This window comes from Streptomyces sp. NPDC049954 (assembly GCF_040656295.1).
Lineage (GTDB): Bacteria > Actinomycetota > Actinomycetes > Streptomycetales > Streptomycetaceae > Streptomyces.
This window is the reverse complement of sequence record NZ_JBFALS010000002.1, coordinates 55,072-109,842: the sequence shown is the minus strand read 5'-3', so window position 1 is coordinate 109,842 and position 54,771 is coordinate 55,072. Positions and strand designations below refer to the sequence as shown.

54 protein-coding genes and 4 pseudogenes (1 of these 58 only partly in view) are annotated in these 54,771 nt (G+C 73.0%); 28 read left to right on the top strand and 30 right to left on the bottom strand.

The features are described 5' to 3' along the window. The 4 genes from cysS to AB0J21_RS03935 form a co-directional block, all read right to left on the bottom strand. Positions 1–1,160: the 5' portion of a cysteine--tRNA ligase gene (gene cysS / locus AB0J21_RS03950; protein ID WP_363144206.1), read on the bottom strand. 244 nt of this gene lie to the left of the window's left edge; only the first 1,160 of its 1,404 coding nucleotides appear in the window; it begins with the start codon at positions 1,158–1,160; its stop codon lies off the left edge, out of view. Positions 1,161–1,406: 246 nt separating this feature from the next. Then, positions 1,407–1,904, bottom strand: a complete 498-nt coding sequence (gene ispF / locus AB0J21_RS03945) for a 2-C-methyl-D-erythritol 2,4-cyclodiphosphate synthase (protein WP_363144205.1) — start codon at positions 1,902–1,904, stop codon at positions 1,407–1,409. After that, positions 1,894–2,679, bottom strand: coding sequence for a 2-C-methyl-D-erythritol 4-phosphate cytidylyltransferase (gene ispD, locus AB0J21_RS03940; protein WP_363144204.1), 786 nt, complete (start codon positions 2,677–2,679; stop codon positions 1,894–1,896). The genes ispF and ispD overlap by 11 nt, the downstream gene beginning before the upstream one ends. Positions 2,680–2,984: 305 nt before the next feature. Then, positions 2,985–3,467, bottom strand: coding sequence for a CarD family transcriptional regulator (locus AB0J21_RS03935; protein ID WP_003953493.1), 483 nt, complete (start codon positions 3,465–3,467; stop codon positions 2,985–2,987). Positions 3,468–4,280: 813 nt separating this feature from the next. On the opposite strand from AB0J21_RS03935, the gene AB0J21_RS03930 reads away from it, so the two are divergent. Next, the gene (locus AB0J21_RS03930) at positions 4,281–4,943 is read left to right on the top strand and encodes a DUF461 domain-containing protein (RefSeq protein WP_363144203.1); all 663 of its coding nucleotides are present in this window, start codon (positions 4,281–4,283) and stop codon (positions 4,941–4,943) included. A gap of 82 nt (positions 4,944–5,025) precedes the next feature. On the opposite strand, the gene AB0J21_RS03925 is transcribed toward AB0J21_RS03930, so the two are convergent. Both AB0J21_RS03925 and AB0J21_RS03920 read right to left on the bottom strand, forming a co-directional pair. After that, positions 5,026–5,706 (bottom strand): response regulator transcription factor, encoded by a 681-nt coding sequence (locus AB0J21_RS03925; protein WP_363144202.1) that lies wholly within the window; start codon positions 5,704–5,706, stop codon positions 5,026–5,028. Beyond that, positions 5,703–7,133: an ATP-binding protein gene (locus AB0J21_RS03920; RefSeq protein ID WP_363144201.1), complete on the bottom strand. Its 1,431-nt coding sequence runs from the start codon at positions 7,131–7,133 to the stop codon at positions 5,703–5,705. The genes AB0J21_RS03925 and AB0J21_RS03920 overlap by 4 nt, the downstream gene beginning before the upstream one ends. 234 nt (positions 7,134–7,367) lie before the next feature. Between AB0J21_RS03920 and phoU the strand changes: the two genes are divergently transcribed. The 4 genes and pseudogenes from phoU to AB0J21_RS03900 form a co-directional block, all read left to right on the top strand. After that, entirely contained in the window at positions 7,368–8,045 is a 678-nt protein-coding gene (gene phoU, locus AB0J21_RS03915) for a phosphate signaling complex protein PhoU (protein ID WP_363144200.1), read from the top strand. Between the two features lie 195 nt (positions 8,046–8,240). Beyond that, positions 8,241–8,399 carry a hypothetical protein gene (locus AB0J21_RS03910; RefSeq protein ID WP_363144199.1) on the top strand — a complete coding sequence of 53 codons (159 nt, stop codon included), beginning with the start codon at positions 8,241–8,243 and terminating at the stop codon, positions 8,397–8,399. A gap of 251 nt (positions 8,400–8,650) precedes the next feature. Then, complete coding sequence (locus AB0J21_RS03905) at positions 8,651–9,046, top strand: 5-carboxymethyl-2-hydroxymuconate delta isomerase (RefSeq protein ID WP_363144198.1); 396 nt, start codon at positions 8,651–8,653, stop codon at positions 9,044–9,046. Between the two features lie 185 nt (positions 9,047–9,231). Continuing rightward, positions 9,232–9,426 (top strand): annotated as a pseudogene (locus tag AB0J21_RS03900) (ubiquinone biosynthesis protein UbiE); the annotation flags it as partial. 44 nt (positions 9,427–9,470) lie between these two features. Here the strand turns inward: AB0J21_RS03900 and AB0J21_RS03895 are convergent. The 4 genes from AB0J21_RS03895 to AB0J21_RS03880 form a co-directional block, all read right to left on the bottom strand. Beyond that, positions 9,471–10,265 carry a recombinase family protein gene (locus AB0J21_RS03895; RefSeq protein WP_363144197.1) on the bottom strand — a complete coding sequence of 265 codons (795 nt, stop codon included), beginning with the start codon at positions 10,263–10,265 and terminating at the stop codon, positions 9,471–9,473. 601 nt (positions 10,266–10,866) lie between these two features. Then, positions 10,867–11,295 carry a DUF4267 domain-containing protein gene (locus tag AB0J21_RS03890; protein ID WP_363144196.1) on the bottom strand — a complete coding sequence of 143 codons (429 nt, stop codon included), beginning with the start codon at positions 11,293–11,295 and terminating at the stop codon, positions 10,867–10,869. Positions 11,296–11,531: 236 nt separating this feature from the next. After that, complete coding sequence (locus AB0J21_RS03885; RefSeq protein ID WP_363144195.1) at positions 11,532–11,918, bottom strand: VOC family protein; 387 nt, start codon at positions 11,916–11,918, stop codon at positions 11,532–11,534. A 151-nt stretch (positions 11,919–12,069) separates the two neighbouring features. Next, entirely contained in the window at positions 12,070–12,420 is a 351-nt protein-coding gene (locus AB0J21_RS03880) for an antibiotic biosynthesis monooxygenase family protein (protein ID WP_363144194.1), read from the bottom strand. Between the two features lie 167 nt (positions 12,421–12,587). On the opposite strand from AB0J21_RS03880, the gene AB0J21_RS03875 reads away from it, so the two are divergent. Continuing rightward, the gene (locus tag AB0J21_RS03875; RefSeq protein ID WP_363144193.1) at positions 12,588–13,169 is read left to right on the top strand and encodes a TetR family transcriptional regulator; all 582 of its coding nucleotides are present in this window, start codon (positions 12,588–12,590) and stop codon (positions 13,167–13,169) included. A 485-nt stretch (positions 13,170–13,654) separates the two neighbouring features. Next, positions 13,655–13,894 (top strand): hypothetical protein, encoded by a 240-nt coding sequence (locus tag AB0J21_RS03870; RefSeq protein WP_363144192.1) that lies wholly within the window; start codon positions 13,655–13,657, stop codon positions 13,892–13,894. 80 nt (positions 13,895–13,974) lie between these two features. Here AB0J21_RS03870 and AB0J21_RS03865 read toward each other — a convergent pair whose 3' ends face one another. Further along, a complete protein-coding gene (locus AB0J21_RS03865; RefSeq protein WP_363144191.1) occupies positions 13,975–14,733 on the bottom strand; it encodes a phosphoglyceromutase in 759 nt (252 codons plus the stop codon). A 194-nt stretch (positions 14,734–14,927) separates the two neighbouring features. Here AB0J21_RS03865 and AB0J21_RS03860 point away from each other — a divergent pair, with 194 nt between their 5' ends. After that, positions 14,928–16,424, top strand: coding sequence for an MFS transporter (locus tag AB0J21_RS03860; protein ID WP_363144190.1), 1,497 nt, complete (start codon positions 14,928–14,930; stop codon positions 16,422–16,424). On the opposite strand, the gene AB0J21_RS03855 is transcribed toward AB0J21_RS03860, so the two are convergent. From AB0J21_RS03855 to mshA, 3 genes are all read right to left on the bottom strand, one after another. Beyond that, a complete protein-coding gene (locus tag AB0J21_RS03855) occupies positions 16,325–17,314 on the bottom strand; it encodes a cupin domain-containing protein (RefSeq protein WP_363144189.1) in 990 nt (329 codons plus the stop codon). The two genes, AB0J21_RS03860 and AB0J21_RS03855, sit on opposite strands and share 100 nt — an antisense overlap. A 725-nt stretch (positions 17,315–18,039) precedes the next feature. Next, the gene (locus AB0J21_RS03850) at positions 18,040–18,507 is read right to left on the bottom strand and encodes a YbjN domain-containing protein (protein WP_363144683.1); all 468 of its coding nucleotides are present in this window, start codon (positions 18,505–18,507) and stop codon (positions 18,040–18,042) included. 241 nt (positions 18,508–18,748) lie between these two features. Then, complete coding sequence (gene mshA / locus AB0J21_RS03845) at positions 18,749–20,104, bottom strand: D-inositol-3-phosphate glycosyltransferase (protein ID WP_363144188.1); 1,356 nt, start codon at positions 20,102–20,104, stop codon at positions 18,749–18,751. Positions 20,105–20,458: 354 nt separating this feature from the next. On the opposite strand from mshA, the gene AB0J21_RS03840 reads away from it, so the two are divergent. From AB0J21_RS03840 to AB0J21_RS03830, 3 genes are all read left to right on the top strand, one after another. Next, entirely contained in the window at positions 20,459–21,295 is an 837-nt protein-coding gene (locus AB0J21_RS03840) for a class I SAM-dependent methyltransferase (protein WP_363144187.1), read from the top strand. Between the two features lie 341 nt (positions 21,296–21,636). Continuing rightward, the gene (locus AB0J21_RS03835) at positions 21,637–23,157 is read left to right on the top strand and encodes an NlpC/P60 family protein (RefSeq protein WP_363144186.1); all 1,521 of its coding nucleotides are present in this window, start codon (positions 21,637–21,639) and stop codon (positions 23,155–23,157) included. A 366-nt stretch (positions 23,158–23,523) separates the two neighbouring features. Then, entirely contained in the window at positions 23,524–25,203 is a 1,680-nt protein-coding gene (locus AB0J21_RS03830; RefSeq protein ID WP_363144185.1) for a SpoIIE family protein phosphatase, read from the top strand. Positions 25,204–25,240: 37 nt separating this feature from the next. On the opposite strand, the gene AB0J21_RS03825 is transcribed toward AB0J21_RS03830, so the two are convergent. The 3 genes from AB0J21_RS03825 to AB0J21_RS03815 form a co-directional block, all read right to left on the bottom strand. Continuing rightward, the gene (locus tag AB0J21_RS03825) at positions 25,241–25,576 is read right to left on the bottom strand and encodes a DUF2516 family protein (protein ID WP_363144184.1); all 336 of its coding nucleotides are present in this window, start codon (positions 25,574–25,576) and stop codon (positions 25,241–25,243) included. A 368-nt stretch (positions 25,577–25,944) separates the two neighbouring features. Beyond that, a complete protein-coding gene (locus tag AB0J21_RS03820) occupies positions 25,945–26,733 on the bottom strand; it encodes a hypothetical protein (RefSeq protein ID WP_363144183.1) in 789 nt (262 codons plus the stop codon). Between the two features lie 100 nt (positions 26,734–26,833). Next, the gene (locus AB0J21_RS03815) at positions 26,834–27,253 is read right to left on the bottom strand and encodes a helix-turn-helix transcriptional regulator (protein WP_363144182.1); all 420 of its coding nucleotides are present in this window, start codon (positions 27,251–27,253) and stop codon (positions 26,834–26,836) included. Positions 27,254–27,466: 213 nt separating this feature from the next. Between AB0J21_RS03815 and AB0J21_RS03810 the strand changes: the two genes are divergently transcribed. The 3 genes from AB0J21_RS03810 (at position 27,467) to AB0J21_RS03800 (ending at position 29,999) form a co-directional block, all read left to right on the top strand. Beyond that, positions 27,467–27,979, top strand: coding sequence for an NUDIX domain-containing protein (locus AB0J21_RS03810; protein ID WP_363144181.1), 513 nt, complete (start codon positions 27,467–27,469; stop codon positions 27,977–27,979). Positions 27,980–28,319: 340 nt separating this feature from the next. Then, on the top strand, positions 28,320–29,405 hold the full coding sequence (locus tag AB0J21_RS03805; RefSeq protein WP_363144180.1) for a MerR family transcriptional regulator: 1,086 nt from the start codon (positions 28,320–28,322) through the stop codon (positions 29,403–29,405). Between the two features lie 72 nt (positions 29,406–29,477). Next, the gene (locus AB0J21_RS03800; RefSeq protein ID WP_363144179.1) at positions 29,478–29,999 is read left to right on the top strand and encodes an AAA family ATPase; all 522 of its coding nucleotides are present in this window, start codon (positions 29,478–29,480) and stop codon (positions 29,997–29,999) included. A 90-nt stretch (positions 30,000–30,089) separates the two neighbouring features. Here AB0J21_RS03800 and AB0J21_RS03795 read toward each other — a convergent pair whose 3' ends face one another. After that, positions 30,090–30,461: a VOC family protein gene (locus tag AB0J21_RS03795; protein ID WP_363144178.1), complete on the bottom strand. Its 372-nt coding sequence runs from the start codon at positions 30,459–30,461 to the stop codon at positions 30,090–30,092. A 271-nt stretch (positions 30,462–30,732) separates the two neighbouring features. Further along, on the bottom strand, positions 30,733–31,719 hold the full coding sequence (locus AB0J21_RS03790) for a LysR family transcriptional regulator (RefSeq protein WP_363144177.1): 987 nt from the start codon (positions 31,717–31,719) through the stop codon (positions 30,733–30,735). A 222-nt stretch (positions 31,720–31,941) separates the two neighbouring features. Here AB0J21_RS03790 and AB0J21_RS03785 point away from each other — a divergent pair, with 222 nt between their 5' ends. The 3 genes from AB0J21_RS03785 (at position 31,942) to AB0J21_RS03775 (ending at position 34,175) form a co-directional block, all read left to right on the top strand. Continuing rightward, entirely contained in the window at positions 31,942–33,345 is a 1,404-nt protein-coding gene (locus tag AB0J21_RS03785) for an MFS transporter (RefSeq protein WP_363144176.1), read from the top strand. A gap of 68 nt (positions 33,346–33,413) precedes the next feature. Then, positions 33,414–33,824, top strand: coding sequence for a class I SAM-dependent methyltransferase (locus AB0J21_RS03780; RefSeq protein WP_363144175.1), 411 nt, complete (start codon positions 33,414–33,416; stop codon positions 33,822–33,824). Between the two features lie 33 nt (positions 33,825–33,857). Then, complete coding sequence (locus AB0J21_RS03775; protein ID WP_363144174.1) at positions 33,858–34,175, top strand: hypothetical protein; 318 nt, start codon at positions 33,858–33,860, stop codon at positions 34,173–34,175. A 148-nt stretch (positions 34,176–34,323) separates the two neighbouring features. Here AB0J21_RS03775 and AB0J21_RS03770 read toward each other — a convergent pair. Both AB0J21_RS03770 and AB0J21_RS03765 read right to left on the bottom strand, forming a co-directional pair. Then, positions 34,324–34,444, bottom strand: a pseudogene (locus AB0J21_RS03770) (winged helix-turn-helix transcriptional regulator); the annotation flags it as partial. An 80-nt stretch (positions 34,445–34,524) separates the two neighbouring features. Beyond that, positions 34,525–34,890 (bottom strand): helix-turn-helix domain-containing protein, encoded by a 366-nt coding sequence (locus AB0J21_RS03765; RefSeq protein ID WP_363144173.1) that lies wholly within the window; start codon positions 34,888–34,890, stop codon positions 34,525–34,527. A 114-nt stretch (positions 34,891–35,004) separates the two neighbouring features. Between AB0J21_RS03765 and AB0J21_RS03760 the strand changes: the two genes are divergently transcribed. After that, entirely contained in the window at positions 35,005–35,613 is a 609-nt protein-coding gene (locus AB0J21_RS03760; RefSeq protein WP_363144172.1) for an NAD(P)H-binding protein, read from the top strand. A gap of 97 nt (positions 35,614–35,710) precedes the next feature. Next, positions 35,711–36,529, top strand: a complete 819-nt coding sequence (locus tag AB0J21_RS03755) for a nucleotidyltransferase domain-containing protein (RefSeq protein ID WP_363144171.1) — start codon at positions 35,711–35,713, stop codon at positions 36,527–36,529. 213 nt (positions 36,530–36,742) lie between these two features. Here AB0J21_RS03755 and AB0J21_RS03750 read toward each other — a convergent pair whose 3' ends face one another. Next, positions 36,743–37,351, bottom strand: a complete 609-nt coding sequence (locus AB0J21_RS03750; protein WP_363144170.1) for a TetR/AcrR family transcriptional regulator — start codon at positions 37,349–37,351, stop codon at positions 36,743–36,745. A gap of 133 nt (positions 37,352–37,484) precedes the next feature. On the opposite strand from AB0J21_RS03750, the gene AB0J21_RS03745 reads away from it, so the two are divergent. The 9 genes from AB0J21_RS03745 to AB0J21_RS03705 all read left to right on the top strand — a co-directional run bounded on the left by AB0J21_RS03745 (position 37,485) and on the right by AB0J21_RS03705 (position 46,195). Beyond that, entirely contained in the window at positions 37,485–38,207 is a 723-nt protein-coding gene (locus AB0J21_RS03745; protein ID WP_363144169.1) for a virginiamycin B lyase, read from the top strand. Between the two features lie 415 nt (positions 38,208–38,622). After that, positions 38,623–39,591, top strand: a complete 969-nt coding sequence (locus AB0J21_RS03740; protein WP_363144682.1) for an aldo/keto reductase — start codon at positions 38,623–38,625, stop codon at positions 39,589–39,591. Between the two features lie 66 nt (positions 39,592–39,657). Then, positions 39,658–40,269, top strand: a complete 612-nt coding sequence (locus tag AB0J21_RS03735) for an O-acetyl-ADP-ribose deacetylase (RefSeq protein ID WP_363144168.1) — start codon at positions 39,658–39,660, stop codon at positions 40,267–40,269. 343 nt (positions 40,270–40,612) lie between these two features. Continuing rightward, positions 40,613–41,539, top strand: coding sequence for a hypothetical protein (locus AB0J21_RS03730; RefSeq protein WP_363144167.1), 927 nt, complete (start codon positions 40,613–40,615; stop codon positions 41,537–41,539). A gap of 65 nt (positions 41,540–41,604) precedes the next feature. Continuing rightward, positions 41,605–42,096 (top strand): MarR family winged helix-turn-helix transcriptional regulator, encoded by a 492-nt coding sequence (locus AB0J21_RS03725; RefSeq protein WP_363144165.1) that lies wholly within the window; start codon positions 41,605–41,607, stop codon positions 42,094–42,096. Positions 42,097–42,380: 284 nt separating this feature from the next. Further along, positions 42,381–43,787 carry an MFS transporter gene (locus AB0J21_RS03720; RefSeq protein ID WP_363144681.1) on the top strand — a complete coding sequence of 469 codons (1,407 nt, stop codon included), beginning with the start codon at positions 42,381–42,383 and terminating at the stop codon, positions 43,785–43,787. 326 nt (positions 43,788–44,113) lie between these two features. After that, complete coding sequence (locus AB0J21_RS03715) at positions 44,114–44,746, top strand: histidine phosphatase family protein (RefSeq protein WP_363144164.1); 633 nt, start codon at positions 44,114–44,116, stop codon at positions 44,744–44,746. Between the two features lie 370 nt (positions 44,747–45,116). Beyond that, positions 45,117–45,704, top strand: coding sequence for a SigE family RNA polymerase sigma factor (locus AB0J21_RS03710; protein WP_363144163.1), 588 nt, complete (start codon positions 45,117–45,119; stop codon positions 45,702–45,704). Beyond that, positions 45,701–46,195 carry a hypothetical protein gene (locus AB0J21_RS03705; RefSeq protein WP_363144161.1) on the top strand — a complete coding sequence of 165 codons (495 nt, stop codon included), beginning with the start codon at positions 45,701–45,703 and terminating at the stop codon, positions 46,193–46,195. The genes AB0J21_RS03710 and AB0J21_RS03705 overlap by 4 nt, the downstream gene beginning before the upstream one ends. Before the next feature lie 567 nt (positions 46,196–46,762). Here the strand turns inward: AB0J21_RS03705 and AB0J21_RS03700 are convergent. From AB0J21_RS03700 to AB0J21_RS03665, 8 genes and pseudogenes are all read right to left on the bottom strand, one after another. Continuing rightward, complete coding sequence (locus AB0J21_RS03700; RefSeq protein WP_363144160.1) at positions 46,763–47,050, bottom strand: hypothetical protein; 288 nt, start codon at positions 47,048–47,050, stop codon at positions 46,763–46,765. Beyond that, positions 47,047–49,170 (bottom strand): ATP-binding domain-containing protein, encoded by a 2,124-nt coding sequence (locus tag AB0J21_RS03695; protein ID WP_363144159.1) that lies wholly within the window; start codon positions 49,168–49,170, stop codon positions 47,047–47,049. Before AB0J21_RS03695 ends, AB0J21_RS03700 begins: the two co-directional genes overlap by 4 nt. Positions 49,171–49,459: 289 nt before the next feature. Beyond that, the gene (locus AB0J21_RS03690; protein ID WP_363144158.1) at positions 49,460–50,176 is read right to left on the bottom strand and encodes a TetR family transcriptional regulator; all 717 of its coding nucleotides are present in this window, start codon (positions 50,174–50,176) and stop codon (positions 49,460–49,462) included. A 288-nt stretch (positions 50,177–50,464) separates the two neighbouring features. Beyond that, positions 50,465–51,382 (bottom strand): GntR family transcriptional regulator, encoded by a 918-nt coding sequence (locus tag AB0J21_RS03685; protein ID WP_363144157.1) that lies wholly within the window; start codon positions 51,380–51,382, stop codon positions 50,465–50,467. Positions 51,383–51,509: 127 nt separating this feature from the next. Beyond that, positions 51,510–52,799 carry a GNAT family N-acetyltransferase gene (locus AB0J21_RS03680; RefSeq protein WP_363144156.1) on the bottom strand — a complete coding sequence of 430 codons (1,290 nt, stop codon included), beginning with the start codon at positions 52,797–52,799 and terminating at the stop codon, positions 51,510–51,512. Positions 52,800–52,989: 190 nt separating this feature from the next. Further along, a complete protein-coding gene (locus AB0J21_RS03675) occupies positions 52,990–53,949 on the bottom strand; it encodes an asparaginase (protein WP_363144155.1) in 960 nt (319 codons plus the stop codon). A 45-nt stretch (positions 53,950–53,994) separates the two neighbouring features. After that, positions 53,995–54,315, bottom strand: a pseudogene (locus tag AB0J21_RS03670) (aerial mycelium formation protein); the annotation flags it as partial. A 315-nt stretch (positions 54,316–54,630) separates the two neighbouring features. Next, positions 54,631–54,747, bottom strand: a pseudogene (locus AB0J21_RS03665) (ABC transporter substrate-binding protein); the annotation flags it as partial. Between the last annotated feature and the right edge of the window lie 24 nt (positions 54,748–54,771).

The window sequence follows — 54,771 nt, the reverse complement described above, 5'->3', positions numbered from 1 at the left end:
GCGCGCACCTCGGCGAGCCGGGCGACGGCGGCCTCCTTGTCGTCGGCGGCGAGCGCGCTGTTGCCCTGGCGGACGGTGGTGTGCACGATCGCGAGGGCCTGCGGGACGCCGAGGTCGTCGTCCATGGCCTCGGCGAAGGCGGGCGGGACCTCCTCGGCGGGGGCGACCTCGCCGCCCGCGAGTTCGCCGACGCGCTGCACGAAGCCCTCGATCCGGGCGAAGGCGGACTCCGCGTCGCGCAGCGCCTCCTCGGAGTACTCGATGGTCGAGCGGTAGTGCGGGGTGCCGAGGTAGTAGCGCAGCACGATGGGCCGCCACTGCTTGACCATCTCGCTCACGAGGACGGAGTTGCCGAGCGACTTGGACATCTTCTCGCCGCTCATGGTGACCCAGGAGTTGTGCACCCAGTAGCGGGCGAACTCGTCTCCGTACGCGACGGCCTGGGCGATCTCGTTCTCGTGGTGCGGGAAGATCAGGTCGATCCCGCCGCCGTGGATGTCGAAGACCTGGCCCAGGTACTTGTGGGCCATCGCGGAGCACTCCAGGTGCCAGCCGGGACGGCCGCGCCCCCAGGGCGTCTCCCAGCTCGGCTCGCCGGGCTTGGCCGCCTTCCACATCGCGAAGTCGCGCGGGTCCCGCTTGCCGGTCTCGCCCTCGCCGGAGGGCTGGCGCAGATCGTCGAGGCTCTGGTTGGACAGCGACAGGTACGCGGGGAAGGAGCGCACGTCGAAGTACACGTTGCCGTCCGCCTCGTAGGCGTGACCGCGCGCGATGAGGGTGCGCATCATCTCGACCATCTCGGTGACGTGGCCGGTGGCTCGCGGTTCGTAGCTTGGCGGGAGGCAGCCGAGGGCGGCGTAGCCGTCGTTGAAGGCGCGCTCGTTCTCGTAGCCGATGGCCCACCAGGGGCGGCTCTGCTCGGCGGACTTGGCGATGATCTTGTCGTCGATGTCCGTGACGTTGCGGATGAACGTGACCTCGTAGCCGCGGTAGGCGAACCAGCGGCGCATGATGTCGAAGTTGAGGCCCGAGCGGATGTGCCCGATGTGCGGTGCGGCCTGCACGGTGGCGCCACACAGGTAGATCGAGACGCAGCCCGGCACGAGGGGGCTGAAATCACGGATCTGCCGGGCGCTGGTGTCGTACAGGCGAATAGTCACCCCTCCAGGGTAGACGGAGCCGCGCACTGCCTGTACCTCAACGGTGCGCTTCGGTGCGCACCGGGGCCGGGAGGTGTCCGGAGGGCGACGCGGGAGGGGCGGCGGGACCGTCCACGAGGCGGTGCGCACGGGTGTGGGTCGCGGCCCCGGCGCACCAGCGCGGTCGGCCGCGGACCGAACCCGGCCGACCGCCGCCCCACCGTCCCGCCGTCCCGCCGTCCTGATGTCCACAGGGTGCGGGGACGGCTACCGCGCCCAGACGACCGCCGTGGCGAGCGCCGCCAGTCCTTCGCCCCGGCCGGTGAGCCCCAGCCCGTCGGTCGTCGTGCCGGAGACCGACACCTCGGCCCCGGCGGCGGCGGACAGCGCCGCCTGCGCCTCGGCCCGGCGTCTGCCGATCTTGGGGCGGACCCCGATGACCTGCACCGCGATGTTGCCGATCTCGAAGCCCTCGGCCCGTACGAGGCGGGCCGCCTCGGCGAGGAGGGTGGCCCCGGCCGCCCCGGCCCACTCGGGCCGCGAGGTGCCGAAGTGCGCGCCGAGGTCGCCGATCCCGGCGGCGGAGAACAGCGCGTCGCACGCGGCGTGCGCGGCGACGTCGCCGTCGGAGTGCCCGGCCAGTCCGTATCCCCCGGAGGCGGCCTCGTCCCACAGCAGGCCCGCGCACCACAGTTCGCGGCCCGCCTCGAAGGCGTGCACGTCGGTGCCGATGCCGACCTTCGGCAGCCGGAACTCAGTAGCCATCGTTGGCCCTCCTGCGGGCGAGTACGGCCTCGGCGAGGACGAGGTCCAGGGGGCGGGTCACCTTGAACGCCTCGGCGTGGCCGGGGACGACGACGACGGGCAGCCCGAGCGTCTCGCACATCCCGGCGTCGTCGGTCGCGCCCTCGCCGTCGACGGGGACGGTCTCGTGGGCGCGGACGAGCGCGGCGCGGTCGAAGCCCTGCGGGGTCTGCACGGCGCGCAGCCGGGCGCGCGCGGGCGTCGCGACGACGGGCTCGGGGCCGCCCGCCGGGTCCGGCTCGACCTCCTTGACGGTGTCGGCCAGCGGCAGGGCGGGGACGACGGCGGGGGCGCCCGCGCGCACCGCCTCCACCACCGCGTCCACCGTGTCGACGGGCACGAGGGGGCGGGCCGCGTCGTGCACGAGCACGGTCGTGACGTCCTCGGGGAGCGCGGCCAGCCCGAGCCGTACGGACTCCTGCCGGGTCTCGCCGCCGGGGACCACGCGGAAGTCGGTGCGCTCGGGCAGGGCGTAGTCGGACAGCAGCGCGCCCACCTCGGCGACCCCCTCGGGCGGGGCGACGACGATCACGAGGCTCACGGCCCGCGAGTTGGCCATCGCCCGCACGGCGTGCACCAGCATCGGGGTGCCGCTGAGCGCGCGCAGCGCCTTGGGCGCCCCGGGGCCGAGCCTGACCCCGCGCCCGGCGGCGGGGATCACGGCGGCGGTACGGACGGGGACCGTCGGGGGCGTCTGGGCCAGGGGGCCGGGCGTCGGACGGGTTTCGGCAGACATCGCTTCCGTTCAGGTTTGTACGCTCGGGCCGGGTGGGTAGGCCCACAGCGTGCCGGGCGATGCGCCCAGACCGGACCCTTCCGTGACTTTCCGGTCGAGCCACTGCCCGGGCACGTGGACTTCTACGGCACCAGCGTGCCGTATCTCACGCAGGACGAGCGGGCCGGGGCCCGCCGGGGGGCCGGATGAGAGCGTGACGCGAAGCGGGCACGGTGCGCCGGGGCGGTGCCTGACGCAGACATGCCGCAGTGCCCGGCGACTCTCAGGTCATCGGGCACCACGGCACAGGTGATTCAGCCGCTGGATCAGGAGGCGAGTACCTCGTCGAGCAGCGCTTCGGCCTTGTCCTCGTTGGTGTTCTCGGCGAGGGCCAGCTCGCTCACCAGGATCTGGCGAGCCTTCGCGAGCATTCGCTTCTCACCTGCGGAGAGACCGCGTTCGCGCTCCCGGCGCCACAGGTCGCGCACTACCTCCGCGACCTTGATGACGTCACCGGAGGCGAGCTTCTCAAGATTCGCCTTGTAACGACGCGACCAGTTCGTGGGCTCCTCGGCATAAGGCGCGCGCAGCACCTCGAAGACCCGGTCCAGTCCATCCTGACCGACCACATCACGCACACCCACGAACTCCGCATTGTCCGCAGGCACACGCACTGTCAAGTCGCCCTGGGCGACCTTGAGCACCAAGTAGGTCTTGTCCACGCCTTTGATCTGGCGAGTTTCGATTGCCTCGATCAGCGCGGCCCCGTGATGGGGATAGACCACGGTGTCGCCAACCTTGAACGTCATGTGACAGGTACCCCTTCCGTGGCTATCCAGGGTAACACGAGAACTGCGTCTTCTGAATGGCGTTTTCGCAGGTCAGGGCATATCTCGGGGCTTGACAACAACGGCGCGAACGTGCTGCGAAAGGCTTCCGGGAGCGGGTATTCGCAGGTCGGAGCCGCTGTCCGGCAGATGCGAAACGCGTAACTTTCACGCATCGAGGGGGCCGGTCAAGGCGTCATATGTCCCGGTTTGTCCACCCGGGAGAACGCGATTTTCGCTACTCCGTTCGCGTGGCGGAACTCCGTACGAGCGAATCCGGAATTCGCCCTGCGGCCGGAAGGCGATCATCCGGTGTGGCGTGAAACTCTCCACTCCCGCCCGCTTCCCGCGAGGCACGGACGCGGCCCCGGCCGGATGTCCGTGATCACCTTCGCGTTGATCAATTCCCATTAGTCGCGCAGGTCACTTAGCCCCCACGAACCACTTATGCGCTGCTTAAGTCGCCGGATACGCCGGATTGCGGGGTCCCGCGCGCACCGGCCGCCCCTCTCCCGTCCTCCGCCGTCCTCCGCGCCGGGCCGGCTTTCCGGGCGGTGGTGGTGCCGTGGGCGGAAAGCGGCGGGGCCGCGGTGCGGGCCCGCCGTGCTTCCGGTGCTTCCGGTGCGGTTGCCCCGGTCGCTTGGGGCGGGTCGGGTGCGGTGCGCGCAGGACGGCTCGGTAACCTGAGCGCGCTGACACACCCTTAGGGCGGCTTTACGTCGTCCGCCCCCGTACCGCCCCGTACCGCCCTTCCGTAGAACCCGTACCGCCCTCGTTCAAGGAGTAGCAGCCGCCGTGAGCAGCAGCCTTCGACGCGGCGCCCTCGCCGCCTCCGCCCTCGCGTTCTCGATCGCCACGCTCGCCGCCTGCGGCGCCGGTAACAACGCCCAGACGCTGGAAGTGAAGCCGGACAACGCCGCCGCCACGGTCGGCCAGGTGAAGATCCAGAACGCCACGGTCGTCACCCAGCCCAAGCGCGACGCGACCGGCCCCGCCGTGGTCACCGGGACCGTCTTCAACAACGGCCCCAAGGACCAGACCCTGGAATCCGTCACCGTGAACGGGGAGCGGGCCGAGCTGAAGTCCGGCAAGGGCGGCTCGACCGTCACCGTCCCGGCCGGCGGCAGCGTGCTGCTGGGCGGCAAGGGCAACGCCTCCGCCGTCCTGCCCAGCGGCCGGGAGTCCGTGCGCGACGGCGCGACGCAGCTGGTCAACTTCACGCTCAGCGAGACCGGCAACGTCCGGATCCCCGCGTACGTCGTCCCGGCGACGAGCTACTTCAAGGGCTGGGGCCCGACCGAGGCGCCCTCGCCCGCCGCGAGCGCCGCGGACTCGGCCTCGCCGAACGGTTCGGCCTCGCCCTCCTCGTCCGCCTCCGGCGAGCCCGGCACGGACACCGGGCAGCCCTCGGAGTCCGCGGGGACCCCCTCGGACACGGCGTCCGCGAACGTCGGCTGAGCCGGCCCCGCAGCGGTACGCGGGAGGGGCGGGACCACGTGGTCCCGCCCCTCCCGCGTGCTCACGCGTCGTACGGGCCGGTCTACGGCTCGAACTTGTAGCCGAGGCCGCGCACCGTCACCAGGTAGCGCGGGGCCCCCGGGTCGGGCTCGATCTTGGCGCGCAGCCGCTTGACGTGCACGTCGAGGGTCTTGGTGTCACCGACGTAGTCGGCTCCCCAGACCCGGTCGATGAGCTGCATACGGGTCAGGACCCGGCCCGCGTTGCGCAGCAGCATCTCCAGCAGGTCGAACTCCTTGAGCGGCAGGTCGACCTTGCCGCCGCCGACGGTGACGACGTGCCGGTCGACGTCCATGCGGACGGGCCCGGCCTCCAGGGCGACGGGGCTGACCTCCTCGGGCTCCCCGCGCCGGCGCAGGACGGCCCGGATGCGGGCGACCAGCTCCCGCGAGGAGAAGGGCTTCGTGACGTAGTCGTCGGCTCCTATCTCCAGGCCGACGACCTTGTCGATCTCGCTGTCCTTGGCGGTCACCATGATGACGGGCACGTTGGAGCGCCCGCGCAGCTGGCGGCAGACCTCGGTCCCGGGCAGGCCCGGCAGCATCAGGTCGAGCAGGACGAGGTCGGCTCCGTTGCGTTCGAACTCGTCGAGTCCGTCGGGCCCGGTGGCGGCGATCGCCACCTCGAAGCCCTCCTTGCGGAGCATGTAGGACAGGGCGTCGCTGAAGGATTCCTCGTCCTCGACGACGAGCACTCGGGTCACGGAAGGACCTCCGGGGCGGGAAGGGGTTCGTACGAGGTGGACTCGTCGGACGGACCGGTGATGGGGGGCGCGGGGGTACGGGACGCGCCCGTCGCGCGGGACCGCGCGGTGAAAGGTGAGGTCGTACGGGAAGCGGCCGGGCTCGCGCCGGAGGGGCCGCCAGGGCCCTGGTGGCGCGGGGCGCGGTGGGAGGTGGCGCCCGCGGCCGGTTCGTCCCCGGCCTCACCCTCGTACGGGTGGCTGGCCGAGGAGCGGTCACGGGCCGGGGCCGAGGCCTCCGGGAGACGCAGGGTGAAGGTGGAGCCCTGGCCCTCGGAGCTCCACACGGTGACCTCGCCGCCGTGCGAGGCGGCGACGTGCTTGACGATGGCGAGGCCGATACCGGTGCCGCCGGTCGCGCGCGAGCGGGCCGGGTCGACGCGGTAGAAGCGTTCGAAGACGCGGTCGCGGTCCTTCTCGGAGATGCCGATGCCCTGGTCGGTGACCGACACCTCGACGAGCGGCCCCGAGCCGCCTCCGGCCGGGACGCGGCGGGCGGCGATGCCGACGCGGGTGCGGACCGGGCTGTAGTTGACGGCGTTCTCGACGAGGTTGCCGAGGGCGGCGGCGAGCTGTCCGCGGTTGCCCCACACGTACAGGCCCTCGGTGCCGCCGGCCGCGATCGTGATGTTCTTGCTGCCCGCCGTCTGCCGGCAGCGGTCGGTGGCCTCGGCGACGAGGTCCTGCACGCGGACGGACTCGGCGTCCTCCAGCGGGTCGTCGTTCTGGACGCGCGAGAGGTCGATGAGTTCCTGGACGAGGCTCGTGAGCCGGGCCGCCTCTATCTGCATGCGGCCCGCGAAGCGCTCGACGGCCTCCGGGTCGTCGGAGGCTCCCGCCACCGCCTCGGACAGCAGGGACAGCGCGCCGACCGGGGTCTTCAGTTCGTGGCTGACGTTGACGACGAAGTCACGCCGTACGGCTTCGATGCGGCGGGCCTCGGTCAGGTCCTCGACCAGGAGGAGCACGAGCCGGGAGCCGAGCGGGGCGACGCGCGCCGAGACGGCCAGGGCCTCGCCGCGGCCGGTGCCCCGGCGCGGGAGGTCCAGTTCGATCTGCCGTATCTCGCCGTCGCGCCGGGTGTCGCGGGCCAGCCTCAGCATCGGTTCGACGGCGAGCCGGCCGCCGCGCACCAGGCCGAGGGCGTAGGCCGCCGAGGAGGCCTTGACCACGGTGTCCTCCTCGTCGAGGACGACGGCGGAGGAGCTGAGCACGGACAGCACGGTGTCCACCCCGGGGGGCAGGACCGCCTCGGTGTGCAGAGAGGTACGGGTCCTGCTGGGTCTCTTCTGCTCCCGCTCACTCCAGCGGAAGGCCAGGGCGCCCACGGCGCCGGTGCTGAGACCGGCGAGCGCGGCCGCTGCGGCCACCGCCGCGTTCACGTCCATGTCCCCAGGGTAGGCGGACGGCGGGCCCGGCTCCCAGCCGTTCGGGTGCCGACTCGAACACTCGTCGCCCAGAGTTCACCGTGACGACGGTGCCGGTTCACTTCCGTGGCCGGAGCCCGTCGCCCGCACCGCCGAACGTGGCAGCGTGGGGCACGACGTACCGGCCCCCGGCCCGACGGGAGGGCGGCCACCGTGCCGGCCCGGCCGCTCTCAAGCCCTGGAGAAGGAACCGCTATGCGCGACGCGTACCACGAGGAACTGGACTCGATCGGCGACGACCTGGTCGAGATGGCCCGGCTGGTCGGCTCGGCGATCGGACGGGCCACGACCTCGATACTCGACGCCGACCTCAAGCTGGCGGAGAGCGTCATCGCCGCCGACCAGAAGGTCGACGACCTCCAGCACGACCTGGAGGCGAAGGCCATCGCCCTGCTCGCCCGGCAGCAGCCGGTCGCCACCGATCTGCGGGTCGTGGTGACGAGCCTGCGCATGAGCGCCGACCTGGAGCGTTCCGGAGACCTCGCCCAGCACGTCGCGAAGCAGGCGCGGCTGCGCTTCCCGGCCTCGCCGGTGCCCCGGGACCTCCAGGCGACGCTCCTGGAGATGGGGCAGCTCGCCCAGCGCCTCATGGCGAAGGCCGCCGAGGTCATCATCACGAAGGACATCGACCTGGCGCTCCAGCTGGAGCAGGACGACGACGAGATGGACCTCCTGCACCGCGCGCTCTTCCAGCACCTCATGGACGACCGCTGGCAGCACGGCGTGGAGACCGCCGTGGACGTGACCCTGCTCGGCCGCTACTACGAGCGTTTCGCGGACCACGCGGTGTCGGTCGCCAAGCGCGTCGTGTACCTGGTCACGGGCGAGCACGCGGACGAGATCCAGGCCGCGAGCCCGGTCGACGGCGGCTGAGCGCGTCCCGCCCCCGCCGAAGGCCCTGGGGCGGGGCGCCCGGCCGGGGGCGTGGGCGGGCCGGGGCGGGACCGGCTCACTCCTGTGCGCCGTTGATGCGCCCGGCGGGCGGGCGGTGCAATGGGGTGGGCCGTACGACATCGCCTGATCGCCTGCCCGCGCGCCCTCAGCGGCGCCCGAAGAGGAGGGAACCCCATGGCCGAGTCCCCGACCCCCGCCCCCACCACCGAGCCGCCCACCCACTCCCCCGAACTGCCCGCCCTGGCCCTGCTGGGCGCGTGCGGCTGCGGTTCGGGCTGCGGCTGCGGCTGTCAGTCGGGCTCGCCCTGCCAGTGCGGCGGCTGCTCGGGCTGACCCCGGGTTCAGGCCGTCTCCGTCGCGTACGGCGGTGCCCCGCGGGAACGGTTCGCCCCTTCGCCGGGTGTCCGCCGCGCGGCACCGCCGTACGCGCGCTGCCGTCCGCACCGGCCGACGGTGTTCAGAGCGGGGGTGACGGGCCTCACGCCCGCCCCGTGCCCGGCCCCGCCCCCCGTCGGCGAAAATGGATGCATTACCCATCGATGAGTGATCGACCGGGAGCCGGAATCGGGAGACCGGAGCGTCCATTGCCCCACATCACCGTCGACTACAGCGCACGCCTGGCCGACACCTTCGACCGCCTGGCCTTCGCGAAGGAACTCCAGCCACTGGTCGTCGAGACGACCGACTCGGCCGGCGTGTGCAAGGTGTTCTTCCGCCCCGCCGCCGAGACCTACGTGGCCGGCACGGAGGAGGCGGTGTTCGCCCACGTCGACGTCGGCCTCCTCCCCGGCCGCCCGGCCCCCCTCAAGTCCCGCCTCGCGGAAGCACTCCTGCACCTCCTGCACACCCACATCCCACCCCGCCCCGACGCCCTCCCCGTCCTGTCCGTGGAGGTGAGGGACCTGTCCCCGTCGTACCGGCTCACGGGAGAGGGGCTGCGGGGCGCGGGGACGGGTGGGCACGAAAGCGACCGCGGATAGCGGCACCGCACTCGGCGACGGACAAGCACCGTGCCTGGCAGGTGAGTTCGGCGGGACGATGCCACCGGGCGCGGGAGGTGCGCATGTCGGCCGCTCTGAGCGGAAGTTGGTGGTCGGCCGTGCGGCGCACGGTCCTCACGAGACATCACGGCTGCCGATGTGTACCGCATGTTTGACTGGCCCGTATGTCATCGACTCTTGGTGTACCCCGCCCCGATCAGGCCGCCTACATGCTGCGGGCCGCCGCCGGCGATGCCGGCCGTGCGTACAAGCAGCAGTTGCTCGACCTGCTGGACATCCAAGCGGGCCAGACCGCCCTGGACGTGGGGTGCGGCCCCGGCACCGACCTGCCGGCGCTGGCGGAACGCGTCGGAGACGGCCCACTTCTCGTATAGCTGCCGCCAAGGCGAGTAACACTGAGTAACTACACGGGGCTGCGGTCGCGCTGCTGAAGGGCGGCGAAGTCGTCGCGGGCCGACTCGATGGCTTCGGGGTATGCGTGGGCCTTCTCGTGTTCGGCGAGGGCCCGATAGATGCTGGCGGTGGACGGGCTCTGCCCCTTGCGCTTGCCGGTGGGGATTATCAGGTCGGGCTGGATCTGCTCGACGGACTCGCCGAGTGCCTTGCGACGCAGGACGGTGTGCAGCATGTCGTCGGTGATGACCGGGGGCCGGCCGCCGTACTTACCCTTGCGGGCCGCGGTGTCGAGCCCTTCCAGCGTCGACTCGCGGATGATCTCCCGCTCGGTCTCCGCCATCGCCGCGAAGAAGCCGAGCAGGAGCTTGCCCGGCCTGGTGGGGTCGTAGATACCGGGCAGCGGTCCGGCGAGCATCTCCAGCACCAGGCCGTGCTCGGTCAGATGGTCCGCGAGGGCGGTGAGCTCGGCGGCATCGCGTCCGAGCCTTCTCATCTCGTACACCGTGAACAGGACCCGGCAGTGCGGGGCGTGCGCCTTGATCTCCCGGGCGGTCTTCAGTGCCTCCTCGAAGGCGGGGCGGACCTTGATGCGGGTGCTGATCTTCTCGCTGAAGACCTTGTCCTTGTCGATGCCGTGCTTGGCGAGCGCGTCGAGCTGCGAGTCGAGTTCCTGCCCGAGGGTCGAGCAGCGGGCGTGGCCGATGCGGATGTCCGCGCTCGGCAGGTCCGGATCGACTGCGGCGGGCACCGGAGCCCCGGGCCGCCACGGCTGGCCGGGTCCACGGTCGGCCGGCGTCTGCATCCGCAGCTCCTTCGCGAGCTTGGACACTTTGGTGAAGCGGCCGGTGTGGTAGGCGCTGGCGACCGCTCCGCTGCGCGAGCGGCACGGCGAGCCGGGAGCCGCCTTGCACCTAGGGCACGGATGGCGTTCGACGAGATCGGCTTCCGACCCGGCGGGCGGGGACGGCTCTTGAGGGCCCGTCATGACCCCGGATTTTCGCACAACGCAAGTCGCAGAACCCCACTCCCACCACTTTTGAGTGTGAACGACTTTTGCAATCCGATCGGCTTCTCGGCGGTCTCCGTCCGGCTCTATTTGCTCTTGCTCGGGCAAAGGAACGTTTATGAGAATCGGGGCAAGGGATCAGTTCTACTCAACCGGCCTAGGTCTCGTTTCCGTGGTGGCGCGGGTGATGAGCGGCACGGTGGTGACCGGCGGCACACGTGCCCAATACCAGCCAGTGGCCCGGTGGCCGTGGTCGCTGCGGCGCAGCAGGCGGCCTCAACCGTCAGGTCGTCGCTCACTGGAAGAAGATCGTCTGCCTGGCCCTTCCTGGCGGTCGCTGACAAATATGGGGTGGCCCGGCCACATGGCCGGGCCACCCCATCGGGGCATGCAGTTGTCAGGCGGGCTGCGCGGCGGGCGCCGAGGCGGGGGCCCTGTGCGCCTTGCTGGTCTCGCGGAGGGTCAGCAGGCCCGTGGCCGCGATAAAGGCCGAAGTCAGGCCGTGGATGCCGAACGCGGCGGACAGGGAGCCGTGGTGGGTCAGGACGGTGATCATGTCGCCGAACGGGGCGACGGCCTCCATCAGCAGGACCCAGCCCAGGGCGCGGCGGTGGCCCGTCAGCAGGAGGATGCCGATGACCAGGCCCATCGCGAGTTCGCGGGTGCCCTTCATGATGAGGAAGCCGTCGCCGTTGCCGGCGGGCCAGGTCGGCAGGCCAACGCCTTGAGTGGACGCCACCGGGGCCAGGATGAAGGACAACCCGAGGTAGAGGACGAACAGGGCGCAGACGGTGGCCAGGACGGTGGTGACGTTCTTCAGCGACATGGTTCTTCTCCTTTGACGTTCAGCCTGGGGTGGGGCAGGGGTTCAGCGGCGGATACGGCGGGCTTAGCGCGGGCGGCCGATGGCGCGCCAGATGACGCGGACCGGCGAGTGGGGGACAAGATCGCCTTACTCGGCCTCTGACCGCACCGGCCTGCCGGTTCGTCTTCGCCGATGCCGGTTTTGCCGCGCTCCCGCCACCACTAGTGAAGCCGTGGTCCGCTGGGCCGCCATCGGCCTCACGACCCGGCGCCGCCTGGGGTGAGGATTTCCATAAGGTGTCCGTTGGGGTCGTGGAAGTAGGTGCCCCTGCGGCCTTCGGTGCGTTCACTGCGGTAGGTCTGCCCGACTTCTCGGCATGCGGGATCGCCGTAGTAAGTGATTGCGCCGTGCTGGATGCGGGCGAGGGCTGCGTCGAACTCCTGCTCACTGACTATGAACGCGTAGTGGTGTGGCTCGAAGTCGTCCAGCTGGTCGTAGTCGAGGCTGACCTGGTTGGCCAGCGTGACCGGCGTGAAGTGTGCCAGCGGCGGATCGACCCTCAGGCCGAGGATGTCGGCCAGGAACTGCGCCGAGGCTTGCGGGTCACGGGCGGGGACGATGGTGTGATTCAGCTCCACGGTCATGGTGACCTCTTGTCAGGGACGGGGCTACGTGTGGTGCAAGGCGCGGCCGGCTTCGGGCTCGGCCTTGATGCCCCGGCACGGCGCATGAATACGTGACTGCCCGGGGGAGGGAAGGCTTCTCCAACTGCCCTCACTGACTGCAACTGCCGTGTCATACGTCGATCTGCTCGAAGATGTGCGGGTACGAGACGATGTCGTCGCCGAACTCGGCCGCCATGTGCTGGAACTCCGGGCTGGCGAACGCCGTGGCGAGCGCCTCGGTCGACTCCCAGACCGCGACGTTCATCAGGAGCCGGCTGCCTGCCGTCCCCTTGTGCATCCGGAGCGAGACGAATCCGGGCTGAGTCCTCATGAACTCCGCCTGCCTCCGGAAGAGGGCCAGGAACTCCTCGGTCCTCTCCTTCGGGACGACGAAGGTGTTGGCCAGGACGACGGGCCCGGCCTCCTCCTCGAACTGCGCGAACATCGGCGTACTCGGGTCCAGGCTCTGCAATGTGGCCATCTTCGGCACTCCCTCTCGCCATTGGTTGTTCCACGGCACCCGGGCCGTGGCTTCAGGAACCTTCGAGGATCGCGATCATCACACCAACACTCGTTGGCAAACGCTTGTTGGCGAACCTAGAGCCGAAGCCCTGGACTGTCAACACGTGTTGGCCTACATTTGTTGGCATGACTGGCACCACGGAGAACAAGCAGGTCGCACGGCGTTCCGACGCCACCCGCGCCACGATCCTCACCGCGGCCCGCGAGCGATTCGCGGCGGACGGTTACGAGAAGGCCACGATCCGGGCCATCGCGCGCGACGCGAAGATCGACCCGTCGATGGTGATGCGCTACTACGGCAACAAGGCGGGCCTGTTCGCGGCAGCCGTCGCGATCGACCCCGGCCTGCCCGGCCTGCCCCTCGAACCCCGCGAGGAGATCGGCCGCACACTGGTGCGCCACTTCCTTACCCTGTGGGAGGAGAACGGGGAGCTCACCGCACTGATGCGGGTCGGCGCCACCGACCCGGCCGCAGCCGAGCGCATGCAGTTCGTGCTGCGCGAGCAGTTGATCCCGCTGGCCCGCCTGGTGGGCCCGCGGCCGGAGCAGGCACGGACGCGGGCGGCACTGTGCGCCTCGACCGTACTGGGGCTCGCGCTGACGCGCTACGTGCTGCGGTTCCCGGAGAGCGTGGCGCTCGGCCGCGAGCAGATCGTGGACTGGCTCGGACCCACGATCCAGCGGTACCTCACCGCACCCACGCCCTGAAACCGTTCTTCACCACCGCGCTGGGGACCGTCGGACCGCAGGAGACGGGCTCCGCGGCGGGACTGCTCAACGCCGTCCAGCAACTCGGCGGAACGCTGGGCGTCGCTCTCGTCGGCGGGATCTACCTCGACACGACCGGCAGCCCCGCACAGCGGCCGAACACGCGCTCGGCGCGGCCACGGCGCTCCTGGCGGCCACCGCGGCGGCCGCCGGTCTGATGACGGCGCGCCCGCGCCGTACCCGTCCGGCCGCTCCCGCCGACGCGGCGGACTGACCGTCGTACCGACGTCGTACCGGCGTCGCACCGCCGTCACCTCCCCGGGGACCGCCCGTCACACGGTCTCAGTGGGAGCGGCTCGCACGCAGACGGACCGTTTCTGTTCCCTCCGCGTCTCTCCCCCGCCATCACCCAGCCCACCGACACGTCCCGGCTGTACGTGTCCTCCGACTCCCCCCAACACCAGGAGGGCTCGCGGGAAGCCGAGTTGACGGGCACCTTCGGCGACGGCGGCACGGCGCCGCTGCCGCACTGCTCGTCCGCCACCTCAGGCAACAACGACAACCTCGGCCCGGACGCGGGGAACCCCTACGTCACACGGGACACCGCGATCCCCGGGGGCGCCCGCTCGGCCACCCTGTCCTGGCGAGTGTCCACCGCGGGCGACAACGGGTACCGGGCCGTCGACCACCTGCGTGCCGACGGGTTCCCGCTCCCGCGGAACTGACCAGCGCGCACCCGCTCCACACCTCAGCCCCCTGCCGCGGCACACGCCGCGGCAGGGGGCTGAGGGAACGGAGGCTCGGGCTACTTCTTGCCCTGGTTCTTCACGGCCTCGATGGAGGCCTTCGCGGCTTCCGGGTCGAGGTAGGTGCCGCCGGGGTTGAGCGGCTTGAAGTCGGCGTCGAGTTCGTACGCCAGGGGGATGCCGGTCGGGATGTTGAGGCCCGAGATGTCGGCGTCCGAGATGCCGTCGAGGTGCTTGACCAGGGCGCGCAGGCTGTTGCCGTGGGCGGCGACCAGGACGGTGCGGCCGGTCAGGAGGTCGGGGACGATGCCGTCGTACCAGTACGGGAGCATGCGGACCACGACGTCCTTGAGGCACTCCGTGTCGGGGCGCAGCTCCGGGGGGATCGTCCCGTAGCGCGGGTCGTCGCTCTGGGAGTACTCGGCGCCGGCGGCCAGCGGGGGCGGCGGCACGTCGTAGGAGCGGCGCCACTGCATGAACTGCTCCTCGCCGAACTCGGCCAGGGTCTGCGCCTTGTCCTTGCCCTGGAGCGCGCCGTAGTGGCGTTCGTTCAGGCGCCAGGAGCGGCGGACCGGGATCCACAGGCGGTCGGCGGACTCCAGGGCGATCTGCGCCGTGCGGATCGCGCGCTTCTGGACCGAGGTGTGCACGACGTCGGGGAGCAGGCCGGCGTCCTTCAGCAGCTCACCGCCGCGGACCGCCTCCTTCTCGCCCTTCTCGGTGAGGTTCACGTCCACCCAGCCGGTGAACAGGTTCTTCGCGTTCCACTCGCTCTCGCCGTGGCGGAGGAGGATCAGCTTGTACGGTGCGTCGGCCATGCCCCCGAGCGTAATCGAAGCCCTTGCCGACCGGTGCCCTGGCCCGGTCCGTGGACGCCACGGGCGGGCCCTCCTTTCTTCCCATCGACGGTTGACGGTAAACGTCAATTGAGTGGCCTTCCGTCGATCGCCCTTCGTAAGGTGTGCGTATCCGAGGAGCCGCTTACACCCGCTAGACCCTGGGGGAACCGTCCATGTCCGTCAACGCCTTGCGCCGGGCCGCGCGCGACAGCGTGTCCGGGTTGCCGCGCGACTTCTGGTGGTTGTGGGCCAGCACGCTCATCAACCGGCTCGGCGGATTCGTCTACACCTTCATGGCGATCTACCTGACGCTGGAGCGCGGTTACTCCGCCTCCTACGCCGGTCTGGTCGCCGCCCTGTTCGGTCTCGGCGGGGTGCTCGCCTCGCTCGTCGGCGGGGTGCTCGCCGACCGGTACGGGCGGCGGCCCACCATGTTCCTCGCGCAGAGCGCGACGGCCGTCTCGGTCGCGGTGCTCGGGCTCGTGACCGATCCCGTCGCCATCGCGTGCGTCGCCGCCGTCGTCGGCTTCGCGAACGCCGCGTCGCGGCCGGCGGTGCAGGCGATGCTCGCGGACATCGTGCCGGCCAAGGACCGGGTGCGGGCCTTCGCTCTCAACTACTGGGCGATCAACCTGGGCTTCGCCGTCTCCTCCTTCGCCGCCGGGCTCGTCGCCGAGCACAGTTACCTCGCCGGTTTCCTCGGGGACGCCGTGCTCACCCTGCTCTGCGCGCTCGTCGTCTTCCTCAAGCTGCCCGAGACGCGCCCCGAGCAGGCGCCGGGCACCGGCCCGGGCTCCGCCGCCCCGGCCGTCGGCCTCCGGACGGTGGCCAGGGACGGACGGTTCATGGCCGTCGTCGGCATGTCCTTCCTGGTCGCGCTGATCTTCCAGCAGGGTTCCGTGGGTCTGCCCATCGCCATGGGCCAGGCGGGTTTCACGCCCGCCGACTACGGCATGGCCATCGCCGTCAACGGTGTCCTGATCGTCGTCCTCCAGATCCCCGTCACCCGGTTCATCGAGCACCGCGACCCGGGACGGCTGCTCGTCATCTCCTCCGTCCTCGCCGGTTACGGGCTCGGGCTCACCGTGTTCGCCGGCTCCATGGGCGTCTTCGTCCTGACCGTGTGCGTGTGGACCCTCGCCGAGATCGTCAACGCGCCGACCCAGACGGGCCTGGTCGTACGGCTCTCGCCCGTCCACGGACGGGGGCGCTATCAGGGCGTCTACGGGCTCTCCTGGTCGGCGGCCGCGCTCGTCGCCCCCCTCATGTCCGGCGCGATCATCGACCACCTCGGGGCGCGCTGGCTGTGGATCGCCTGCGCCGTCCTCGGGACGATCGCCGGCCTCGGTTACGCCGTCGTCCTTCGCGGTTCGCAGGACGACGTGACCGTGACCGCGTCCGTGACGGAGGTCGTCGAGGAGGGGGCCGGTGCCGGTGGCCTCGCTGACGTCCCCGCCGCCTCCGGTGTTCCCGCCGTGACCGCCGAGGTCGCCGGGGTCGCCGAGGTCGCCGGGGTCGAGCCGGTGATGGTCGTGCCCGTGCCCGTTCAGGAGGGCTCTGCGGGGGCCCTTCAGGAAGACGTGGGCGTCCCTTCCGCCGTCCCCGTCTCGGTACCCGTCTCCGTCGCCGTCTCCGCCTCCTCTCCCGTGGCCAGTTCGAAGTCCGCGTAGTCGAAGCCCGGCGTCACCATGCACGCCACCAGGACCGGTCGGCCGTCCGCGGGTTCGGCGCGCTGCCAGGCCCCGGCCGGGACGAGGTGCTGGAAGAGGCCGCCGCTTCCGGTGCCGGAGCCGAGGAGGACCCGCTCGCCCGGCGCCGGAGCCGGGCCCGTGCCGCCGGTCTCCAGGGTCAGCCGCCCGCCGTGCTGCCACAGCCACACCTCGTCGTGCCGCACCCGGTGCCAGGCGGACTGCTCGCCCGGGGCCAGCAGGTACTCGATGAGTGTCGCCGTCGGTCTCTCGCCGGCCGGGGTCCCGGTGGTGGTGGCGCTGCGGTAGGTCTCGCGGAACCAGCCGCCCTCGGGGTGCGCCTCCAGGCCCAGCGCGGACGCCTCTTCGGGGACGGGCGGCAGGGGTGCCTCGGCGAGCGCGGCCAGGCCGGGGGCGAAGACCTCGTCCCGGAACAGCGCCCGCTGTGCCTCCCCGTCGCCCTCGACCGGCTGGTACGTCGCCGACCAGCGCACCGTGCACGCCCGCCCGCCCTCGCCCTCCGGGGTCACCTCGATCCGCGCCAGGTAGTCGCGGACCGGGAAGGGGTGGGTGACGAAGCCGTACTCCAGGACCAGCGACGACGCGTCCGAGCGCAGCAGTTCCTCCGTGAGGCGGGCGCCGTCCGCCGCGATCAGGTCACGGCGGGCCGGCCGGTGCTCGGCCGTCGAGCTGTGCGTGATCAGCGGGTGCCAGTCCGCGATGCGCGGGAAATCGGCCACCAGTCGCCACACCTCGGCGGCCGGCCGCTCCACTCGCGCCTCCGCCACCGCCTCCATGACCCGCACCTCTTCCCCCACCTTCGCCTCTTCCCTCACCTTCAGCTCCTCTTCCCTCATCTTCAGCTCTTCCATCGCTTCCCCACCTTTCGCCGCTTCTGCTGCCTTCCACACTTCTGCTGCTTGCACTGCTTGCACTGCTTGCACTGCTTGCACTGCTTGCACTGCTTGCACTGCTTGCACTTCCATCGCTCCGGTCACTCTCCGCGCAGTGACCCGACCACTCGTTCGTCACTCTACGTAATGTCACGTAAGGAATGCGTGAGCTTCTGTTCGTATCGGGGAGCGGTGGCCCGCGCCCCGGTCCGTCAGCTCGTCACCCCGCGTGCGTGGGCCTGCGCCACAGTCCCTCTTGAGCCCCTGCCCGCTCTCGTCGGGACGGTCACTCAGCCCGGGCTGCCCGCCTCCGCCACCCCTCAAGGCTCAGCCCGGGCCGGCCGCCTCCGCCGCCTCTCGCGGCTCCGCTCTCCCGGGTGCCCGCGCCCACTCGCGCGCCTCGGCACGGACGGCCCGCGCCGCGCGACGCTCGCTCCTGTGCCACCGGCGCGGTTCCCGGCCGGGCAGCCGTCCTAAGGCGAGGGAGCTGCCCAGTACGCCGGGCAGCGTCCCGCTCACCACCACCGGCACCACCATCACGTTCACAAGCCAGGCATTCAGCAAGAAGACGGGGCTGCACCGACACTGGCGACGAGCGTGAACTGACGTTTCCGGGCGTCGAGTTCACGTCACCCGGGCCACCAGCCGCGAGACCTCCTCCTCAGGGGCTCGTACGTTCGCCGTGCGGCCGGGTGCGGCCGGGATCAGTCCCGTTCGCCCGTCAGGTGGCTGAAGGCGGCGAGGTTGCGGGTCGACTCCCCGCGCGAGACGCGCCACGCGTACTCCTTGCGGATCGCGTCGGCGAAGCCGAGTTCCAGGAGGGTGTTGAAGCTGCCGTCGGCGGCTTCGAGGACCGAGCCGAGGAGGCGGTCGAGTTCTCCGGGGGTCACGGCGGCGAGCGGGAGTTTGCCGTTGAGGTAGATGTCGCCGAGCGGGTCGATCGCGTAACTCACGCCGTACAGCTTGAGGTTGCGCTCCAGCAGCCAGCGGTGGACGGCCTCGTGGTTCTCGTCGGGGCGGCGGATCACGAAGGCGTTGAGGGAGAGCGAGTGGCGGCCGACGATGAGGGACACCGTCGTCGAGAGCTTGCGGGTACCGGGGAGGGTCACGACGTACGTACCGGGCCGGGGGCTCTCCCACTCCAGCTCGGCGTCCCTGAGGAAGGCGTCCAGTACGTCGGTGTGCGTCTGCGCGCCGGTGCTGTGCGTCTGCGTGCCGGAACGCGCCTGCGTGTTGCTGTGGCGCTCGGGCGCCTCGGCGCCGCCCGGTCCCTCGCCCGGTCCGCCGCCCGGTCCCTCGCCCGGTCCGCCGCCCGGTCCCTCGCCCGGTCCGCCGCCCGGTCCCTCGCCCGGTCCGCCGTCCGGTCCCTCGCCCGGTCCGCCGTCCGGTCCGTCCGTTCGCTGTCGCCCCTGCTCAGCCATGGTGCGAGCGTACGCGACGGCGTCGTTCCTGCATGGCGGCGGCGTAGACCTCGGCGGTCTCGGCGGCCGCCGTGTCCCAGCCGAAGGACAGGGCGTGCCGGGCGGCCGCCTCCCCCATGCGCGCGGTCAGCTCGGGGGCGTCCACGAAGCGGGCGAGGCGCTGCGCGTAGTCGGCCGGGTCGTGTCCCTGGACGAGGAAGCCGGTGACCCCCTCGCGTACGGCGACGGGCAGTCCGCCGACCGCGGCGGCGATCACCGGCGTACCGGCCGCCTGCGCCTCGATCGCGACGAGGCCGAAGGACTCGCTGTACGAGGGCATGACCAGCACCGACGCGGCGCGGAACCAGTCGGCGAGCTGCTCCTGGCCGACCGGCGGCTGGAAGCGGACCACGTCGGCGATGCCGAGGCGGGCCGCGAGCTTGTGCAGCCGTTCGGGCTTCGCGAGCCCGCTGCCGGAGGGACCGCCGACGACCGGGACCACGAGGGAGCGGCGCAGCTCGGGCCGCTCCTCCAGCAGGACGGCGACCGCGCGCAGCAGTACGTCGGGCGCCTTGAGCGGCTGGATGCGGCCGGCGAAGACGGGGACGAGGGCGTCCTGCGGCAGGCCGAGGCGCGCGCGGGCGGCGGCGCGGCCGTCGGCGGGCCGGAAGCGGTCGAGGTTGACGCCGGGGTGGACGACGGCGATCCGGCCGGGGTCGGCGTCGTAGTACCGGGCGAGTTCCCCGGCCTCCTCGCTCGTGTTGGCGATGAGCCGGTCGGCGGCGTCCACCACCTGGGTCTCGCCGATGACGCGGGCGGCGGGCTCCGGGGTGTCGCCCTCGGCGAGCGCCGCGTTCTTGACCTTCGCCATGGTGTGCATCGCGTGCACGAGCGGCACGCCCCAGCGTTCGGCGGCGAGCCAGCCGACGTGCCCGGACAGCCAGTAGTGGGAGTGGACCAGGTCGTAGTAGCCGGGCCGGTGCCCGGCCCAGGCCCGCATCACGCCGTGCGTGAAGGCGCACAGCTGCGGCGGCAGGTCCTCCTTGTTCAGCCCTTCGTAGGGCCCCGCGTCGACGTGGCGGACGAGGACACCGGGGGCCAGCTCCACGGCGGGCGGCAGCGCGCCCTCGGTGGCCCGGGTGAAGATCTCGACCTCGATGTTGATCGCGGCGAGCCGCCTGGCCAGCTCCACGATGTAGACGTTCATACCGCCCGCGTCGCCGGTGCCCGGCTGGTGCAGGGGCGAGGTGTGCACGCTGAGCATCGCGATACGGCGCGGCTGCCTGCGGCCCTGTCCCGGCAGGCGCAGCCGGGGCGCGGGCGTCCGCGTCGGCGAGCGCAGCCCCAGCTTGGTCACGTACTGGCTCACGTGGCGGTCCTCCTTGCTGCGGGCATGACGACGGGCGGGTACCCGCTTCCGCCGCGCGTCCCACGCGGCGCCGCGTCACGCGCGCCGCGAGGTCCCGGCCGCGCGTCCCACGCGGCCTCGGGACTCCCGCGACCGCCCGTACGCGGTACGAGACGGAAACCGGCCCGTCAGCGCAAACACCTGAACCGCTGAGTCCATTTCCCGGCGCGCGCCCCGGGCGGCTTCTTTACCCAACCATTACCGCGCGGGCTCAACCTTCTTGGCACCGAGACCGTGGCGGGCTCCCGGTGAGTGCCGCCCAGACCGTAGCGGGCTCCCGGTGTGCGCGGGCGCGGGCCGCTTACCCTCGTAGCCATGACCTCGCGCGCCGCCTCCCGGCCTGTCGGGACTGTGACGCGCGGGACGACCAACCCGAACCGGCTGCGTCGTATGGACCGCTGGATCGCCCACACCCTCGGCCCCGCCCTGCGCGCGGCCGCCGCGCCCGTCGCCGTCGACCTCGGGTACGGGGCGGCGCCCTGGACCGCCGTCGAACTGCTCGGCAGGCTGCGCACGGCGGGCCCCACGCCCTCCCGTCCGGCCCGGGTCCGGGTCGTGGGCATCGAGATCGAGCCCGCGCGGGTGGCCGCCGCCGCCCCGTACGCGCGCGAGGGCCTCGTGTTCCGGCACGGCGGTTTCGAGGTCCCGCTGCCCGGGGACGTACGACCGACGCTGATCCGCGCCGCGAACGTCCTGCGGCAGTACGACGAGGAGCAGGTCGCCGGGGTCTGGGAACGGCTGCGTGGGCGGCTCGCACCGGACGGTCTGCTGGTCGAGGGCACGTGCGACGAGATCGGCCGCCGTCACGTGTGGGTGGCCCTGGGCCCCGAGGGTCCGCGCACGGTGACCTTCGCGACCCGGCTCGGCTCCCTGCACCGCCCCTCCGACCTGGCCGAACGCCTCCCGAAGGCCCTCATCCACCGCAACGTGCCCGGTGAGCCCGTGCACGCCTTCCTGCGCGACGCCGACCGCGCGTGGGCGGCGGCCAGCCCCTACGCCGCGTACGGGGCCCGGCAGCGGTGGATCAGGACGGCGCGGACCCTGAGCGCCGACTGGCCCCTGACCGGCCGCGAGACCCGCTGGCGCCAGGGCGAACTGACGGTGCGGTGGGACGCGCTGGCACCGACGAGCGGGGCGCTCGCGGGGGCGTGAGGGGGGCGGGCGGCGGGGAGCCCTCGCCGCCCGCCCCCGCCAGGTGGCGGTCCGCGTCCGGGTGATCGACGAGACAGCGGGGAATCCTCCCGCGCCTCTGTCGCACCTGGGGCCCGACATGGCACTATCCGAGATGGTTACCACGGGTAAGAAACGGTTGCCGTACGAGAGCGGAGCGGCAGGAGCGGGCGAGGGACGGCGGCGGACAGCCGACGACAGCCACGGAGTACCTCAGGGGGCACAGCGTGACGCGTGACAACGGGCGGCGGCCGGAGTCGGACGGGCGTGGGCGTTCAGGACCCGGCGCGGGTGCGGCCCGTGGGGACGCGGGTGCGGCTCGCGTGGGCGCGCCCCGGCTGTCCCGGCGGGGCCGGCTCCTCGCGGCGGTGGCCGTCGTGTGCGCGGTGACCGTGCTGTCCGCCCCGGGTGCGGCCTTCGCCGCGCCCGTTTTCCCCGGTGACGCCCACGGCACGCACACCGCGGCCAAGGAGTCCCGCGAGACCCTGACCAACGCGCAACTGGAGGCGGTGCGCACCCGTATCGACGACCTGTACCGCAAGGCGGGCCGGGCGACGGAGGCGTACAACGCGGCCGAGGAGCGGCGCGCGCGGCAGTCGGCGCAGGTCGACCGGCTCAGTACGCGCGTCGCGCGCGGCGAGGAACAGATCGCCGATCTGCGCGAGCGGATCGGTGCCGCCGCCCGCGCGCAGTACCGGGACGCCGGCTCCGGGTTCACCGTCGAGGAACGGCTGCTGCTGAGCGACGACCCGCAGGACTTCCTGGACAACTCCGAACTCGCGCGCCAGGGGCAGCGCGGCAGCACACTCCTGCTGGACCGGCTGGACCGTACGCAGAAGCAGCTCGCCGCCGACAAGAAGGACGCCTCCGCTCTCCTGGAGCGGCTGGAGAAGTCGCGCGCCAAGAAGGCCACCGCGCGCAAGGAGGTCGAGAAGCAGATCGACGCGGCCGAGCTCCTGGAGTCCCAGCTGGAGAAGAAGGAGAAGGAGCGGCTGCGGAAGCTGGAGGAGGCCGCGGCGGCGAAGGCGCAGGCCGGCTGGATCGATTCCGGCGCCCTCAAGAGCGGGGACGCGGGGACCGGCGGCGGCGGGTCCGGCGGGGCGGCCGCCGGCTCGGTCGCGGGCGCGAGTGCGCAGGGCGCCAGGGCCGTCGCCTACGCGACCGCCCAGCTCGGCAAGCCGTACGTGTGGGGCGCCGAGGGTCCCGGTTCCTTCGACTGCTCGGGCCTGACCTCCCAGGCCTGGCTCGCGGCGGGCCGCGCCATCCCGCGCACCTCGCAGGAGCAGTGGCGGCAGCTCACCCACGTCGACGTCACGCAGATGCGGCCGGGCGACCTGATCATCTACCACTCGGACGCGAGCCACGTCGGCATGTACATCGGCGGCGGCCGCGTCATCCACGCCCCGCGCCCGGGCCGGAACGTCACGGTGGCGGGCGCCGGCTCCATGCAGATCCTCGGCGTCGTACGGCCGGACCCGCAAGCCGAGTCCCTCGCGGGCGGCGACAAGGCGGCTGCGGACGGGGCCGGTGCCGGGACGGCGGACGGAGCGGGAAAGCCGCGGGCGCGAACGGCTAACCCGGGCGGCAAGACTGCGGACGGGAAGACCCCGGACGGGAAGACTCCGGACAAGAAGCGGACGCGGGCGCCCGGGAAGTCGGGCGCCACGACCCCGCCGACGGAGCCGACGGAGCCGACGGACAATCCGGGACCGGCGAAGAAGCCCAGCAGGGCGGAGGAGTCCGGGGCGGGGAAGAGCGGGACCGGTAAGGACGGGAGCGCGGCCGGAACCCCGGACGCGGGGAAGCCCGGTACCGCCGGGACGGACGACGGCAAGGCGGAGTAGCCGCCCGCCGCACCCCGCACCCCGCGTCCCGCACCTCGCACTCCGCGTCCCGCACACCGCACCCGGCCGCGCCGGAAGGCCGCGCACCCCGCCCCCGCCGGGAGGTGGGCGCGCCCGAGTGACGTCACGCGCCGGAGGACGTGACGCAGCCCACGAAACCCTTCCCGGTTGCGGGGCTTCGGCGTGACCTTCGTCATCCGGGGGGCGGTCGGCTCGTCCGTAAATGCGCTGCTGGGGGCGGCATATGACAGCTGCCGCGTGTCCGGTGGCATTCCGTTACCCCGCTGGCTGCCGCTAAGGTCCCCGTCTGGTGGGGCGTCGTTCGTCGCCCCGTCATGCCCTCGGGGGAGGGAAAGGAAGCAGACGATGCCCGCATCCGGGAACGGAAGCGGACGGCCGGACCTGCCCGGACCGCCGTCCACCGCCCCGTCGGCGCACCCCGGCCCCGTCACCGCGCGTGACGGTTCGCGTCCGGCGGCCCCGGCGCCGGGGTCCGGGCTGCTCGCGCACGGTACGGCCCAGGCGGCCGGCCCCGCCCACGCCCCCGAGAACGTACGAGGAGCGCATATCGCCCCGCAGCACGCACCGGTCCCGCCCACGACGGGCGACCGGACGGCCCGGACGCCGCAGGAACGGGACCCGGGCCGGGGACCGGAGCAGGAACAGGGCCGGGCCCCGGTCGAGAGCCGGGAACAGGTCCCGGGCCGGGAACACGGGCAGGAGGCGCCGCACACCTCCCGGGAGGGCGACGCCCTCTCCGCCCCGGCGCAGTCCCCGCTCCCCGCGACCCCGCCCACCGGCGGCGGCAGCCTCACGCTCCTGCTCGTCGAGGACGACCCCTCGGGCGCGCTGAGCATCCCCGACATGCTGGACGCCTCGGGCAAGCCCATCAGGGTCCGTACCGCCCGCAACCTCACCGAGGCGAGCCGGCTGCTCACGGACGACGTGCACTGCATCCTGCTGGACCTCAACCTGCCCACCGGCAGGGCGAGTACGGCCGGACAGCCGGCGGGAGCGGCCACCGCGACCGGGGCCGGTCAGCAGGACCGGGACGAGGCGGACGCCGAGGCGGCGGCCGACGACGAGCTGACGGCCCTGCACCGCGTCCTCGACCTCGCGCCCCGCCATGCCGTCCTCGCGCTGACCTCCTCGGAGGACGTGGAGCGCGGGACGCGCGCCGTACGGGTCGGAGCGCAGGACTTCCTGTTCCGCGACGAGCTGGACGGGCGGGTCCTGAGCCGCGCCATCCGGTACGCGGTGGAGCGCAAACGGGCCGACGCGGCGCAGCGCCAGCTCACCGAGGGCCGGTTGCGCGCCCAGGAGAACGCCCGGCTGGAACGCGGACTGCTGCCGACTCCGCTGCTGGAGGGCTCGACGCTGCGCTTCGCCGCGCACTACCGCCCGGGCCGCTCGCGCGCGCTGCTCGGCGGGGACTTCTACGACACGGTGCGCACGCCGGACGGCACGGTGCACGCGATGATCGGCGACGTCAGCGGGCACGGCCCCGACGAGGCGGCGCTCGGCGTGGAACTGCGCATCGCGTGGCGGGCGCTGACCCTGGCCGGGCTGTGCGGGGACCAGTTGCTGTCGACCCTCCAGCAGGTCCTGGAGCACGAACGGGACGACGAGGAGATCTTCGCGACCCTGTGCACCGTCGACATCAGCGCGGACGGGCGCCGGGCGGGCCTGTGCCTGGCCGGGCACCCCGCGCCGCTGGTCACGCGGGGCGGGGGCCGGGCGGAACTGCTCCCGCAGGACTCGAACGGCCCGGCGCTGGGCCTGCTGCCCCGGGCCCGCTGGCCGCGCAGCCAGGTGGAACTGGGCGGCGACTGGAACCTCATGCTGTACACCGACGGCCTCATCGAGGGCCGCGTCGGGCAGGGCACGCTGCGGCTGGGCCAGGAGGGCATGGTGGGCCTGGTCCGGGAACGGATGCGGGCCGGTCTGCACGGCGAGGAGCTGCTGGAGTCGACCGTCAGCCGGGTGCGCGACCTCAACGGCGGGGAGCTGACGGACGACGTCGCCGTCGTCCTGCTGTCCCGCTGAGCGCGGCCCCGCCGAACAGCCGGCCGCGGCGGGTGGCTCAGCGGCCGCCGTTGTACGGGCCGTAGGGCCCGTCACTGCTGGAGCCGCCACGGCGCCGGCCGCTGCCCCCGGTGATCTGCTTGAGGGCGGGCCGCACGTCGACGGTGTACACGATGACGGCGACGAGCCCGATCAGCGGCAGGAACGACAGGATCGGCAGCAGCAGGCTCACGACCAGCGCGAGACCGAGGACGATCGCCCAGAACGGCTTGGTCTTCTTGTCGGCCGCCCGGAACGCGTCCTCCCGCCGGAAGAGGCTGTCGAGGAACGCGAAGGCGCTGAAGAGGATCAGCGCGATCGACAGCAACGACATGAAGTTGCTGAAACCCTGCATCAACACGATGGTCACCGTCCGGTTCGACTGATTCTCCGGCTTCGCCGCTGCTTCTTGCGGTTCGCCGCTGCTTCTCGCTGCTTCGCCGCTGCTTCTCAGCGGACGCGCCGGGTGGCTGCCGGCCAGGGGCCGGGACCGCGACACTGACTGCCCACCCACCGTACCGGGAAGGCCCGACAAGGCCGTCGAGGCGCAGCAGCGGCAGCCGCCCCACGACGGTGGCGGGCCCGGCGGACACGCACCCCGCGGCACATGTGTGCGGGTACGTACGCACCCGCACCACCCGCACGGGGACGTACGTACCCACCTCCGGCCTCACGCACTCGCGGCGCACCCCCGGCCCGGCCCCGTCCGGTGCTCACCGTTCGTCACTGCCCGGCGACGGTGCTCCCGCCCTCGCCACCCTCACTCGGGACGTCCTTCGTCGCGCCGTCCTTCTTCGGGGTGTCCTTCTTCGGGGTGTCCTTCGTCGCGGCCGACCGGGCGGCGGGCCTGGCGGCCGGTTTGGCGGCACGCTTCGCGGCGGGCTTGGCGGCCGGGGCCTTGCGCGCACCGGCCGGCTTGCGCGCAGCGGGCACCTCCTCGGCCGGGTCGGTCGCCACCTTGGGCGCGGTGGCCGGGGTGGGGGCGTCGTCGAGTCCGGCGTCCGGGTCGGTGGCGACCTTGGGCGCGGAGGGGGCGGGCGCGTCGGGCTCGACGACGGCCGCGACGTCCACGATGTCCTCGGCGGCCTCCCCGCGCCAGGTCCGCACGGTCTTCTCGCCGTGCTCGGCGACCTTGTCGTAGGTCTCCTTGGCGCGCACCGCGTACTCGGCGGCGAGCCCGACCCCGCGCAGCGCGAGGCCCTGCGCGGTCTCCGCGATCCGCTTCACCTCGGCCTCGCGGGCCTCCCGGGACCCGAGGGTCCCGAGGACCTCGGTGACCTTGGCCTGCACGAGCCCCTGTGCCTCCTTGGCCCGCGCGGCGGCCCGGTCCTGGACCTCCTTGGGGTCGGTGGCCCGGACGGCCTCGAACCGCGCGGGCGCCTCGGACCGCACCTGCTCGATGAACTGCGGGAGCCGCAGCGCCTGCTGGACGGCGAGATCGGCGGTACCGGCGGCGAAGTAGAGAGGGGTCGGGTCGGTGAGGGTCTTGCGCAGGTCTTCGGTGATGGCCATGGCGTGGTCCTCCCGGAACACAGTGCGAGATGAGGGTGGTTGGGCAACACGTCCGCCGGGCGCAGGAATTGAAGCGTCTCCCGGACGAACGACGCGGCGCCTAACCGGCTTCGGTGGCGTCGGTGGCGACGTCGGACGGGGACGGAGGCGCGGGTGCGGGCCGGGCCTCGTTCACGAACCCGTTCTCCCGGCGGAAGGACTCGTAGATCTGGAGCAGCGTGTCCTTCTGCCGCTCGGTCAGCGAGGGATCGGCGAGCAGCACGGCCCGCGTACCGACCTCGGCACGGTCCCGCTCGTCGAGGATCCCGGCCTGCACGTACAGCGTCTCGGCCGAGATCCGCAGCGCCTTGGCGAGCTGCTGCAGGATCTCCGCACTGGGCTTGCGCAGCCCGCGCTCGATCTGGCTCAGATACGGGTTCGACACCCCGGCCGCCTCGGCGAGCTGCCGCAGGGACAACTGCGCGGACCGCCGCTGCTCCCGCAGAAACCCACCAAGGTTACCGACATTGAGCGTTGCCATGCCCCCTACCCTGCCCCACCCCCGCTAACTTTTGCAAGCACTTGCTTGCAGGAGTGCGCTTCGCCACTGGGGGCGGATGAGTGAGGCTGAGCACGCCAGGTGCCGTATGTGCACGGCAACTGTCGCGATCCCGGTCCGGCTTCCTCGCGCAGGTGCTCTTGGGCCGGTTCCGCAGGGCGCCGAGAAGCGGCGCTGTCGGTGGGCTCTGCCAGGGTGTCCGTCGTGGACGAACTGGTGGAGCGTGTCGACGATCTGGATCGCCTGCTGGGGGTGGTGGCCAGCCGTCGGCAGGCCATCCGGGAGGGCTGGCTGCACCGGGTGGCCGTGACGGTGTGTCGTGATGAGCGGGGGCGGATCCTCGTCCATCGGCGGTCGGTACAGCTGTCGCGCTTCCCCGGGCTCTACGAGGTGGTGGTCGGTGGCGCCGTAAATGTCGGCGAGTCCTATGAACAGGCCGCCGCACGGGAGCTGGCCGAAGAGCTGGGTATGTGTGTGCTGCCGCGCTTGCTGTTCACGTTCCTCAACCGCAGCGGCCTGAGCCCGCACTGGCTCGGCGTGCACGAAGCCGTGGCGCCGTACGCCGTGGCCGCCGATCCTGACGAGGTCGCCTGGTACGGCTGGCTGACCGGGCCGGAGCTGCGGTCGGCCCTGCTGGAGTGGCGCTTCACCCCCGACAGCCACGAAGCCTTCAGCCGGTATCTCGCGTTCCGGGCGGCGCAGTCCTGACCTTGCCCGCCTCGCGGGATGAGACGCCCGCTGGCAGCAAGCGCGGTGCACGCCAAGAACTAAGCGACTCTGACGACAGTTGTCATGCTCAGCAATCCAGAACTCAGGGTTCCGGTGGAGAGTCCGCCGGAACAGACGCCGAAAGCTCATTGGGCACACGATGAGATGATCTTTCATGTCCTGGGGGGACGTGCTCTCCTTCGCAGGTTCTGGCTCACGACCCGCGGAGCGGAACGGGAAGGCCCTTCGCCCCGACGAAGCTCCGGGTTGACCTTCCCCCTGGGGGAGCCCGCAGCATCGGTGGGGCCGGGCGCCGTGTCCGGTGCGAGGAGGGACGGGCATGCGGTTGCTGACCATCGGGGCGTTCGCGAAGGCGTCCCGGCTGTCGCCGAAGGCGCTGCGGCTTTACGACGAGCTCGGTCTGCTGACGCCCGCCCGGGTCGATCCGGTGACCGGCTACCGCCGCTACGCCCCGGAGCAGCTGGAGCAAGCCCGGCTGGTCGCCTGGCTCCGGCGCCTGGGGATGCCGCTGGCCCGCATCCAGCACGTCTGCACGCTGGAGGCAGGCCCGGCAGCCCGGGAGGTCCGCGCGTTCTGGGCCGAGGTCGAGGCCGACACCGCCGCGCGGCGGGACCTCGCTTCGTTCCTCGTCGGCCATCTGTCCTGGAAGGACCCCGCTGTGTCTCCGACTGCCAAACCCCTGGGCATCCGTTACGCCGCTCTTTCCGACACGGGCCTTGTCCGTGAGAGCAACCAGGACACCGCCTACGCAGGGTCCCGCCTGCTCGCAGTCGCCGACGGCTTCGGCAGCGGAGGAGCCCCCGCGAGTGCCGCGGCCGTCGACGCGCTCAAGCGCCTCGAAACCGAAAGCATCCCGGCAGGCGATCTCCTCAACCTCCTGGAGGACGCCGTCGAACAGGTCAAGCAGGCCGTCAACGGCGTCGCCCGACCGGCCTCATCGTCCGAAGAGGCCGGCACCACACTCACCGCGATGCTGTGGACCGGCTCACAACTGGCCCTCGTCCACATCGGCGACTCCCGCGTCTACCTCCTGCGCGACGGAGAGCTGTTCCAGATCACCCACGATCACACCATGGTGCAGTCGATGGTCGACGAAGGACGCCTGACCCCGGAGGAAGCCGCCTCCCACCCCCAGCGGTCCCTGTTGCTACGAGCCCTGGGCCAAGGAGCCGATGGCACCCCCGACATGCGTCTGCACGACGCGCGGCGGGAAGACCGCTACCTGCTCTGCTCCGACGGACTGTCGACCGTCGTGCCGACCGATGAGATCCACCGGGTGCTCTCCGAGATCAGTGAACCCGAGCAGGCGGTCCGCGAACTCGTCGCCCTCGCCAACGGCTCCGGCGGCCCCGACAACGTCAGTTGCGTGGTCGCCGACGTCATGGAGCAGCGGCGACAGCGGTAGTAGGAGGGCGCCGCCCCGAAGGGCTGGTCCGCTTCGCCCTTCCCGAAGCCTGTACGGGGCTAGCCTTGAGTCATGATCGTATGGCTCAACGGTACGCACGGCGCGGGCAAGACGACGACCAGCGCACTTGTGCGGCAACTACTGCCGGATTCCCGGGTGTTCGACGCCGAGAAGGTCGGCGAGACGCTCATGGACATCACGCCGGGGCTGCCCGCGACGGACAACTTCCAGCACTGGCCGCCGTGGCGGCCCCTCGTGGTCGAGACCGCGCGCCGCGTACTCGACTACGCGGGCGGCACCCTGGTGATGCCCATGACCGTCCTGGTCGAGCGGTACTGGCGGGAGATCAGCGCCGGGCTCGCCCAATACGACATCCCCGTGCGGCACTTCGTACTCCACGCCGATCAGGAGACGCTTCTCGGCCGCATCAACGGCGACACGGTGATGGGGCCTTCCTCCTTTCGACTCCACTACCTTGAGCCCTACGCCGAGGCGGCCCGTACCTGGCTGCACGCCGAGGCGGAGGTGGTCGACACCACGCACCTGACGCCTGCCGAGGTCGCCCGGCGGATCGCGGAGGCCGTCAAGGGCTGAGGCCGGGAGGCCGCACCGGACCGCTCGGACACACCGGACCGCTCGGACACACCGGGCCGGGCGGCCGTACTACGCCGGGTGGCCTTCCGCTCAGCCTCTGACGATGCAGAAGGGGTGCCCGGCCGGGTCGGTGAGCACCCGCGCCTTGACCCCGTGCGGCTGGTACTCCGGCACGCCCGCACCCAGTTCGAGCAGCCGGGCCTCGGCTTCCTCCAGGTCCTCGTCGACCTTGAAGCAGATGTGCAGTTGCTGGGGGACGGTCTGGCCGGGCCAGCGCGGAGCCCGGTAGTCGTCGACCCGCTGGAAACCGATGAGGAGTCCGTCCTCGCGGTTGAGGCCCGCGAAGTCGGCGTCCGACTCCGGGTGGAGTTCGAGTCCCATGGCCTGCTGGTAGAACGCCGCCAGAGCCAGCGGATCGGGGCAGTCCAGGTTGATCGCGCTCAGCTTCATCTGCGGGGGCATGGCACCTCCGGGTCGGAACGGCCGAAGACCGGCTGACGGGTCTTTGCGCTGCACACCTTAGGGGGTTCCGGTGCCCCGCCCCCGGCTACGGCGTCAGCACGACCTGCCGAAGGGGCCGACGCCTGACCGTGGGCGAGTGGTGTCCCCGTTCAGCCGGCACACCAGCTCCCGGCCTCGCCGGACGCGCGGCCGCGCACGGCGGCGACCCCGCGCGCGAGGGCGCCCGGCGCCACTCCTCGTCGGCCACGGTCTTCGGCGGCGGGCGGTCACGTCACCCCGCGCCGGACTCGTCCGGCGGGTGTGGGGTTTGCGTCGTCGCGGTGCTGCGTGGGGGCGGTGCCCAGGACGGGCGCCACACTTGCCCGGGGAGCGGTGGCAGGCTCCCGAAGTGGTCGAGGACCGCGCGGAGTCCGGGGTGCGGGGCGGCTCGGGGGAGGATCAGCGAGAGCGGGTACGCGAGTGTCGGGTTCACGATCGGGATGCGGCGCAGGTCGTGGCCGGCCGGCCAGAGGTACCGGTCGCGCGAGCCCACGAGGGTCGCGACGTCGGCGGAGTCCGCGAGGACGTCGAGCAGCACCTCGTTGCCGAAGTTCGGCCCGGCGGCGTCGACACGGAGGCCGAAGTGGGTGGCCAACTCCTCGTAGAACTCGCCCCATTCGCTGCGCGGCGCGATGCCCGGCACCCAGATCCGGTGCGGGCGCAGCTGGGACGGGGTCAGGGTGCGCGACGAGGCCAGCGGGTGGCGCGGGCCGACGAGGAGTTCCAGCGGGGAGTCGAACGCGTGGATCATGCGCAGTTCGCGCGGCAGGTCGGCCGGGTCGGTGACCGAGCGGAACGAGGCGTCGACGTCGCCGGCCTGGACGGCGGCGACCGCCAGGCGCGGATCGTTCACCCTGAGGGTCACCACGTCCAGATCGGTCTCGGGGTGCGAGCTCCAGTAGTCGTGCAGGAGGACGGCCTGCGCCGACCGCAGGCCGAGGACGTCGATCCGCAGGGCCCGCGAACCCGGCCGGATCGCGGCGACCGCGCGGTCGACGCCCGCGACGACGGCCCTGGCGTGCGGCAGGAAGGCCTGGCCGTCGAGTGTCGGCTCGACCCCTCGCGCGGTACGGGTGAACAGGCGGACGCCGAGTTCGCGCTCCAGGGCCGCGACCCGCTTCGACACGGCCTGCTGTGTGACGCCGAGCTCGTCGGCCGCGTGCCGCAGCTGCCCCAGCTCCGCCGCACGGACGAACGACCGCACCGCCTCGGTATCCATGAGTCCAGCCTAGCTCTGCCCAACCATTGGTTGTGTCACTCGCGAGGGATGGTTGTTTGATCAGGGGATGGTGAGGCTGGTGGGATGTCTGGAGTCGACCATTGGTTGTGCGCCGGAGCCCCGGAGCCCGCCCTGGAGCCCTGGAGCCAGGCGGCCAGGTGGCCAGGTGGCCAGGTGGCCGGCGCGCGGGATCGAGCGAGATCGAGTGGAGGGCGGAGCCGGATGCGCGTGGGGCTGGGACGCGGTGCGCGCGGCGGGCCGGACGGCACGGCGCGCCCCGTCGGGCCGGGAAACGGTGCCCACCTCGTCGGGCTGGGACGCGGTGCGCGTGTGCGGCTGGGGCGCGAGTTCGACTGGCTGTGGTCCGCCTATGCCGTCAGTACGTACGGGACGTGGACCGCCTTCGGCGCGTTCCCGCTCATCGCGGTCCGGGTGCTGCACTCCTCGGCCTTCGCCGTGTCGCTCCTGGAGGCGGCCGGGCTCGCCGTCGCGGCCGTCGTCGCGTTCTCGCTCGGGCCGTGGGTCGAGCACCGGGCCAAGCGGCCGGTGATGATCGCGATGGACCTGGTCCGGTTCGCCGCTATGGCGAGCGTCCCGGTCGCGTACGTCCTCGGCCTGCTCTCCTACGGCCAGCTGCTGGCCGTCTCGGTCGTCTCCGGGGCCGCGAACCTCGCCTTCACCGCCGCGTCCGGCGCGTATCTGAAGTATCTCGTACCTCGCGGGCAACTCCTCGTGGCGAGTGGGAGGTTCGAGGGCACGAGCTGGGTGGCGACCGCGGTGGGGCCGCCCCTCGGCGGTGCGCTGACCGGGGTGCTCGGCCCGGTCGTCACCGTCCTGGCCGACGCCCTCAGCTACCTGCTGTCCGCGTTCGGGGTCCTGCGCATCCGCGGCGGCGACGTCGCGGCGCCCCGTGCGGAGGCCGGCGGGCCGCGTGGGGCCCGTCTTCTGGGCGGCTGGCGGTTCATCCTGCGCGATCGCACCCTGCGGGGCCTGTTCCTCAACTCCGTCCTGGTCGGCGGCCTGATCATGGCCACAGCCCCGCTCCTGTCCGTCCTCCTGCTGGGCCAGTACCACTTCCCCGCCTGGCAGTACGGTCTCGCCTTCGGCGTCCCGGCGCTCGGCGGCTTCGTGGGCGCCCGCCTCTCCGCGCGCCTCGTGGCCCGCTACGGCCAGGACCGGGTCATGTACGTCTCCGGCTGGCTGCGGTCGGTCTTCCCGCTCGGCCTCGTGTTCGTCCGTCCCGGCGTCCCGGGCCTGCTCGTGGTGATCGTGGTCGAAGGTCTGCTGATCACCAGCATGGGGGTCTTCAACCCGATCTACGCGACCGAACGACTGCACCGCACTCCCGCGGACCACGCCGCCCGGATCCTCAGTACGTGGAGCGCCGTCGGCAAACTCCTCCAGGCCGCCCTGATGGTGGTGTGGGGCGCTCTCGCGACCCTGACCAGCCCACTGGCCGCGATCGCCCTGTCCGGCGTCCTCCTGCTCGCCACCCCGCTCCTGCTGCCCGGACGGCCCCGCCCGACCGCCGCCGCGCCCGCCGAGCCGGCCAAGGCCACCGAGCCCGACGCGCCGACCTCGCCGACCTCGCCGACCTCGCCGACCGAGGAGGCCCGGTCCGCCTGACGAGGCCCGGTCCGCCTGACGAGGCAGGTCCCTGGCCTCCGCCCGGCACAACTGCTGTGCTTGGCTCCATGGACAACGCATCCACCGGCCGCGCGCCGGCGATCTACGACCACATCGGCATCGGGTACAGCCATGTCCGGGTCCCCGATCCCCGGCTGCACGCGCTGATCAGCGGGGCCCTGTCGGGCGCCCGCACCGTCGTCAACGTCGGCGCGGGCGCCGGTTCCTACGAGTCCGAGGACGCCGAGGTGACGGCGGTCGACCCCGCGCAGGTCATGCTCGACCAGCACCCGGGGGCCGTGAAGGTGAAGGCCAGTGCGGAGCAACTGCCCTTCCCCGACGCTTCCTTCGACGCGGCGATGGCGGTCATGACCATCCACCACTGGCCCGACCCGCATCGCGGGCTCGCCGAGCTGCGCCGCGTCGCCCGCAGGCAGGCCGTCTTCACCTGGGACCCCGCACACGAGCCCCGACTGTAGCTGCTCGACGAGTACTTGCCGGAGATCCGCGAGATGGAGCACGCCCGCTTCGCCCCGCTCACCGAGGTCGCCGAGGCGCTCGGCGCGCACACCGTGCTGCCCTTCGACGTCCCGCACGACTTCACGGACGGCTTCCAGATCGCCTACTGGCGCCGGCCCGAGTTCTTCCTCGACCCGGTCGTCCGGCAGGCCAGCTCCACTTTCGCGCAACTGCCCGCCTCCGTCGTGGAACCGGCGATGGCCCGCCTGCGCGCCGACCTCGACTCCGGCGCCTGGCACCGCCGCCACGCCGACCTGCTCGCCCGGGAGACGATGGACTACGGCTACCGGCTGCTCATCGCCGGGGAGTGAGGCGGCTCCTTCGTGCGAGGCCGGTGCGCCTGACGCGCCGCCGCCGCGCTCGGTGTGCCCGACGGGGCACGGGCCTGCGGGGCGGGTTCCGCGCGCGTGGGGCGCTGCCGAGTTCGCGACTGAAGCCGGTCAGTGGGTAGACGCGCTACAGGGGCGGCACGTCGTGCGCTTCCCTGCGTCAGGAGCCCGTCCGCATCCATCTCGCGGAGCGTCTGCGTCAGGGTCTTCTCGCTGAGGCCCGGCAGCCTGCGGCCGGTTCAACCAGGCCTGTCGGTTCAGGGCCCGGGGCACGTCTCGGACGGGCCGGTGGGACACCGCCCCGTCCGCCGCTCAACCGCCGCCCGGGCCGCTACGGCGCGCCGTCCGTCCCGTTCCCCGCCGGGGGCGGGGCGTGGCCCGAGTGCTCCAGGTCGAGGGCTACGGTGCGGACCGCGTGGACGATCGGCAGCAGTCTGCGGCCGAACGGGGTGAGCGCGTACACCGTCGACTGCCTGCTTCTCGACTCCGTCACCCGGCTGACGACGCCCGCGTCGACGAGCTTGCGCAGCCGGCTGGTCAGGGTGACCGCGTTCACCTTCGGGATCGCTCGCTGGAGTTCGTTGAAGCGCAGCTCGGAGTCCTCCAGCGTCATGACGACTGCCAGCGTCCACAGGTCGCCGACGACCGACAGGATCTCCATGCACCGCGCTGTCCCGGGGTCCTCCGCCTGCTCCATGACGCCCATCATCCTAGACCGCCGTGCTAGCTTGACCAGTAAGCATTCTTTAGCGGTTGCGTGGTTGCTGGTTTCACTCGCTCACTGGTTCCCGTAAGGATGGTGTCCGCCCTCATGAGGCTCACGATTTTCGGCGCGACGGGACGGATGGGCCGGCTGCTGGTGCGGCAGGCCCTCGACGCGGGGCACGAGATCACCGCATACGCCCGGACGCCCGCCAAACTCGGCATCACCCACCCTGAACTCCGCGTGATACACGGAGAGTTGGACGACGAATCGGCGATCCTCGAAGCGGTCCGCACCGCGCACACGGTCATCGAGGGGGTCGGCTCGGAGAGCGCCGCCACCCGCCGGATCATCGCCGCCATGGACTCGGCGGGCGTGCGCCGGTTCGTGGTCGTGTCCACGTGCAGCGCCCCCGACCCGCAGGACCGGCCCGACCTGAAGGTGCGGGCCCTCGTCCGGCTGGTCAGGACGGCGGCGCCCCGGCCCTGGGCCGAGGTGCGGGCGGCGGCGGAGGCGGTACGCGCGAGCGGCCTGGACTGGACGCTGGTCCGCGTGGCCAGACTGAACGACGAGCCCGCCACCGGCGACGTCAGGGCCGGGTACTACGGCCACGGCGTCGTGGGGCTCTCGATCAGCCGGGCCGACATGGCGGCCTTCCTGCTCGGCCGGGCCACTGACGGGACCTACGTGCGCGCGGCACCGGCCATCAGCAACTGAAGTCCAGGGACGCCCCGTTGCGTGTCGGCGGCGCCCCGTCCCCGCATGTCCCGCAATTCCGTCGCTGTCGGCGCTCCCACCCGGCACAATCTCCCGTATGGAGCGCTGGGTGCGGATGGCGAAGCGGCTGACCTCCGAGGTCGACGGGGTGGTCGGGGTGTGTCTCGGGGGCAGCCGGGCGCGCGGGGCGCACGCCCCGGACTCCGACGTCGACCTCGGGCTGTACTACCGCGGCCCGCTGGACACCGGGGCCCTGCGCCGGATCGCCCGCGACCTCACCGGGGAGCACGTCGAGGCCACCGAGCCCGGCGGCTGGGGCCCCTGGGTGGACGGCGGGGCGTGGCTCACGGTCGACGGGACGCGGGTCGACTGGATCTACCGGGACCTCGACCGCGTACGGCGCGTCCACGAGCAGTGCGAGGCGGGGCGGTTCGAGGTGGGGACCCAGCCGGGGCATCCACTCGGTTTCTACTCCCCTACGTACGTGGGCGAGTTGGTGCTCGGGCGGGTGCTGTCCGATCCCGACGGGGAACTGGGCGGGCTGCGCTCGGTGGCGAGCCGCTACCCGGCCGCGCTGTCCGCCGCACTCGTCGACAACATGCGGTGGGAGGCCCCGTTCATCCTCGGCGGGGCCCGCAAGGGGGCCGCGCGCGGGGACGGCTTCTACGTCGCCGGGTGCCTGTTCCGCGCGGTCGGGCTGCTCGTCCAGGGACTGCACGCGGGCTCGGGCACCTGGGTGCTCAACGAAAAGGGCGCCGTCCGGTCGGCCGGTGAACTCCCGCTCGCACCACCCCACTTCGCCGCCCGCGCACACGCCGTGTTCGCCTCCCTCGGCACCACCGCGGACACGCTGGACCCCGCCCTCGACGAGGCGGACCGCCTCACGGCCGAGGCGTGCCGGGCGCTGGGCGTCTGACCTCGGGCGCTGGGCATCTCGGCCCCTCGGCCCGGACGGCGAAGGTTCGGACGGCGATGGTTCCGGACGGCGATGGTTCCGGACGGCTGGGCAGTCACGGGGAAAGACCCGTTCGCTGCACGGCTCGTTCACGTCGCGAGGGCCCCGGCACGTCGCAAAGGCCCCCGGTTTCCGCCGTGAAGGCTCCGGTTCACGTCGTAAAGGCCCCCCGATTTACGCCGTGAAGGCTCCCGCCGCGCCCGCGAGCGCCGCCGCGCGGGCCGCGCGGGCGGGCAGGTCCGGGGCGGGGGCGGTGCGCAGCAGGACGAGTTCGTGGTAGAGCGGGGCGGTTCCCGCCACGAGCAGCCGCCGCGCCTCGGTGCCGGGCGGGAGTTCGCCGCGCCGTACGGCCCGCTCGACGACGGGCGCGCAGCGCAGGTACCGGTCCGCCCAGAATCGGCGCAGCGCCTCCGCGGCCTGGGCCGACCTGAAGGAGGCCGCTATCAGGGCCCGCGTCACCGGCGGGTTCTCGGCGAGGCCCGCGAGCACCTCCTCGTTGAGCGCGGTCAGATCGCCCTCCAGCGAGCCGGTGTCACGGGGCTGCCAGTCGTCGCCGCCCGCCGCGTCGAACACGTCCGCCAGCAGGCCGCCGATGTCCCGCCAGCGCCGGTAGACGGACGTCCGGTGCACCCCGGCACGTTGCGCCACCGCGTCGACGGTGAGGGCGTCGTAGCCCCGTTCCACGAGCAGCGCGCACACCGCCTCCAGGACCTGGGCGCGTACCCGCGCGCTACGGCCGCCGGGGCGGCGTACGGGCTCGCCGGCCTGATCAGGTGCGTTCACGGACCAATTCCATTGCTCGGCGGACGGGACACGTGCCATCATCCTAGGCCGTTAAAGCTACGGATGTCGCTATAGCCTTTCGGAGGCAGTCATGCCCGCTCCCCCGGGTCCTGTGCCCGCTGCTCCGCCCCCGATGCACGGTTCCGTCCGGCGGGTGGCCGTACGGCGGGTGCGCGTGGACGAGGCCGGCTCGGGACCGTACTCGGTCGCCGCAGGGGCGGACGGAGCGGTGTGGTGCACCTTGGTCCACGCCGGACGCGTCGGCCGACTCGCTGTCGGTGGAGGTGAGTTCACGTCCTACGCCCTCGACGATCCGGGCTGCCGGCCCTCCGTCCTGACCCCCGGTCCCGACGGGGCGCTGTGGTTCACGCGGGGCGGCGATCACCGCATCGGGCGCGTCGACACCGGCGGCCGGTCCCGGTCGTACGACCTGCCCGCCCCCGGCTGCGGGCCGTACGGGATCGCTCCCGGCCCCGACGGCGCCCTGTGGTTCACGGAACTGAGCGGCGACCGGATCGGGCGGATCACCACGGGCGGGGTGGTCCGGGAGTTCCCGCTGCCCGGCCCCGGGGCCCGTCCGCACGCCATCACCCCGGGTCCGGACGGCCGTTGCTGGTTCACCGAGTGGGCGAGCGGGCGGGTCGGCGCCATCGACCCGGAGGGACGCGTCGAACGGTTCGGACCACTGGGCGAAACGGACTCGGAACCGCACGGACTGTGCTTCGCCCCGGTCGAAGGGGCCGCCGGTGCGGGCGGGCGCCTCGGTCTGTACGTCGCCCTGGAGGCCGGGGAGATCGCGGTGGTGGAGACCGGGCACGGCGGCGAGGGCCGGGGCCGCGCCGGCACCCCGGTCTGAGTGCGGGCGGGTGGCGCCGCACCTGCCGGACACGCTGACGTGCACCGCGTGATGACGGAGCTGGGCGCCCGCGGCCGCGCCCAACCGTTCGTCATCGCCTGCCGGACGGGCCCGGTCCGGACGACTCCACCCGCACCGCACCGCGCCGTGACCACGGGCGCCGGGCGGGCCGGTCCGGGCAGGGCGGGACCGCCCGCCGGTACGGACCGGACCGGGAGGCCGGCCCGACAGGGCTGGGGGAGCCAGCCGGACCGGGCCCCGGACCATTGACGGAGCAGTGACCTTCGGCGGACGATCAACCCTGACCTGACTAACCTGGTTCTGCCGCACCCCAGTTGGGCTCCCACCCGTGGGCGCGGCGGCGGCCGGGGCTCCGGCAGGAGCCACCACCACGGTGAACGAACGGGGAATCGGCATGCGCGGGAAGCGGCTCGGGAAAACCGACGTGGAGATCACCGAGGTCGGGTTCGGCGGCGGACCCCTCGGCGGGCTGTTCCAGGAGGTGGCCGAGGACACGGCCGCCGAGGCGCTGGAGGCCGCGTGGGCCGGTGGTGTCCGCTACTTCGACACCGCGCCGCACTACGGCATCGGCCAGTCGGAGCGCCGCGTCGGCGCGTTCCTGCGCACCCTGCCCCGGGACACCTTCACCTTCTCCACCAAGGTCGGCCGGCTCCTCGTCCCGCAGGACCCGGCGGGCGGGCTCGACGGCGCCTTCAAGGTGCCCGCCACGCATCGCAGGGTCTGGGACTTCACGCGGGACGGCATCCGCCGCAGCGTCGAGGACTCCCTGGGCAGGACCGGCCTGGACCGCATCGACGTGCTCTACCTGCACGACGCGGAGGACCACTTCGAGGACGCGCTGCGCGAGGGCTTCCCCGCCCTCGCGGAACTGCGCGCCGAGGGCGTGGTCGGCGCCGTCGGGGCCGGTATGCACGACGACGCGAAGCTCAGCACGCTCGTCCGGGAGACCGACACCGACGTCGTCATGCTGTCCGGCCGGTGGACCCTGCTGGAGCAGCGCGCGCGGACCGGCCTGTTGCCGCTGTGCGCCGCCCGGGGCGTGTCGGTCGTCGCGGCCTCCGTGTTCAACTCCGGTGTGCTCGCGGCCCCGCAGCCGCCCGCGGACGCCTCGTACGACTACGCCCCGGCCACCCCCGGCCTCCTCCAGCGGGTCCGCAGGATCGCCGAGGTCTGCGAGGCCCACGGTGTGAACCTCCCCCAGGCAGCGATGGCCTTCCCGCTGCGGCACCCGGCCGTCGCGGGCATCGTCCTCGGCATGCGGACGGCCGCCGAGGTACGCACGAACCTGTCGGGTTTCGGCGTGGACGTACCGGACGCGCTGTGGCCGGACCTGCGCGCGGCGGGGCTGATCCTGGACCTGTGAGCGCTTGAGAGCATGAGCTTCTCAGCGTCTCAGCGTCCGGGCCGGTCCCCTGGCAGGATCGGCCCCATGAGCGACGACAGCGAGCGCAACGGGACCGGGGAAGAGCGGAAGGACGGCCGTCCCGACGTCGGCGGGACACGCGAGGGCGGGACACGCGGGGGCGCAGCACCCGGGGCGGGCCCGCGCCTCACCGTCGTCCTCGGCGACATCACCCGGCAGGACACGGACGCGCTCGTCAACGCGGCCAACTCCTCCCTCCAGGGCGGCGGCGGCGTGGACGGCGCGATCCACCGCGCGGCCGGCCCCGAACTCGCCCGCGCGGGGCGGGACATCGCCCCCTGCGGGTCGGGCGACGCGAAGGCCACGGGCGCGTACCGGCTGGACCCGCCGGTACGGCACATCATCCACACGGTGGGCCCGGTGTGGCACGGCGGCGGCAAGGGGGAACGCGCGGCGCTCGCCTCGTGCTACCGCCGCTGCCTGGAGGTGGCCGAGGAACTCGGCGCCCGCAGCCTCGCCTTCCCCGCCATCTCGACGGGCGTCTACGGCTTCCCCGCCACCGAGGCGGCCCGCATCGCCGTCGACACGCTGCGCTCCACACCGACCGAGGTGACGGACGTCCGGCTCATCGCCTTCGACCAGTCGGCGTACGACCTGCTGTCCGCAGCGCTGTCCTGACCGGCGGGACGGGTACGGAGGACCGGGGCGGCACCCGCGTGGTGGTGCGCAGCACGGCGTACGAAGAGGCACGAAGGCGAACAGGGTGCCGACATCCTCGGCCACCACCCACGGCGCGACGCTCGCACACCTCTCGGGCGCGCCGCTCCCCGCCGCTGGGGTGCCGAACGCCGGCCCGCTGGAGGACGGCTCCGGCCCCCGGCACGGCGACGAGACCTCTCGCCGGTCCGACGCGGACGCAGGGGCGGGCGCGGGCGCGGCACTACGGTTCGGTTGCCCCGTTTGAGTGAAATATGCTACCTCGTACGGAAGTTGAACGTTTCCTCGCGTTTACTCTCCGGCCATGGTCACGTCCCCGCACGAGGCGTCTCACCGGATCTTCCAGGACCGGCCCGAGCTCCTCTCGCCCGTCTTCCGCATCCTCGACGTCCCGCTTCCACCGAAGATCACCGTCGATGTCCTGTCCGCAGACGTCACGGAGATCCGCCCCCTCGAACGCCGGGTCGACAGCGTGCTGCGCGTGTCCCCGTCCACCGGGGAGGAGTTCCTGCTCGCCATCGAGGCACAGGGACGCCGCGACAAGGCGAAACCGGCGACCTGGGCGTACTACCTCGCCTACCTCATGGCCAAGTACGAGTGCCCCGCACTGCTCCTGGTCGTCTGCCAGGACCGGGGCACGGCCACGTGGGCCTCGGCCCCGGCCCACCTGGGAACGGACGGGTGGTCCGCTCTGATCCTGCGGCCACTCGTCCTCGGCCCCGACAACGTGCCCGTCATCACCGACCCGGCCGAGGCGGCCAGCGATCTGGCACTCGCCTCGTTCTCCGCGATGACACACGCCCGGCACCGGCAGGTACCGGACATACTGGAAGCACTGTCCGAGGCGCTGAGCCTGGCGGACCCCGAGTCCGTCAAGTACTACTCCGAACTACTGGAAGTCGGCCTGGGGCACACCCCGGCCCGAGACACATGGAGGAAGCTGATGCCAGGCACCTACTTTCCCGGGCGGGGGACCCTCATCGAGGAGACCTACCTCGAAGGAAGGGGCGAGGGGCGCGAGGAAGGCAGAGCCGAAGGGGTCGCGCTCTCCGTTCTGCGTATTCTCCGGCTTCGCGGGGTCGACGTGCCCGAGCCGGTGAGTGCACGCGTCCTCGCCTGCACGGACCGCCCGACGCTCGACGGCTGGCTCGACCGCGCCCTCACCGCCGGCCGCGTCGAGGACCTGTTCACCGACGCCGAGGAGCCGGCCCCGGCCACCGGCCCCCGCTGACGTTCCGGGCGCCGTTCCTCCCGTACCGGATCATCCGCCAGTGGACGAATTGTTACGCTGTGCCCATGACCGCCATGTCGCCGCGCCGTTCCGCACCGGACCTCTCGTACCTGCTCGACCACACCAGTCACGTACTGCGGACCCAGATGGCCGCCGCGCTCGGCGAGGTCGGGCTCACCGCGCGGATGCACTGCGTGCTCGTGCACGCCCTGGAGGCGGAGCGCACACAGGCCCAGCTCGCCGAGCTCGGGGACATGGACAAGACGACCATGGTCGTCACCGTCGACGCGCTGGAGCGGGCCGGGCTCGCCGAGCGACGGCCTTCCAGCGTCGACCGGCGCGCCCGGATCATCGCCGTCACCCCCAAGGGCGCCGAAGTCGCCGCGCGCAGCCAGGAGATCGTGGACCACGTCCACACCGAGGCCCTCGCCTCGCTCCCACAGAAGCCCAGGGAGGCCCTGCTCTCCGCACTGACCTCCCTGACGGAGGGGCACCTCGCCGACGTCACCGAGGCGCCACCGGTCACGCGCGGGAGCGCCAGGCGGCCACGGCAGTAGCAGTAGGAGCCGCCGCCCGCACGACACCTCCCCGCATAACGCCTTCCCGCGCCCCCCACCTCGACCCGTCATAGATAGTCTGCAACGGGACCATCTGCTACGGTCGCTCCTGTCGTTCTTCCTTCCCCCTTCCTCCCTTCGGGGTCTCTGACAGGAGAACCGTGTCCGCTTCCGTGGAACCGTCACCCGCACAGCCACTCCCCCCTCCCCTTCGGGGCAGTACTCAGGTCCCCTCACCCGCGCCCCGCCGCCGGCTCGCGCTCGCCGTTCTCGCCGGGTCCGGGCTGATGACGGTGCTCGACGGGAGCATCGTCACCGTCGCCATGCCGACGCTTCAGCGGGATCTCGGTTTCGGTGCGGCCTCGCTGAGCTGGGTCGTCAACGCGTACCTGCTGGCCTTCGGGGGTCTTCTGCTGCTCGCCGGGCGGCTGGGGGACCTGGTGGGGCGGCGCAAGGTGTTCCTGACCGGGATCGGGCTGTTCACGGCCGCCTCCCTCTTCGCGGGGACGGCCGGTTCCCCGGCCGCGCTGATCGTGGCCCGCGCCCTGCAGGGCGTCGGCAGCGCTCTGGCCTCGGCGGTCGCGCTCGGGATCCTGGTCACGCTGTTCACCGGACGCCGTGAACGGGCGGGCGCGCTGGCCGTGTTCGCGTTCACGGGCTCGGTGGGCGCCTCCCTCGGACAGGTGCTCGGCGGGGTGCTGACCGATGCCCTCGGCTGGCACTGGATCTTCCTCATCAACCTGCCGATCGGGGTGGCCGTCGTGCTCGGGGCGCTGCGCTCCCTGCCCGCCGACACCGGGCCGGGGCTGCGGGCGGGCGCCGACGCGCCCGGGGCCCTGCTCGTCACCGCCGGTCTCGTGCTCGGCATCCACGACGTGGTCAACGTCGAGACGTACGGGTGGACTTCGGCCCGGACGCTGGGCCTGGGCGCGCTCGCGCTGCTGCTGCTCGCCGGCTTCTTCGTACGGCAGGCGCGAGCCCGTACGCCGCTCATGCCGCTGCGGGTGCTGCGGTCCCGGGCGGTGGCCGGCGCGAACCTGGTGCTGATGCTGACGGTCGCCGCGATGTTCGCCTTCCAGATCGTGCTCGCGCTGTACCTCCAGCAGGTGCTCGGATACGGGGCGACGGCGAGCGGTCTCGCGATGCTGCCCGCCGCCCTGGCCATCGGGGTCTTCTCGCTCGGGGTCTCCGCGCGGCTCAACGCGCGCTTCGGTGAACGTCGTGTCGTCCCCGCCGGGCTCGTCCTCCTCATCGCCCTGCAACTGCTGCTGAGCCGGATACCGGTGGACGCCCAGTACCCCGTGCACGTATTGCCGTTGCTGCTGCTCGCCGCCGGGTTCGGGCTCGCGCTGCCCGGACTGACCGCGCTCGGCATGTCGGGGGCGGGGCCCGCCGACGCGGGGCTGGTGTCCGGGCTGTTCAACACCTCGCAGCAGATCGGCATGGCGCTGGGCGCGGCCGTCCTCACGACGCTCGCCGCCGGGCGGACCGAGCGCCTGCGGGCCGGGGGCCACGGGGCGGCCGAGTCCCTCGCGGGCGGCTACCACCTGGCGTTCACGGTCGGCGCGGGCCTGCTGACCGCCGCCCTCCTCGTGACCCTCACCGTCCTGCGTCGGCACACGCCCCCCGAACTCTCCGAGCCCTCCGCGACGTCCACGGTCTCCGCGCCCGCGAAGTCCGGGACGGCCTGAGCCGCACCGGTGAGTCGTCCGGTGACCCGCGTCCCGGGAAACGCTGTTGACTCTCTCCCTGGGTGAGGTCTCAGCATCGCCGGGGTGATGAACCTCTACGCGAGCGAACTCCTGATGCGCGCCAGGGCCTCCGATCTCCGCCGACGGGCGGAGGCCGAACGTCTCACGCGGGCCGCGCGGCACCGCCCGCCCCGCGCCCACCCCCGCCGCCCGTCCCTCCTCCGTGCCCTTGTCAGGGGTTCACGCCGCCTGGTAGGCAGGGCGGGCCCGTCCACCGGCCGGACCCCGGTCTGAGCCCGCCCCGCCCCCGTCCGAAGGAAACCGCCGTGCCCGCACCCCGCACCCTGTACGTCGTCCGCCATGCCGAGGCCACTCCGGACGAGTCCGGACTGACCGAGGCCGGGCGGCGGCAGGCGCGGCTGCTCGGGGAGCGGCTGCGGGAGGTGCCCTTCTCCGTCGTGCGCCACGGACCGCTGCCGCGCGCCGTGGAGACCGCCCGCCTCGTCGCCGAGTCCGCCGGGGCGGGCCGGGCCGGTCAGCTGCCGCTGGAGCAGTCGGAGGAGGCCGGCGACTACGTACCGCACCTGCCCACGCGGGCCGAGCTGCCCGCCGACGCCGCCGGGGCTTTGATGGACTGGCTCGCGGACACCACCGCGCAGGAGGCGGAGACGGGGGCGGCGCTCGCCAAGGAGGCGCTGCGCCGGTTCACCGGGCCCGTCGAAGGGGACCTGCCCCGCCACGAACTCCTCGTCACCCACGCCTTTCTCGTGAGCTGGCTGGTACGGGACGCACTCGACGCCCCCGCGTGGCGCTGGATGGGCCTCAACCAGGCCAACACCGGCCTGACCGTGCTCCGTTACGCTCCCGGGCGGCTGCCCTCCGTCCTCGTCCACAACGACCTCGCGCACCTGCCCGCCGAGTTGCGGTGGACGGGCCACTCCCCGGAACTGCATGTCTGACGCGTCCGGCGCGTTCCCCGCCCTTCCTGAGCCACCCGTCCCGCCCGTCCCGCCCGGCTGGACGCCCGTACGGCCGCTCACAGCGGGGCACCGAGACGGTCGTGCCGCCGGCTGAATCCGGCAGAGGCCGCCTCGACGCTCGATCTGCCACCTGCCACCTGCCGACGGCTTCGAAGCCTGTCTGGTCTCCGGCGGGATCCCGCTCATCGCGGAGGAACGGCCCGGGGGCGCCGGACTGCCGCTGTCCGCGGCGCAAGGGCGCACGAAGCGGTCCTGCGCCACCCGGCACTGTGACCCAGGTCTCACGATGTGTGTGCAGCACACGAGACCGCTTTCCCGTCGAGGAGGGTGACAGGAAGGGAGGGGGAGTGTGGACCTGGCAACTGAGCACGATGTCCGTACTGAACGCAGCGAACCCGGGCCGACAGAGCCGGAGTCGGGGTCGGAACACGACTTCAACGACTTCGTCGTGGCCCGGTCGGCCGTACTGTTCCGCGGGGCCCTCATATTGACGGGAAACCGCGAGGCCGCGGAGGACCTGGTCCAGGAGACCCTGGAGCGGGCCTGCCGCAAATGGCGCACCATCGCCGCCAAGGACGCTCCGGACGCCTACGTGCGGCGGATCATGGTGAACCTGGCCAACGACCGGTGGCGGAAGTTCCGTCGCACGGTCCCGGACCAGGACGGCGGCGACCGTGCCGCCCCCGGGGACCAGTACGGGCAGGTGGACACGAGGGACCAGTTGGTCCGAGCCCTCCAGGGTCTGCCGATGCGTATGCGGACGGTCGTGGTACTGCGGTACTTCCACGATCTGTCGGATGACGAGATCGCGGCCGACCTGAGGATCTCACGGAGCACTGTGCGCTCCCAGCTCACTCGCGGTATCGACAAGCTCAGAGCCCGGTTTCCCGCATCCTCCGGCCCTTCGCCACAGCAGCCCACAGAAGGAACCCGATGAGCTCACACGGTTCGCGGCCTTCTGGCTGCTCCCCCTTCGAGCAGGAACTGGTGAACGCCATGAACGACTTCGTGAACGCCGCCGAGAAGCCGCACTTCGACACGGCCACCATCGCGCGCGGGGCCCGCCGCAAGCGGGCCACGGCCATCGCGGGCATCGCCACCGCCCTCGTCGTGGCGGGCGCAGGCACCGCCCTGGCCTTCGGCGCGGTCGGCAACGACGCGCACACCGCGCGGCCGGCCGCCACGGCCACCGTCAGCAGCACCACGGTGCTGTACGGCTCCATCAACGGCAAGACCGTCACCGTCCCGCTGGCCGACATGGACTCCATCGAAGCCAGGAGGGCCCTCGTCAGCCACCGGCTCACGCCCGACTTCACCCGGGCCCACGTGGCCGGCTGCAAGCCGGCCACGGTCATCTCGGTCTCGCCGCACGCCCCGACGGTCGTCCGCGCGGGTGGCACGGTCCACGTAACCACCTGCGCCGGCTGACGCCGGCAGAAGCGATGCCTGAACGCTGAGCCCGGCCGCGGTCGCTGACCGGCTGACTCGACCACGCGTTGCCCGCGCATGGTCCCGACCGCGCGTTGCCCGCGCATTTCGACGAATGCGCCCTGCCGTCCGGGTGACAACCGTTCGCGCCGTCCTCATCCGGCGCCCGTCGGGTTCCATACCTGACCCCGTGGACAGGAGACAGCCGAGACGAACGGTGCGTGGCGCAGTGCGCGGAGAGAATCCCGTGTCCCTTCGGCATCGCGTTGCCGCCGGATGCTGCGCCCTGCTGCTCCTCGCCGTGGCTTCGGGCGTGACTGCCAGGGCGGCTTCCTCCTCCGGCGACGGCCGTTCCGACCGGCTCGACCCGCGGATCACGGAGATCATGCGGAAGCCGGACCACCCCACCGCCCAGTGGGTCCTGCTCCAGCAGGACCCGGACAGCGGGCGGGTCGTGCACAGCCGGTTCGCCGAGCAGTTCTTCGTCCCCCGGGCGGTGGCCAAACCGTTCGGTACCTCAGGGGCGTGGAACACCCTTGGCGGCGACCAGCGCTTCAAGAGGCCGGTCTACGCGGTCGGCGAGCGCCGCGGAAGCACGCTGACGGCGATCTCGGCCTTGTCGCCCAGGGTGATCTCACCCTGGGCGGCAGGACCCGTCCCGACGGCACGGTCGACTACACCGACCTCGATCACACGTACGCCAACGACTTCCCCGGCGCCACGCTCACGCCGCAGAACCCGCTCGCCGGGATCGACCGGATCGCGCAGCAGGTGTGGCGTTCCGGCATCAGCCGCGTCGCAGGGGACGTGATCGTCGACGAGCGGCTCGGCCTGTACGGACGCCCCGCGCCTCACCGCACCACCGCACCCCCCGCTCCCAGCGGTGAGGGGCCCGCGTGCACGATCTCCAGGCCGGAGACCGCGCGGGTCAGCGCCACGTACAGCCGGTGGCCGCCGCGTTCCTCCGCCGCGCGCACCCCGTCGGGGTCGACGACCACCACGTGGTCGTACTCCAGGCCCTTGGCGAGGCTCACGGGGAGGAGGACGAGCCGGGAGGGCGGGTCGTCCTCCGGGGCCGAGGGGCTGAGCCCGGCCCCGGTGAGCACCGCACGCAGCCGGTCCACCGCGTGGTCGGCGGCGATCACGGCGACCGCGCCCTCGTGGGCGAGGGCCCTGCGGACGGCCGGGGCCACCGTCTCGGCGGCGTACGGGTCGGGGGCCCGGGTCAGCGTCAGCTCGCCGCCCGCGCGCAGTGACCGGGCCGGGGTCAGGTCCACGCCGAGCTGCGGGAGGAGCCGGCCCGCGAGTTCGAGGACCTCGGCGGGGACCCGGTAGCCCGTGGTCAGCTCGGTGACCACGGTGTCCGGGCGGCCGAGGCCCGCGAGCAGGGCGGGCCAGTCGCGCGCCGCCCACGGTGTCGTGCCCTGCGCGAGGTCGCCGAGGACGGTCAGCGAGCCCTGGCCCAGGCGGCGGGCGATCGCGCGGCACTCCATCGGGGAGAGGTCCTGCGCCTCGTCCACCACGATGTGCCCGTAGGTCGCGGGGTGTTCCATCAGCCCCGCGACCTCGTCGAGGAGCAGGAGGTCTGCGGCGCTCCACGCGGTGCGGCGCCGGGTGATCGCCCGCTGTTCCGCCTCGGTCAGCAGGCCCTCGGCGTACCGGCCGGGCTCCGCGAGCAGCGCGGACACGACCTCCTGCGGCCGGACGCGCGGCCACACGGAGTCGAGGTACGCGGCCACCGGGCGGCAGCGGCCCGTGCGGCGCTCCCAGGCCGCCGTACGCGGGCCGGACCGGCGCTCCGCCCGCGACCGGACGGCGGCCACGACCCGGCTGCGCACCCGCTCCCTGCCCACCAGGTACGGCGGGCCCTCCGCGCGCACCGCCCTTAGCAGCGCGTCGAGTTCGGCGCCGGGGACCCGCCACCGGTACGAGCCGTCCGGGACGACCAGGGGCGGCACCTCGGCGACGGCCCCGGTCCCGACCTCGGCCCCGGCCCCCTCGGCCCCGGCCCCCTCGGGCCCGCCGCCCCCGGCCTCGCCCGTCTCCGCGTCGGCTCCCGTCCCGCCGACCCGTGCGTACAGGGCGCGGCGCAACAACGGGGCCATGCGCGCGTCGTGTTTGACGGCCTGCGCCTGCGCACTGTCCGTGCCGCGCACCGGCGGACCGCCGATCTCCTCGCGTACGGTCGACTGCCGCACGCCGCTCTCGCCGAGCGCGGGCAGCACTTCGGCGATGTACCGCAGGAACGCCGGGTTCGGGCCGAGGACGAGCAGACCGGACCGGCGCAGCCGCCGGGGATGGGAGTACAGCAGGTAGGCCGCGCGGTGCAGCCCGACAGCGGTCTTCCCGGTGCCGGGGGCGCCCTGGACGCATACCGACGTGTCGAGCGGGGCGCGCACGAGGAGGTCCTGTTCCGGCTGGATGGTCGCCGCGATGTCCCGCATGGGCCCGGTGCGGGGCCGCTCGATCTCGGCGGTGAGGACCGCGGAGGCCCGTAGCGGCTCCGCTCCCTCAACTACGTTGCTGATGAACGCATTTGGGCTGACTTCCGGCACCTCCAGCTTTTCGTCCTCGTAGCCCGTGAGGTCGGCGGAGGCGCCCCGGCTGCCCGGCGCCCAGCCGAAGCGGCGGCGGACGGCCACCCCGAACGTGCCCTCCCCGGCGGCCGGCGCGGAGGTCTGCGGCGACGCCTGGTAGAAGGCGCGGGCCACGGGGGCCCGCCAGTCCACGACGAGCGGGGGCGCGGCGGGCTCCTCGGAGACCCGCAGCCGGCCCACGTGGTAGCTCTGCCCGGCGTGGTCGCCCGCCGCGCGCGAGGTACCGAAGTCGAGGCGGCCGAAGAACAGGGGGCCCTCCGGCAGTTCCCCGAACTCCTTGGCCCGGGTGCGCAGTCCGTACCCCAGGGCCTCGGCGTCGGCGCCCGAGGCGGACACGTCCTCGCCGGCCACCACCTGCTCCCGCGCGCCCTCGCGCATCGCGGCGAAGGCCGTACGGCAACGGTCGTGGTGGGCGCGTTCCGCGGCCAGGGAACGGCCGGGCGGCGCACCGGCGACTCCGTGACGTTCCCCGGGGATCGCGTCGGGAATCGCGTCGGGTATTGCGTCGGGGAATCCGCCGGTACCGCCCCCGGCACCGCTGCCGGAGGGGGAGTCGGGGTCGGGCACCGGGGACGGGGCGCGGGCGGGCTGCTCCGCGCGGGCAGGGCTCGGCTTCATTCCCGCCAGCATAGTGCTAGCGGGAGTCTTTTTTAACCCAGTTGTGTTTTTACCCCTGTGGGCCGGTGCTCGCCCCGAGCCCCGCGAACCCGTCCGCCGCCTCCCGCACCGCCTCGGGGTACACCGCGTCGGCCGTCTCCCCGGCCGCCATCCGCCGCCAGTTGGCCTCGGCGAGGACCCGCTGCACCGCCACGATCTGGGCGGCGGCCAGGCGCGCGCGCAGGGAGGGGTCGGCGCCGCCCTCGGCATCGGGGCCGTGCCCGGCGGTCACCCCGTCGAGGGCCAGGGCGAGGGCGCGTTCGGAGCGGTGGGTGTACGCGTGCAGGCGGGCCACGAGGGACGGGGTGTCGTAGAGGAGGCGGTGGAAGGCGAGGACCTCGGCCGAGTCGTTGAGACCGGTCACCGGATCGCGGCGGTCCAGGCCCGCCCGGAAGTGCGCGTGCAGCGCCCGCACCGCCACCGGGACGCCCCCTCCCCCGCCCTGGCCGTCTCCCGCACCGCGACCGTCTCCGGCACGGCGCCCGTCTCCGTCAAGGGACGCGCGGACGACGCGGGCGGCCTCGTCCTCGTGGTCGGCGAACCGGTGCAGGACCAGGTCCTCCTTGGCGGGGAAGTAGCGGAACAGGGTCGGTTTCGAGATGTCGGCCGCCGCCGCGACCTCCGCGACGGAGACGGCGTCGAATCCGCGGTCCAGGAACAGGGCGACCGCCGTGTCCGACACCGCCCGGTACGTGCGTTGCCGCTTGCGCTCCCGCAGCCCGCTCATCGCCGTACCCCTTCCGATACGCCGGTTCTCCCGGCCGCGGCCTTTCCCGTCACCGGTCTTCCCCTCACCGGTCTCCCCCGATCCTCCCTCACACCGGGGACGCGATCAGCTCCGGCCCGGGACGCGATCCGCGCAGGAGGAACAGCGCGGGGGGGGGCGCGGTGACGACTTCCCGCGCGGCCGGCGCCGCCGACCAGACGCCGTCGGGGCCGGGGCGGTACGGTCGCGCGACGACGCAGCTCGGTGCCGCGTGCACCCGCCTCGCCCCCGGCGCCCCTCCCGGCCCGCTCACTCCTCCAGGCTCAGCGGCTCACTGATCGTCGTCCACAGGCTTTCGAACCAGTCGTGGGCCTCGCCGACGAAGGCCGCGTCCCGGCCGCCGGGTGCCGTCTCGAAGCGGAACAGCCGCGCCTGCGTGCCCCACGTGTCGAACATGCCGGGCAGGCCGTCGGCGCCGTCCTCGCTGCGCGCCACGAGGTAGTAGGCGAACAGCGCCTCCGCCCCGTTGAGCAGGTACAGCTTGACCGGCGGGGTGAACGGCACCGTCCGGAACTCGACGGAGACCTCGACGCCGTGCGAGTGGCCGAGGCCCGTGAGCGCCCGGCGCAGCACCCGGGCCTGCGCGTCCCGCATCCGCAGCCAGCGGCCGCGTACGGCCTCCCGTTCCTCCTCGGCGACGGCCGCGGGGAAGGCGAGCCGCGTCGACCGGCCCGGCAGCAGGAGGCGCGCGGTGACCGAGACGGGGCGCAGGGTGCCGTGGTGGACCGCTATGACCGCCTCGCTCACGGCCGGTATCAGCGACTCGGCCGTCAGCGTCAGGACGTCGATCCGCACGGCGCGCTCCTCGAAGGCCCGCACGAGACGCGGGCCGAGGGCCACCAGCGTGCCCCGGGGCTCCCGGGTCGCGGGGTCCTGGTGCGCGGCGTCCCGGCGCGGACGCGTCACCCGCGGCGGCACGCCCCGCCGGGCGGGCCCGAGGAAACCCTCCGCGCGCAGCGCCCCCAGGGCCTGGCGCACCGCACCGCGCTCGACGCCGAACTCGCGGGCCAGCGCGGCCTGCGTCGGCATCCGTTCACCGACCTTGAGAACCCCCTCGTGGACGCGGTCGCGCAACACCCCGGCGATCCGGGCCGAGGCGCGTTCCCCGGCCCGGGCTCCTGCCGGGGGCTGCTCGGCCGGCCGCGCGCACTCGTTCTCCTCGGTCACCTTCGCACGGTACAACTTCGCACCAGATCGGCGCAGTTGTCACAGAAGGACGAGGAAATCCCCGGCCGGACACGGTAAAGGGGAGGCCCGTGTGCCCGCGTGCCCACGTACCCGCGTGCCACTCCGGTCAGAACATGTCCGGGCACCACGGGCTGCGTACCGTGCGCAGCATGCGGTCGGCGCGGTCCACCGCCCCGGGGCGCCCCTCCGTCACCCGGCCCAGCAGCGCGAGCCGCCGCACGGACTCGTCGCCGAGCCACAGGGCGCCCAACTCGGCTACCTCCATGACCAGTTCCGGTTCCTCGCGGCAGGGTTCGCAGGAGCCGGGCCCGTCCGCCTCCGCGACCGTCAGGCGGTAGCGGCCGCCCGTGAGGCCCTGCGGGTCGACGAGTTCCAGGACGAGGCTCCCGGGCGCCGCGTACGTGCGCGCCTCCAGGGCCCGTACGGCGTCGAGGACCCGTACCCACAGCCAGTCGCACTGCGCGACCACCGCCGCCGCACGCGGATCGGGCAGCAGGTGCGGGAGCAGGTCGTCGGGCGCGCGGAACCCGGACACGACCGTGCTGACCTGGTCGATCGCGCACAGGAACTCCCACAGCGCGCGGTACGCCCCGGTGGTGAGCGCCACGAGGTCCTGCACCCGGGCGGTCGCGGCGGGCTGGCGCGCGTCGGTCCAGCCGGGGTCCACGTGGTAGACGAGCAGCCCCTCGGCCCGGCCGGAGGCCGAGCGGTACAGGACCGTGAAGGGTTCCTTCCAGTCCTCGGGCCGGTGCCCGTCCCCGGTCCTCTCCCGCCACCACATCGCGTCCCGGCCGATCGCGCCCGGCTGCCCGGCGCGGAACTCCTCGTACAGCGCGGGGCCCACCTCCCGTACCGTCGCGAGGTCCACGAAATCGACGCGGCCACCGGCCGAGGGCCCCGACCAGCGCGGGTCGAGGCCCGAACGGGTCACGTCCACACGCCACTTGGCGGCCGAGGTGGCCGGGCCGAAACCGAAGCGCCCGTAGATCGGGTACTGCGTGGGGATCAGCGTGGCCACCATCTCGCCCCGCTCCTTCGCGGCCCGCAGGTCGAGATCCATCATGCGGCCCAGCAGCCCCCGCCTGCGGTGCGTCGCCGCGACCGTCACAGCGGTGATCGCGTCGGCCGTGACCGTGGCCCCGCCGACCGCCGTGAGCGGCTGCGGGAAGGAGCGGAAGGTGCCCACGCACCGCTCGCCGCCGCCCCCACCGGGCCCCGCGCCCGGGACCTCGTCCTCCTCGAACGCGCCGATCACCCGGTTCAAGTCCCAGTACGAGGCCCGGTGCTCGACCAGCGCGGGATCGGCCGAGGGGCCCCGCACGAACCCGGCGAGCGAGGAGCGCACGAACGCGTGCAACTGGGCGGGATCGGTGAGGGCGCGCACGTCGATGTCCATGCCCCACACCGTAAACAGCGCGGCACGGGCACGTCGTGCGGTTTCCGCACCACGGAGGACCCCCGGAGGCCCCCGGCGGCGGGTCCGGGACGGACCGGAACCGGACGGAGGACCGGGCCGCGAACGGGCGACGGACCGGGCCCGGAACGTGCGGCGGAACCGGCCGGGAACGAGCGGCCGAACAGGCCGGTCAGAACACCGCCCGCACCGAGCCGACCTCCCGCGCGCCGCCCGACAGCGGTGCGGCGCCGATCCGTTCGAGCACCGGGGAGTCCACGTCCAGCAGGCGCAGGGCGCGCGCCAGGACGGGGCCGAGCGCCCGGCCGCCGCCGTCCTCGATCTTGAAGGCGAGGGCGCGGCCGTCCGGCAGGGCCAGCGCCTGCACCGCCTCCGCGCCCATCTTCGACAGCGCCCCGGGCACCGCCTCCATCAGCCAGGTGTCGGGGCGACGCGTGCCGGCGACGTACTCGGGGTGCGCGCGCATCGCGGCGGCCACCCGGCCCTCGGCGCTGTCGGCGGGGGCGAGCACGAAGTGCCGGAAGGCGCGGGCCAGTCCGGTCAGGCTCAGCGCCATGAGCGGGGCCCCGCAGCCGTCGACCCCGACCGCGGCGACCTGCTCCCCCGCCGCCTCCTCCACGCTCTCCCGTACGAGGAGCTGGAGCGGGTGCTCCGCGTCCAGGTAGCTGTCGGTGGGCCAGCCGGCCCGCAGGCACGCGGCGAGCATCGCGGTGTGCTTGCCCGAGCAGTTCATGGTGACGCGCTCGCGTACGGCGCCCGAGGCGAGGTACGCCTCGGCCTCGACCGGGTCCAGCGGCAGATCGGGCGGGCACTGGAGCAGACCGGGGTCCAGGCCGAACTCGGCGAGCATCCGGCGCACCAGGTCGCGGTGGAAACCCTCGCCCGAATGGCTCGCGGCGGCCAGCGCGAGCCGCTCCCCCGAGAGGTCGAGCCCGGCGCGCAGCACCGCCGCCGCCTGCATCGGCTTGTTCGAGGAGCGGGGGAAGACCGGTGCGGCAGGATCGCCGACGACGTGTTCCACGCTGCCGTCCGAGGCCAGCAGGACGAGACTGCCGCGGTGCCGGCCCTCGACGAAACCGGAGCGGACGACCTCGGCGAGGACGGGTGGGACGGCGGGGGCGGTGGTGCTCATGGCGGTTGCGGCCTTCCGGGACGACGACCTCGTACGCCCCGGGTCTCAGGACAGCAGGTCGTCCACTTGCGCTTCTCCCTCACGGTACCTGCGGGCGATCTCCGCGCTGCAGCCGTCGGCGGTGCGCTGGAGACGCTGTCTGCGCCGCGAGACCTCCTCCTCGTGCCGGGCCAGCCGCCCCATCGCCTGCCGCAGCTCCTCGTCGGTACGGGCCCCCAGGTCCGAGAGCCCCACCTCGTCCAGCATCGTCGCGGACAGCTTGCGGGACTCCTCGCCGAGCGGCGCGCCGAGCGTGAGGTGCCGGGCCGAGGAACGGTGCCGCGCCGGCCCGTCCCGCAGGATGTCCGCGAGCCGCTCCACCACGGCCCCGGCGCCCGCCACGTGGGCGGAGGCGGTGACGGTGAGCGCCGCCGTACCCGGGCCGCCGTCGCCCGGGGCCACGACGTCGTACGCCGCGCCGAGGCCCAGCGCGCAGGCGGTCTCCCGGGCCTCGGCGAGGTGGAGGGCGACGTCCCCGGGGAGCCCCGGGACGGGGCCCTCGGGGAGCCCCGGAACGACGGCCTCCGGGAGCCCGGGGACGGCGGCCTCGGGATGCCCGACGGCGAGGGCCTCGGTGGCACCGCGCCGCCCCTCCTCCCCGTCCCCGTCCCCGTCCCTTTCTCCGTTCACGCCGCGCTCCGTGCGGCGGGCGAGTTCGGCGCGCAGGATGTCGATGCGGCCGTGCAGCATGCGGCGCACGTAGCTGAGGTCGGCCTCGTCGCGCTGGGAGACCCGGCGCAGTTCCCGCAGCTCGGGCAGGTCGAGCGGGGCGAGTTCGGGGTC

Bases quoted from the DNA above. Each gene is read 5' to 3' on its own strand.
- AB0J21_RS03860 (WP_363144190.1), top strand. From the start codon at position 14,928: ATGTCCGTCAACGCCTTGCGCCGGGCCGCGCGCGACAGCGTGTCCGGG.
- AB0J21_RS03815 (WP_363144182.1), bottom strand. From the start codon at position 27,253: ATGGCAACGCTCAATGTCGGTAACCTTGGTGGGTTTCTGCGGGAGCAG.
- AB0J21_RS03920 (WP_363144201.1), bottom strand. From the start codon at position 7,133: ATGGACGTGAACGCGGCGGTGGCCGCAGCGGCCGCGCTCGCCGGTCTC.
- AB0J21_RS03880 (WP_363144194.1), bottom strand. From the start codon at position 12,420: ATGGCCACATTGCAGAGCCTGGACCCGAGTACGCCGATGTTCGCGCAG.
- AB0J21_RS03690 (WP_363144158.1), bottom strand. From the start codon at position 50,176: ATGAGCGGGCTGCGGGAGCGCAAGCGGCAACGCACGTACCGGGCGGTG.
- AB0J21_RS03725 (WP_363144165.1), top strand. From the start codon at position 41,605: ATGACCGCCATGTCGCCGCGCCGTTCCGCACCGGACCTCTCGTACCTG.
- AB0J21_RS03795 (WP_363144178.1), bottom strand. From the start codon at position 30,461: ATGCCCCCGCAGATGAAGCTGAGCGCGATCAACCTGGACTGCCCCGAT.
- AB0J21_RS03745 (WP_363144169.1), top strand. From the start codon at position 37,485: ATGCACGGTTCCGTCCGGCGGGTGGCCGTACGGCGGGTGCGCGTGGAC.
- AB0J21_RS03785 (WP_363144176.1), top strand. From the start codon at position 31,942: ATGCGCGTGGGGCTGGGACGCGGTGCGCGCGGCGGGCCGGACGGCACG.
- AB0J21_RS03735 (WP_363144168.1), top strand. From the start codon at position 39,658: ATGAGCGACGACAGCGAGCGCAACGGGACCGGGGAAGAGCGGAAGGAC.
- AB0J21_RS03855 (WP_363144189.1), bottom strand. From the start codon at position 17,314: ATGGAAGAGCTGAAGATGAGGGAAGAGGAGCTGAAGGTGAGGGAAGAG.
- AB0J21_RS03830 (WP_363144185.1), top strand. From the start codon at position 23,524: ATGCCCGCATCCGGGAACGGAAGCGGACGGCCGGACCTGCCCGGACCG.
- AB0J21_RS03865 (WP_363144191.1), bottom strand. From the start codon at position 14,733: ATGGCCGACGCACCGTACAAGCTGATCCTCCTCCGCCACGGCGAGAGC.
- AB0J21_RS03840 (WP_363144187.1), top strand. From the start codon at position 20,459: ATGACCTCGCGCGCCGCCTCCCGGCCTGTCGGGACTGTGACGCGCGGG.
- AB0J21_RS03695 (WP_363144159.1), bottom strand. From the start codon at position 49,170: ATGCGCGAGGGCGCGCGGGAGCAGGTGGTGGCCGGCGAGGACGTGTCC.
- AB0J21_RS03780 (WP_363144175.1), top strand. From the start codon at position 33,414: ATGGACAACGCATCCACCGGCCGCGCGCCGGCGATCTACGACCACATC.
- AB0J21_RS03680 (WP_363144156.1), bottom strand. From the start codon at position 52,799: ATGGACATCGACGTGCGCGCCCTCACCGATCCCGCCCAGTTGCACGCG.
- AB0J21_RS03730 (WP_363144167.1), top strand. From the start codon at position 40,613: ATGGTCACGTCCCCGCACGAGGCGTCTCACCGGATCTTCCAGGACCGG.
- AB0J21_RS03740 (WP_363144682.1), top strand. From the start codon at position 38,623: ATGCGCGGGAAGCGGCTCGGGAAAACCGACGTGGAGATCACCGAGGTC.
- phoU (WP_363144200.1), top strand. From the start codon at position 7,368: ATGCGCGACGCGTACCACGAGGAACTGGACTCGATCGGCGACGACCTG.
- AB0J21_RS03790 (WP_363144177.1), bottom strand. From the start codon at position 31,719: ATGGATACCGAGGCGGTGCGGTCGTTCGTCCGTGCGGCGGAGCTGGGG.
- AB0J21_RS03895 (WP_363144197.1), bottom strand. From the start codon at position 10,265: ATGCAGACGCCGGCCGACCGTGGACCCGGCCAGCCGTGGCGGCCCGGG.
- AB0J21_RS03885 (WP_363144195.1), bottom strand. From the start codon at position 11,918: ATGACCGTGGAGCTGAATCACACCATCGTCCCCGCCCGTGACCCGCAA.
- AB0J21_RS03755 (WP_363144171.1), top strand. From the start codon at position 35,711: ATGGAGCGCTGGGTGCGGATGGCGAAGCGGCTGACCTCCGAGGTCGAC.
- AB0J21_RS03775 (WP_363144174.1), top strand. From the start codon at position 33,858: ATGGAGCACGCCCGCTTCGCCCCGCTCACCGAGGTCGCCGAGGCGCTC.
- ispF (WP_363144205.1), bottom strand. From the start codon at position 1,904: ATGGCTACTGAGTTCCGGCTGCCGAAGGTCGGCATCGGCACCGACGTG.
- AB0J21_RS03760 (WP_363144172.1), top strand. From the start codon at position 35,005: ATGAGGCTCACGATTTTCGGCGCGACGGGACGGATGGGCCGGCTGCTG.
- AB0J21_RS03825 (WP_363144184.1), bottom strand. From the start codon at position 25,576: ATGCAGGGTTTCAGCAACTTCATGTCGTTGCTGTCGATCGCGCTGATC.
- AB0J21_RS03910 (WP_363144199.1), top strand. From the start codon at position 8,241: ATGGCCGAGTCCCCGACCCCCGCCCCCACCACCGAGCCGCCCACCCAC.
- AB0J21_RS03890 (WP_363144196.1), bottom strand. From the start codon at position 11,295: ATGTCGCTGAAGAACGTCACCACCGTCCTGGCCACCGTCTGCGCCCTG.
- AB0J21_RS03765 (WP_363144173.1), bottom strand. From the start codon at position 34,890: ATGGAGCAGGCGGAGGACCCCGGGACAGCGCGGTGCATGGAGATCCTG.
- AB0J21_RS03820 (WP_363144183.1), bottom strand. From the start codon at position 26,733: ATGGCCATCACCGAAGACCTGCGCAAGACCCTCACCGACCCGACCCCT.
- AB0J21_RS03875 (WP_363144193.1), top strand. From the start codon at position 12,588: ATGACTGGCACCACGGAGAACAAGCAGGTCGCACGGCGTTCCGACGCC.
- AB0J21_RS03705 (WP_363144161.1), top strand. From the start codon at position 45,701: ATGAGCTCACACGGTTCGCGGCCTTCTGGCTGCTCCCCCTTCGAGCAG.
- AB0J21_RS03935 (WP_003953493.1), bottom strand. From the start codon at position 3,467: ATGACGTTCAAGGTTGGCGACACCGTGGTCTATCCCCATCACGGGGCC.
- AB0J21_RS03805 (WP_363144180.1), top strand. From the start codon at position 28,320: ATGCGGTTGCTGACCATCGGGGCGTTCGCGAAGGCGTCCCGGCTGTCG.
- AB0J21_RS03675 (WP_363144155.1), bottom strand. From the start codon at position 53,949: ATGAGCACCACCGCCCCCGCCGTCCCACCCGTCCTCGCCGAGGTCGTC.
- AB0J21_RS03800 (WP_363144179.1), top strand. From the start codon at position 29,478: ATGATCGTATGGCTCAACGGTACGCACGGCGCGGGCAAGACGACGACC.
- ispD (WP_363144204.1), bottom strand. From the start codon at position 2,679: ATGTCTGCCGAAACCCGTCCGACGCCCGGCCCCCTGGCCCAGACGCCC.